General features: G+C 38.0%; 48 protein-coding genes and 1 tRNA gene (2 of these 49 only partly in view). 26 read left to right on the top strand and 23 right to left on the bottom strand.

The features are described from left to right. Positions 1-200, top strand: the end of a protein-coding gene (locus tag KO525_RS06470) for an ABC transporter substrate-binding protein (RefSeq protein ID WP_215962970.1). Its footprint begins 598 nt before the window's first position; only the last 200 of its 798 coding nucleotides appear in the window; its start codon lies off the left edge, out of view; its stop codon occupies positions 198-200. A 763-nt stretch (positions 201-963) separates the two neighbouring features. Here the strand turns inward: KO525_RS06470 and KO525_RS06465 are convergent. From KO525_RS06465 to KO525_RS06440, 6 genes are read right to left on the bottom strand one after another with little or no spacing between them, the layout of a single operon-like run. Continuing rightward, a complete protein-coding gene (locus KO525_RS06465) occupies positions 964-1,404 on the bottom strand; it encodes a hypothetical protein (protein WP_215962969.1) in 441 nt (146 codons plus the stop codon). A 24-nt stretch (positions 1,405-1,428) separates the two neighbouring features. Beyond that, entirely contained in the window at positions 1,429-2,742 is a 1,314-nt protein-coding gene (locus KO525_RS06460; RefSeq protein WP_215962968.1) for a TniQ family protein, read from the bottom strand. Between the two features lies 1 nt (position 2,743). Continuing rightward, on the bottom strand, positions 2,744-3,649 hold the full coding sequence (locus KO525_RS06455) for an ATP-binding protein (protein ID WP_215962967.1): 906 nt from the start codon (positions 3,647-3,649) through the stop codon (positions 2,744-2,746). Further along, positions 3,649-4,314, bottom strand: a complete 666-nt coding sequence (locus tag KO525_RS06450) for a hypothetical protein (protein WP_215962966.1) — start codon at positions 4,312-4,314, stop codon at positions 3,649-3,651. Before KO525_RS06450 ends, KO525_RS06455 begins: the two co-directional genes overlap by 1 nt. After that, the gene (locus KO525_RS06445; RefSeq protein ID WP_215962965.1) at positions 4,314-5,609 is read right to left on the bottom strand and encodes a DDE-type integrase/transposase/recombinase; all 1,296 of its coding nucleotides are present in this window, start codon (positions 5,607-5,609) and stop codon (positions 4,314-4,316) included. Before KO525_RS06445 ends, KO525_RS06450 begins: the two co-directional genes overlap by 1 nt. Beyond that, entirely contained in the window at positions 5,609-6,238 is a 630-nt protein-coding gene (locus KO525_RS06440; protein WP_215962964.1) for a hypothetical protein, read from the bottom strand. Before KO525_RS06440 ends, KO525_RS06445 begins: the two co-directional genes overlap by 1 nt. A 642-nt stretch (positions 6,239-6,880) precedes the next feature. On the opposite strand from KO525_RS06440, the gene KO525_RS06435 reads away from it, so the two are divergent. The 4 genes from KO525_RS06435 to KO525_RS06420 all read left to right on the top strand — a co-directional run bounded on the left by KO525_RS06435 (position 6,881) and on the right by KO525_RS06420 (position 10,795). After that, on the top strand, positions 6,881-7,531 hold the full coding sequence (locus tag KO525_RS06435; protein WP_215962963.1) for a hypothetical protein: 651 nt from the start codon (positions 6,881-6,883) through the stop codon (positions 7,529-7,531). Between the two features lie 335 nt (positions 7,532-7,866). Beyond that, positions 7,867-9,093: a hypothetical protein gene (locus KO525_RS06430; RefSeq protein ID WP_215962962.1), complete on the top strand. Its 1,227-nt coding sequence runs from the start codon at positions 7,867-7,869 to the stop codon at positions 9,091-9,093. A 458-nt stretch (positions 9,094-9,551) separates the two neighbouring features. Beyond that, positions 9,552-9,833: a hypothetical protein gene (locus KO525_RS06425; RefSeq protein WP_215962961.1), complete on the top strand. Its 282-nt coding sequence runs from the start codon at positions 9,552-9,554 to the stop codon at positions 9,831-9,833. Between the two features lie 92 nt (positions 9,834-9,925). Beyond that, positions 9,926-10,795 (top strand): hypothetical protein, encoded by an 870-nt coding sequence (locus KO525_RS06420; protein ID WP_215962960.1) that lies wholly within the window; start codon positions 9,926-9,928, stop codon positions 10,793-10,795. Between the two features lie 251 nt (positions 10,796-11,046). Here the strand turns inward: KO525_RS06420 and KO525_RS06415 are convergent, their stop codons facing one another. After that, positions 11,047-11,418, bottom strand: coding sequence for an antitoxin Xre/MbcA/ParS toxin-binding domain-containing protein (locus KO525_RS06415; protein WP_215962959.1), 372 nt, complete (start codon positions 11,416-11,418; stop codon positions 11,047-11,049). A 199-nt stretch (positions 11,419-11,617) separates the two neighbouring features. On the opposite strand from KO525_RS06415, the gene KO525_RS06410 reads away from it, so the two are divergent. Genes KO525_RS06410 through KO525_RS06385 form a run of 6 tightly spaced genes read left to right on the top strand, consistent with a single transcriptional unit; the run spans position 11,618 to position 21,418 of the window. Beyond that, a complete protein-coding gene (locus KO525_RS06410; protein WP_215962958.1) occupies positions 11,618-12,544 on the top strand; it encodes a DUF5655 domain-containing protein in 927 nt (308 codons plus the stop codon). Between the two features lie 17 nt (positions 12,545-12,561). Further along, positions 12,562-14,199: a class I SAM-dependent DNA methyltransferase gene (locus tag KO525_RS06405; RefSeq protein WP_215962957.1), complete on the top strand. Its 1,638-nt coding sequence runs from the start codon at positions 12,562-12,564 to the stop codon at positions 14,197-14,199. Continuing rightward, positions 14,199-15,461 (top strand): restriction endonuclease subunit S, encoded by a 1,263-nt coding sequence (locus KO525_RS06400; RefSeq protein WP_215962956.1) that lies wholly within the window; start codon positions 14,199-14,201, stop codon positions 15,459-15,461. The genes KO525_RS06405 and KO525_RS06400 overlap by 1 nt, the downstream gene beginning before the upstream one ends. Positions 15,462-15,469: 8 nt before the next feature. Continuing rightward, positions 15,470-16,483 (top strand): SIR2 family protein, encoded by a 1,014-nt coding sequence (locus KO525_RS06395; protein ID WP_215962955.1) that lies wholly within the window; start codon positions 15,470-15,472, stop codon positions 16,481-16,483. Between the two features lie 10 nt (positions 16,484-16,493). Beyond that, the gene (locus KO525_RS06390; protein WP_215962954.1) at positions 16,494-18,218 is read left to right on the top strand and encodes an ATP-binding protein; all 1,725 of its coding nucleotides are present in this window, start codon (positions 16,494-16,496) and stop codon (positions 18,216-18,218) included. Between the two features lie 14 nt (positions 18,219-18,232). After that, complete coding sequence (locus tag KO525_RS06385) at positions 18,233-21,418, top strand: type I restriction endonuclease subunit R (protein WP_215962953.1); 3,186 nt, start codon at positions 18,233-18,235, stop codon at positions 21,416-21,418. A gap of 531 nt (positions 21,419-21,949) precedes the next feature. On the opposite strand, the gene KO525_RS06380 is transcribed toward KO525_RS06385, so the two are convergent. Continuing rightward, on the bottom strand, positions 21,950-22,834 hold the full coding sequence (locus KO525_RS06380) for a WYL domain-containing protein (RefSeq protein ID WP_303521076.1): 885 nt from the start codon (positions 22,832-22,834) through the stop codon (positions 21,950-21,952). Between the two features lie 643 nt (positions 22,835-23,477). Between KO525_RS06380 and KO525_RS06375 the strand changes: the two genes are divergently transcribed. Next, a complete protein-coding gene (locus KO525_RS06375) occupies positions 23,478-24,371 on the top strand; it encodes a WYL domain-containing protein (protein ID WP_215962952.1) in 894 nt (297 codons plus the stop codon). 259 nt (positions 24,372-24,630) lie between these two features. On the opposite strand, the gene KO525_RS06370 is transcribed toward KO525_RS06375, so the two are convergent. After that, positions 24,631-24,909 carry a hypothetical protein gene (locus KO525_RS06370; protein WP_215962951.1) on the bottom strand — a complete coding sequence of 93 codons (279 nt, stop codon included), beginning with the start codon at positions 24,907-24,909 and terminating at the stop codon, positions 24,631-24,633. Positions 24,910-25,269: 360 nt separating this feature from the next. On the opposite strand from KO525_RS06370, the gene ccoN reads away from it, so the two are divergent. The 11 genes from ccoN (at position 25,270) to ttcA (ending at position 35,165) form a co-directional block, all read left to right on the top strand. Then, a complete protein-coding gene (gene ccoN / locus KO525_RS06365) occupies positions 25,270-26,697 on the top strand; it encodes a cytochrome-c oxidase, cbb3-type subunit I (RefSeq protein ID WP_215962950.1) in 1,428 nt (475 codons plus the stop codon). A gap of 12 nt (positions 26,698-26,709) precedes the next feature. Next, on the top strand, positions 26,710-27,354 hold the full coding sequence (gene ccoO, locus KO525_RS06360) for a cytochrome-c oxidase, cbb3-type subunit II (RefSeq protein ID WP_215962949.1): 645 nt from the start codon (positions 26,710-26,712) through the stop codon (positions 27,352-27,354). A gap of 5 nt (positions 27,355-27,359) precedes the next feature. Further along, the gene (locus KO525_RS06355) at positions 27,360-27,527 is read left to right on the top strand and encodes a CcoQ/FixQ family Cbb3-type cytochrome c oxidase assembly chaperone (RefSeq protein WP_215962948.1); all 168 of its coding nucleotides are present in this window, start codon (positions 27,360-27,362) and stop codon (positions 27,525-27,527) included. A gap of 8 nt (positions 27,528-27,535) precedes the next feature. Then, on the top strand, positions 27,536-28,504 hold the full coding sequence (ccoP, locus tag KO525_RS06350; RefSeq protein ID WP_215962947.1) for a cytochrome-c oxidase, cbb3-type subunit III: 969 nt from the start codon (positions 27,536-27,538) through the stop codon (positions 28,502-28,504). A 169-nt stretch (positions 28,505-28,673) separates the two neighbouring features. Continuing rightward, positions 28,674-29,147: a FixH family protein gene (locus KO525_RS06345; RefSeq protein WP_215962946.1), complete on the top strand. Its 474-nt coding sequence runs from the start codon at positions 28,674-28,676 to the stop codon at positions 29,145-29,147. Positions 29,148-29,163: 16 nt separating this feature from the next. Next, a complete protein-coding gene (locus KO525_RS06340; protein WP_215962945.1) occupies positions 29,164-31,593 on the top strand; it encodes a heavy metal translocating P-type ATPase in 2,430 nt (809 codons plus the stop codon). Between the two features lie 4 nt (positions 31,594-31,597). Further along, entirely contained in the window at positions 31,598-31,768 is a 171-nt protein-coding gene (ccoS, locus tag KO525_RS06335; RefSeq protein WP_215962944.1) for a cbb3-type cytochrome oxidase assembly protein CcoS, read from the top strand. Next, positions 31,761-32,435, top strand: a complete 675-nt coding sequence (locus tag KO525_RS06330; protein WP_215962943.1) for a sulfite exporter TauE/SafE family protein — start codon at positions 31,761-31,763, stop codon at positions 32,433-32,435. Before ccoS ends, KO525_RS06330 begins: the two co-directional genes overlap by 8 nt. Next, entirely contained in the window at positions 32,428-33,156 is a 729-nt protein-coding gene (fnr, locus tag KO525_RS06325) for a fumarate/nitrate reduction transcriptional regulator Fnr (RefSeq protein WP_215962942.1), read from the top strand. The genes KO525_RS06330 and fnr overlap by 8 nt, the downstream gene beginning before the upstream one ends. A gap of 78 nt (positions 33,157-33,234) precedes the next feature. Then, a complete protein-coding gene (gene uspE / locus KO525_RS06320) occupies positions 33,235-34,170 on the top strand; it encodes a universal stress protein UspE (protein ID WP_215962941.1) in 936 nt (311 codons plus the stop codon). An 86-nt stretch (positions 34,171-34,256) separates the two neighbouring features. Beyond that, positions 34,257-35,165: a tRNA 2-thiocytidine(32) synthetase TtcA gene (gene ttcA / locus KO525_RS06315; protein ID WP_215962940.1), complete on the top strand. Its 909-nt coding sequence runs from the start codon at positions 34,257-34,259 to the stop codon at positions 35,163-35,165. Positions 35,166-35,262: 97 nt separating this feature from the next. Here the strand turns inward: ttcA and glnS are convergent, their stop codons facing one another. Further along, entirely contained in the window at positions 35,263-36,933 is a 1,671-nt protein-coding gene (gene glnS, locus KO525_RS06310) for a glutamine--tRNA ligase (RefSeq protein WP_215962939.1), read from the bottom strand. Positions 36,934-37,247: 314 nt separating this feature from the next. On the opposite strand from glnS, the gene KO525_RS06305 reads away from it, so the two are divergent. Then, positions 37,248-38,033 (top strand): DUF2884 family protein, encoded by a 786-nt coding sequence (locus KO525_RS06305; RefSeq protein WP_215962938.1) that lies wholly within the window; start codon positions 37,248-37,250, stop codon positions 38,031-38,033. Between the two features lie 61 nt (positions 38,034-38,094). Here the strand turns inward: KO525_RS06305 and KO525_RS06300 are convergent, their stop codons facing one another. The 5 genes from KO525_RS06300 to KO525_RS06280 form a co-directional block, all read right to left on the bottom strand. Further along, positions 38,095-38,718, bottom strand: coding sequence for a hypothetical protein (locus KO525_RS06300; RefSeq protein ID WP_215962937.1), 624 nt, complete (start codon positions 38,716-38,718; stop codon positions 38,095-38,097). A gap of 151 nt (positions 38,719-38,869) precedes the next feature. Beyond that, positions 38,870-39,529 (bottom strand): LysE family translocator, encoded by a 660-nt coding sequence (locus KO525_RS06295; RefSeq protein ID WP_215962936.1) that lies wholly within the window; start codon positions 39,527-39,529, stop codon positions 38,870-38,872. Then, positions 39,529-42,630 carry an FAD-binding and (Fe-S)-binding domain-containing protein gene (locus KO525_RS06290; RefSeq protein WP_215962935.1) on the bottom strand — a complete coding sequence of 1,034 codons (3,102 nt, stop codon included), beginning with the start codon at positions 42,628-42,630 and terminating at the stop codon, positions 39,529-39,531. Before KO525_RS06290 ends, KO525_RS06295 begins: the two co-directional genes overlap by 1 nt. A gap of 226 nt (positions 42,631-42,856) precedes the next feature. Then, positions 42,857-43,138, bottom strand: coding sequence for a hypothetical protein (locus KO525_RS06285; RefSeq protein WP_215962934.1), 282 nt, complete (start codon positions 43,136-43,138; stop codon positions 42,857-42,859). Positions 43,139-43,348: 210 nt separating this feature from the next. Then, positions 43,349-43,936, bottom strand: coding sequence for a VC2046/SO_2500 family protein (locus KO525_RS06280; RefSeq protein ID WP_215962933.1), 588 nt, complete (start codon positions 43,934-43,936; stop codon positions 43,349-43,351). 110 nt (positions 43,937-44,046) lie between these two features. On the opposite strand from KO525_RS06280, the gene KO525_RS06275 reads away from it, so the two are divergent. Beyond that, a tRNA-Tyr gene (locus KO525_RS06275) sits at positions 44,047-44,131 on the top strand. A 144-nt stretch (positions 44,132-44,275) separates the two neighbouring features. Beyond that, the gene (locus tag KO525_RS06270; RefSeq protein ID WP_215962932.1) at positions 44,276-45,925 is read left to right on the top strand and encodes a tetratricopeptide repeat-containing response regulator; all 1,650 of its coding nucleotides are present in this window, start codon (positions 44,276-44,278) and stop codon (positions 45,923-45,925) included. A 38-nt stretch (positions 45,926-45,963) separates the two neighbouring features. Here the strand turns inward: KO525_RS06270 and KO525_RS06265 are convergent, their stop codons facing one another. From KO525_RS06265 to KO525_RS06230, 8 genes are all read right to left on the bottom strand, one after another. Continuing rightward, positions 45,964-47,808: a protein kinase gene (locus tag KO525_RS06265; RefSeq protein ID WP_215962931.1), complete on the bottom strand. Its 1,845-nt coding sequence runs from the start codon at positions 47,806-47,808 to the stop codon at positions 45,964-45,966. A 117-nt stretch (positions 47,809-47,925) separates the two neighbouring features. Beyond that, on the bottom strand, positions 47,926-49,584 hold the full coding sequence (locus KO525_RS06260; protein WP_215962930.1) for a dihydrolipoyllysine-residue acetyltransferase: 1,659 nt from the start codon (positions 49,582-49,584) through the stop codon (positions 47,926-47,928). 16 nt (positions 49,585-49,600) lie between these two features. After that, positions 49,601-50,578 (bottom strand): alpha-ketoacid dehydrogenase subunit beta, encoded by a 978-nt coding sequence (locus KO525_RS06255; protein ID WP_215962929.1) that lies wholly within the window; start codon positions 50,576-50,578, stop codon positions 49,601-49,603. Next, the gene (locus KO525_RS06250) at positions 50,578-51,771 is read right to left on the bottom strand and encodes a thiamine pyrophosphate-dependent dehydrogenase E1 component subunit alpha (RefSeq protein WP_215963054.1); all 1,194 of its coding nucleotides are present in this window, start codon (positions 51,769-51,771) and stop codon (positions 50,578-50,580) included. The genes KO525_RS06255 and KO525_RS06250 overlap by 1 nt, the downstream gene beginning before the upstream one ends. Before the next feature lie 241 nt (positions 51,772-52,012). After that, on the bottom strand, positions 52,013-53,053 hold the full coding sequence (astE, locus tag KO525_RS06245; protein ID WP_215962928.1) for a succinylglutamate desuccinylase: 1,041 nt from the start codon (positions 53,051-53,053) through the stop codon (positions 52,013-52,015). A gap of 116 nt (positions 53,054-53,169) precedes the next feature. Next, positions 53,170-55,641, bottom strand: coding sequence for a glycogen/starch/alpha-glucan phosphorylase (locus tag KO525_RS06240; protein ID WP_215962927.1), 2,472 nt, complete (start codon positions 55,639-55,641; stop codon positions 53,170-53,172). Between the two features lie 228 nt (positions 55,642-55,869). Beyond that, complete coding sequence (pgm, locus tag KO525_RS06235; RefSeq protein WP_215962926.1) at positions 55,870-57,522, bottom strand: phosphoglucomutase (alpha-D-glucose-1,6-bisphosphate-dependent); 1,653 nt, start codon at positions 57,520-57,522, stop codon at positions 55,870-55,872. 20 nt (positions 57,523-57,542) lie between these two features. Next, a protein-coding gene (locus KO525_RS06230) for a replication initiation regulator SeqA (RefSeq protein ID WP_215962925.1) crosses the window boundary here: on the bottom strand, positions 57,543-57,671 show its 3' portion. Its footprint extends 513 nt past the window's final position; only the last 129 of its 642 coding nucleotides appear in the window; the start codon falls outside the window, past its right edge; its stop codon occupies positions 57,543-57,545.

Genomic DNA, 57,671 nt, shown 5'->3' with positions numbered 1-57,671 from the left:
TTGGCGGTAATTATGGCGGGAAGTTTATTCATACATTAAGCCTTAAGACTAAAAAGTCTAAGGCGATAATGAAAAAACTAAATAACGGTTTAGTCGCTATAAAAGATTCCCAAGAAGTCATTTCATATTTCAAAGAGTTCAATTACACAGACCAAGATATCGAAAATTGGAAAAAGTCATTGTCTGAAGATGTTAATTAAGTTCGACACGAATTAAACCAGATTCATTATTTTAAAGCCGACATAGATAATACAAAGATACGACATAGATAAGACACAGCTAAGACTAAGAAATAGATACGACAAATATCTAACTAGCCAAATAAGTAAGATGCCGTATTTAAATTTTACCGGATACAAGCCAGTCTAAATTATTTCAGCCACGTAGCGCGTGCGATATTTGAATTTTACGGATAACAAGCCAGTCTAAATTATTTCAGCCACGTAGCGCGTGCGGTATTTAAATTTTACGGATAACAAGCCAAGCTAAATTATTTCAACCACGTAGCGCGGTAATAGATTAAGAAGACAATATGTTTAAAGAGAAAATCTAACTAAATTAAAACGATATAAATAGAAATGGTGGGAAATGTTAGGCCAATTTGATTTGTTGTCGAATGGCAATGAACTCAGGATTCGAGGGAAATTTAAGATATTGTTTTTAAGGGTATTCCCAAAATATCTGAGTTGTCTTTTCTCAAAGAGTTTGGGATTTTTCAGTAATTAATTCAACAAGATAAGGGATATTTTTCTCAATTAATCAGAGTTAGTCGTTCAGTGTTGCTAACACTAAATTATCTCGGAGTTTTTATCAAATTTATTATTCGTTAAGGCTATTATAGATACAGATATTTAGGAATGAGGGCAGCGAAAAATTACGCTGTATTTTCCACAGGGTAATAAGTGGTGAATTTCCTGAAACTGGTAGAGTAAAGCTTAGTTGGCAGGAAAACTCTTTTTTAAGTTATAAATTCAGCTCCTTTAGCACACTTTCCCAAGATGGAAATCGTTGGCTTCCATAATGAATTAAGCTGCCACCAAATTGGTCTTGTCCATTGCCTGTAGTGTGATCGTCAATCAGCACATCACCAATCAACAGTCCCTTGTTCGGACTGATGATTAATCTCTCGACATATTTGTAACCCAGCCATTGTTCAACCCAAAGTCGTTTCTCTGTATAACATAAAGGGTTTAGCGGAGATGGTGCTGTCAGGATATATGGATCGTAGATTCTAGATTCATACAATTTCTCCATAGCTGATAATGCCCCTGCCATAGGCTCTAAGTTGGCAAAGAAACCACGTTGTGATTGCGGGTAAGGGACGTCAGGTGATTGTTTTAAAGCCTTTATGTGAGCAACTTTGTAATTGCACAGAACATCATCCATATCAATATATACAATCATGTAATCTCTCCACCTATTGTTGCTTTAATTAAAAAAAGAAAGTTGAGGACTTCGCGATAGCTGATGCTTTATAGCAGCTACATCATCAAACCGATGGATAAAGCCCGACTCGGATTTTACCGCACGCAACGTACCGTTTTCGATCAGAGATAGATATTTTCGCTTACTCGTTCTCAACACATTTAAAGCTTCTTTACTGTTTAATTTTTGTTTAGTTACTTTTGTTGAATACTTTAAAAGCCAATTTCGGATGCACTCTGATTCAACAATGATTGAATTAAATAACGTCTTACTTCTTACAAAACTGATATCAATATCACCATGAAGCCACGCAGCTAAAAGCTCATCCAAGCCTATGCGAAAACCTGGGTTTGCTTTCAAAAACGTTTCAAAAGATTCACCATTTGGTAATTGCGGTAAAGACGTCAAATGAGTAATAAAGGGCATTATGTTAATGATGGATTTATTATTTAGGCGACATCCGTTATCGACGTTAACTAAGTCCGCATCAAACATTAAATCAAGTGCTACAGGGGAGATACCTAGTGCAAGGCAAAATAGTTTAGAACCAACAAAGAGCGACCCATCTAATGATCTTAAGTCGTCATCAATTACATTATTATTAAAGACTTGACCACACCAAGGCCATTGTAAAGTCAGGCTTCCCAACATGGTTTTTTGCAGGTATTCAATAAAACCTGGAATTATACTCGCCGCCGAATAATGATCTCGGACAGATTGTAAAAGCTCTATATTATCAGCTTTAAGTGTTAATAACTCATAGCCTCTCAATGTTAGTTGTGACACCTCTATAAAGTATGATTTTTTAACAGGTAATTGTCCAAGACCGAAATGCTTTTCGAACAATCCTGCATGGAGGCAGTCATTGATTTGCTGTTGTGACAATTCATAAAAACAATTTGGCGGATAAACCGCTTCTAGTTTTTTATGACAGCGATAATTTGTGCAGATTCCGCGGAATAAATTTAAATCAAAAACTAATGACTCAGAGCAGTGTGGGCACAAATCAACCAGTAAACATAGATGGACAGGACACACCATTACTTCTTTAGACTGAAATTCTTGGTAGTGAACGTTGTTTTCTTCAATGCAAAGTGGACATACTCGTGCATGAGATATTTCTGACTTTTCTTTGCTAAATCGTTTGATGCGAAGATTATTTAAAAGCTCGTCATGCAGTCCATTTAATTTATTAGTCGAGATCATGGTTAGCTGCTTGGGAGTAACTATATCTTCAAAATAGGATGAACCAATGCCACGAGCATATTTCGCTAGTTGAGTTATTAAACTTTCATTAAGTAATTGAGATGTTAGCATTTTATGCCACCCAGCCTATGCCTTGTGCATTAACTTCAATAAATGGATTACTCGTAATTTCCTTAGAATTTTCATGGTTGTAGGCTAAAGCAAGCGTTTTTACCGAAAGTGACTCAACTTTGCGTAAGTCATACAAGGTGTGGCAAGCACCAATTAAGTTATTTAAATCTCGAAAGTTTCCTTTAGTTGCGTCATAAACTAGATCAGCGATTTTGGGATCTGACAGAGATATTTCTGTCGGTAAACAAGTATGTTTTTCCATGTATTTAAGAACTTTTATCCATACGTCGTCATTTTTAAACGTTTTAAGTCGAACAGTGGCGTTAGATCGGGATACAAGTTGGCCTATCGTAAACTTATTATATTTAGCAGCATCATAAAGGCGAGACGCATCTTCTACACCGAACATAAATACGCTAAGTTTTAATTCTTCCATTAAATGTTTAATCGCATCCGCCATGTCTCTCGCTAGCGCACTTTCTTTCGCAGCGGGAAGTAAAGTTTGAATTTCGTCTAAGACGAGCACTTCAATACCCTGGTTAATGAATGCTTTACGTAATAGTTCTTTTAGCTCAGTCTTGCTCACTTTGCGTCGAAGAGTGATTAGTCCGTTGCTCATCTGCTCTGTAAATTCTCTTATTGTTTTTGGGCTATCCAACTTTACATAAACAGAACGAGGGTGTTTAGGGTCATATCCTTTGTTTAGATGATAATTTACTGTTTTAGCAATGGTTGATTTTCCGACACCAGGTTCACCTGTAATTAAGCAAGCACGTTCATTCATTGCGCTCATTCCATACGTGATTTCTAGCGTTTTTATCGCTTCATTAAAATCTGGGTATCGTAAAAGCGGTTTTTCGGCGAACTTATTTAGTGCTTCGCCTTCATTACGTTTTTGTTCAAACATTAATCAGGTCGCTCCATTTCATCAAAATCATTAGTTGTATCTAGCCAATCAGCAAGCAGTGCTTCAGTTTCTGAGTGACTTTCTATTGATGAGTTAACTCCAGGCTTTCTAGATATGTTTTTACCTGATTGTTCCATCACGGCTTCAATATCAACAGGTGCCCCCTCTAAATCTACTGCGATAGATCGCGTCTTTGATTGCTTCTTTTGTTTCTCTTCAACAGCGACAATACCTTCTGTTTCTAAACGGTGGGGCGTTAATGTTCTGTAACTTTTTTTGTAAGGCTCTGCTTCAGAATATGGCAATGGCTCAGGGTAGTGATTGTACTTTCTGTTATGAGTAACCATATTAAACTCTTCACCAGTCACCGTATTTATTGCAGTAACGGTGACAGTCCTGCAATCTAAAGGATCAAAAAAAACTGAAACAGGAACGGATCCTTCAATTGATTTATTAAGGGAGTTAAATATTTCGGGCACAGCTGCAAAGATTTGCCCTTCAATCATGAAACCATTTTTAATACTCATCGAGCATTGCTCTTCAATGCAATGAAGTAGTTCTGGCGATATAAACTCATCTGTACAAAACGCTGCCGTTCCATCATTGATAGCAGCAAACCACGCTTCCTTTGGTGATTTAGGGCGGGATGTATTTGTCATATTCATTATGCAAACTCTTTAAGATCACGATTGTTATAGTTAGTCATAAAGCGACCAAGTTCATATTCAAACTCGGACTCTGTTTTCAATGGGGTCTTTTTAAGGGCGTCCATGTCAATATTTTTAGTTTTGGGGTCCTTCGGGATGTACCCTGGATAGTTGCTCAAAAAGAAGTTGGTTAATACTCTAAAGAAGCTTTCAACATGCGGTTTGTCTTGACCGTGTTGGCATTTTGCAAAATCCCAATCGATATGAACTTGGGTTAAAAAGTGATGTAAGTTATCGGAAATAAAGCCAGGGCCGTTATCGAATCTAAGCTCAGATGGGACACCTCCTAGCTTACCATTGCGTACACTCATTACATGACGTACAAGGTTTATTACTCCATTGCCACATTCATACCCTTTATGTACATGCCAACCGACGACGGCACTGGTCTGTGAATCAACTGCTGAGTAGACACATAGCCGTATTTTAGATAGCTTGTATTGACCAGTATTTTCATCTGGTTCGTTCGAGCGAACAAACAAAAACACCGTTTTTGTATCACATTGGACTAACTCTAGTGGACTGTCAGTTTGCCATACGCCAATGTTAGAATATGAATTATCCTGACGGTATTTTTGTCCATACCTTGCGAGTTTTCTGTCTCTGTCAACATGGTTCTTAAAATAATCTCTCATTGTGTTTTCACAACGAGGAGCTACGTCAGGTCCCATTTTGCTTTGTACAAGCTCAACGTATTCTCGATATGCGTGGGAAAATGTTGTACTTTGGTTATTAAAGTATTCTTTGTCTAGTGCCAACTCTAATAGCTGAAAGTGCGCTATTTGGTCTTGCGTCCAGTTGTACTCTTGGCGTTTTCCTACAACATACGCTCTATAGTCGTAACCTAATCGCTTCAAAGGCGTAATATGGTTCTGTATCCATTTGCCACTTCGTACAGGTAGTTTTTTATGATTTATACGAACATGCTCTAGTGCTTTTTTTATGGCTTCTTTACCACTAGGTTTGCCACTTTCATGATGTCTTGCAGGCTCGATGTAAGCACGAAGTAGCTCAATCTCTTCTTTCTCGGCAGGTGTCAACGCTATTTGAAACGTTTGAGCATCGACTAATCGTAACGTTCTTTGGCGCTTCAACTCAGTAAATTCAATAGGGGTTAAATCGAGTATATCGCCGTTAGAAGCTCGCAACAGTACGTAATTAACGTTATAAGATTCAATCTTATACACTTTTTCTTCGGTTTCTTTTTGGTACAGGTATTCTTGTCCTGCGTGGATGATCTCTTTTATAGCCATTACACAACACTCCAGTTGATAGGCGTACGAGCGGTAATAGGGGAGTTGAAGTCAACCATTCCAAATTGATAGGCAACACCAGCCCAAAGGTAAAACTTCTCTTGCTGGCTAATAGCCGCATGTTGGATTGCGCCAATGTTGGTTACTACGCCTAGTAGCTCAGTATTCTTTAAGAGAAACCGGAGAACTTCTTCTTTAGCCCAGCGAAAATGGATTTTGAGCTTCATGAAGTTTTTAATTTGGGTGTTGTGAAGCACATGCTCAGTAACGACTTCAAAAGACCAGTTCGTATTATCATCGACGTACTGACCAATAGCCTTGTACTTTTCATCAAGCTCTGGAGTTAACTTTGCTTTGGGCTTAAATTCTTTCAACAGAACACGCCTGCCTGAATAGATGCATACTGCATCTGGTGTATAACGCTCTGTTACGCCTGGCACCGGAAATGAAATGGCTTGAGTCGCGTAGGACAAACACTCAGGATCAAAATCCATCACCAAAAGATGCTTTTTCTCAAAATGGGAATCCCAAGATTGAGGCTTATTAGAGCTAGGAGACAAGTGAAAACCCTTAAGGTTCTTGTAACTGCTTTGCTCAAACGCTTTAAATGGACTTAATTTAGACGGCATTACACCCCCCTCCATTACTGGTCGAATTATTTGTAATGCAAAAACGCATCAAGCGACTTTTATTTATTATTCTATCGCCACTACGTTGATATTTTTTTGCACTTTTCTTAGCGCCTTCACTTGAAATATAGTCGATGTTTACTATATTTAAAGGTTGGCTTGTTAAATATCGAACTCGTATTTGCAATTCGAATTCCTGCTTACATATCAAAGACCGTTTTTTAGCGTTTTTAGATTGATAATTAGACAAGTTAACCTCTCTGCTAATATTTTATGTCGGTTTGTTTCGTGTTTTTTCGTATTAAACATGGAGAAATTAGCCTTAGCAACCAGGTAGGACAAAACCCGAAAAACGTACAAAAATCACGCAGACTGATATACTTATCGTATTGATTTTATAGGGTAAGAGATTAAGAGTTAGGTTTTGTTATGTTTTAAAAATAGCATTTTTAAAATGCGTTTTTTGTGTAAAAAATACAGTTCAATTGTTATTGTGGGTGTTATTGGTAAAAGTTTGCTTTTAGCTGTTGTAAATTCAATTTAAAGCGTCAAAAACAGTTTAAAGAACACTCATAAATTTAAAAAAACCATAAAAAAAATATAAATTAATTTTATTGGGAAAATTTTCACAAAAATATGGAAATGTTAAAAGTTTCACTGACAGTGAGTAAAAAAACACTAGATGAATTTGATGATTTACTCATTGAACTAGGGTTAACTAAACAGTGGTGGGCGAGCACGCTTCTACTCAACGAGGCGTTCTACTTGCTGTGGCCGTTTAAAGGTTTGAACACTTTTGAGAAGATTGAGCCAAACTCAAATTTAGGGCTGCTATTTCTAGAGAAACGTCAATATGGCAAAGAACCATTAGATTTTGGCGTGGATAGAGTGTTCAAAGATACCCGCAGAACACAATTTCTAATGGCAAAGTCAAACCGTGAGCTATTGACCCAAATATGTGAATCATTCAACGTCTCTGAATCTGCACTGTTTGAGTTTGCAATGAATGAAACCCTATTAAAAGCAGGCGGTGGTATTCTGAAGTACCGTAATCAAGAGAAATATAGGCCGTTGTTTACAGGTTCAATAAGTGGCTCTGGCTTAACAGAGTTCGAGGAGCTTAGACAAAATCTATCCGAAAAATTAAAGAAAATCCAAAGCATTACACTTGAACCATTGGCACAAGAAGACAAGTTAAACCGCTTAAAAGAAGCGCTGTTTATTCCTGATGGATTAGTACCCAAATCCTTTAAGAAAAAACACGTTAAAAGGTTCAAGAAACCTAATATGTAGTGGCTAATATCTGTTCTGACAGTTTACCCGCAAACCACCAGCCAATTATAGCCTGTGAGAAGCGTACGGTTATTGCCTTAAATTTTATTGCTGAGAATTATAAGTTAATAGCAACTTTTATGACCATCCTAAATTCTGATAATTCTGAATAGTAAACACCTCTTAATAGCTTGTATCGAGTAGAACAATTGACACCCATTTAAGAGAAACTAAACGAGCGAAGTGCTTATTAACACTGTGCTTTATTTGTTTTTTTTGGTAGTTTGAATAGTAAATAGTAGACCATTGTTAATTATGGCCTCTATAAATTGAGATGTTAGACATGGATAGCAAATATGGCACTAAACATTAGTAAGTTACTCAAACAAGAAGCTTATGCTTGTATTCAAACGAGCTTAGGAGACCTTTGCGTTTTTGGCATAAGTTATAAAAACCAAACTGATCTAGAAAAAGATCTAGAGACGCCTATAAAAGATTGTTTACCTACTGAGTTCATCAGAAATTTTTGTGTTTATATATGTTTTCCAAAAAGTAGTTTAAAGGAAGAGAAATACAAGCCCCACAAGCCAGTTCTCACAATCGAAAGTGTGAAGAATCTAACTGAAGACGATCTTGAAAGAATTGCTGGGGTTTATATAGATAACAATGAGTATTTATTTAAGAAGCTAGAGTTTAAGAAGAAAAAAAATGAAAAGGGCGAAATCGTTAGCTCTGGAGAGTACAAAGATATAGAACACCCAAGAAACAAAAAAGAAACAAATATTTCCTACCTTTACAGGCTTTCAGTGCTTCAAATGGAAAAGCGCAAAAAGGAGATGGAAGAATTGTTCAAGTCAGTATCGGGTTTAGGCAGTTTTTCGTCAACTCTAACGGACAGTATAAAAGACACTCTTGCGATGGGCGATTCCCTTAGTAAATCAATCGAGTCCATAAGACCAGTCCAAATGGCCGAATTGCGCCCAGTAGAGCGTGAATCATTTTATATGGATTTCGCTAAAATAGAGCAATCCAAAGAAGAAAGCAGGTTACAACCATCTAGAGAGCTAGCCGATCGGCTAGACCAGCTTATTGAATCCTCTGTTCAGGCTTCTGAATTTATGATTGAAGCCAACAAAATACAAACCAGTATAGCTACTGAGATCAAAGTATCTGGTGATCTAACTGATAAACACTCTAGAAAAAATATCAGACTCAGTTGGGTGGTCATAACATTGACGGTGCTTGGTATGATATTTACGGCTTACTCTTTTATTTCTGGAAACAGATTTAATGAATATCAACAGATAAAGCTAGAACAAAGTGCAAAAGAAATAGTAAATTCCTTAACGAGTATCAATACAAAGATTGTAAACCAGACCTCTATAAGTCAAAACACATTAGATTCAATATCAAAGCAATTAGTTGAAACTAATAACCAAAAGAAGTTATACGAGCAATTACTTGCTCAGCATAAATCTTTAATCGAGTCTTTACAAAGAGCTACCTCAGAGCAGAAAGCGCATATAATTGACCTTCAGGAAAGAATAATCGCGTTAGAGGAGAACAGAAAGACACATGAATAAGGAAATGCTTAACAAGGCGCTGCTGTAGGCAAATTTCCCGCAGAGACCGATGTTAGGTGTAAAGGAAGTAGGAGTGTAATTTCAGGTATTGATGCAATTGAAAGTTATTTCAAAAAACCTAGGAAAAGTCAACACCGACGAAACTGGTTAGAAAAGTCTTTATTTCAATAAAGCCAGAAAACAATACTTGGTAAATTGTTACCCAGTTTATAAAAATCATGGAGGACGTCAAACTCAGCTTAAAGAAGCTTCAGAAGCAAAAGCGCAAACTAAGTTCGTTGTTTAATTTTCACCTAACGACCGATTAGAACTAGTAACGTTCTTTTCATGCATTCCACTCGACGATTGCCCAACAATATCTTTAACTAGCAATAGGTTATGAAGTCTGTTATTTGTAGGCTAATGAGAAAAGTGAGTGATTTTCTTACTATTAATTTATTAGCTTTAAAGAGGAATATATGGCAATTTATAAATATCAACCATATTACAAATATGATGGACCAACTCATGCAGACCCTTTTCGTGAAGAGTTGGATATAGAGCAACAAAAAGAAAACATAGAAGGTTTTTTTTCTGAAATAGAGCATTATTTTGAAAGTGACGCGAAGTTTGAAAGAAGGGATGATTACTTTATCTGGATAACATCTGATATAAGTCAGAATGAGTGTGACGAAAGGGTTAAGCGTTGTTTAAACAGTTTAGATTTATTTGCTAATAGAACTCTTTACAAAGAACATTAAACGGAAAATGCAGTTGGCTGTTTTCACTTCGTTCAACATTATAGCCATCTATTTTACGTGTATGTAAGTGTTATACTTAAAAGGGGCAAGTGTTGAACAAAAGAGTAATGTTTCAGGTTTTAAACCCTAAAGGTTTGGTAGATATCTCAGTAGGCCAAAAGGGTGTTGATGATTTAGAGTTAAAAAATCTGTATAAGAGCTTTGAAATAATTTATTTTTTACAGCCTATCTCATACGCATATGAGTCCATCGAAAGAAATGTGACAGAATTTGAGACATTCGTTTTACGAGTTTCTGATCCGTCTAATGGATTATTCCGAGGGATATTGAACCATATGGAAGTGATTAGTTCACTTGCCGAGGCCCAGCAACGATTGACGAACTTACTTTCTTCGGCTAATGCATTTTTAAATCTCGTGGAATCAAAATTAAAATCTAATTATGGGAATAATTCCCAACAATTAGTTTTATGGAATGACTTCAGGAGAAGCCTTCACAAGGAAAATATAAGCTATCGTCTTATGTATGAGCTGAGAAATTATGCGCTTCATTGTGGGCTACCAGTATCTTCACTTAAAGTTGATATGAATGAGCTTGCAAGCGACATCCCTAAGAAGAATGTGAAGATCAATTTATCTAAAATAAAAATACTAAACTCTAATTACGACTGGAAAAGTGTTAAAAAAGATATTGATGGTTTAGAGGAGAGCGCCAATTTAACTGAGTTGGCGTTAGAGTATGCCAATATAATAAAGCGCCTGTATCTGTATTTGCTAGAAATTTTCGCTCAAGAACTAAGTGCAAGCAAACACTGTATCGATGTTTTTTATGAAAAGCATAATATACCTGCGGAGTGCACGGCACAGATTGCTTTAGGGTGGAAAGAAGGCGATGATCTTTCAAATATAGACTGTGAAATTTTGCCTATAAATGAGCTAAATTGGGTTCTGCGCGATACATAACAAGTTGGGGCACGACGACTTTTTTCTGCGCGAGAACAAAGCGTTAATGTTTGTTCATGGCATATTTAATACTGTTAAATTTGATTGGGTTCTGTGAATCGAGTCTGACAGATCGAGTTAAGACTTATCCACCTAATAGTCAACTTTGGTGAATTAAACTCTATTTAGTACAAAAACTGTCTAAGAAATTGATTTAGTAGCGCTTCCATCCAACGGAAACCATAACAGCCATTACTATATGTCTCTTAAAATCACCGCAGGGGACACTTTGTTTGCTCTGTTAAATACTCCGTGATTTTTTCTAGATTGCTGATTTGCCCTTTGAGCATTTCTTCAAGGGCGGATTCACCATTTAGGTAGTCATTAGGCTTATGGACCCAACCATTGGCTTGGTTTGCATTCGGGAACAATATCCTCAGTAATTTATATATGCGGATGATATGTGACACCCTGATTAAGGATGAATGAGGCAGTACCGAAGAAGAATCTGTTTTTATTTTATTGAATTGCTTTGCCAATGAAACACCCAAGAGAACCTTTTGGGATTCAACATCTATAGTCCACTCTTCCATTATATTAAAAAAGACCTTCGTTCCCACCTTTGAAAATTCCTGAGATGACATGAGTATTCCGAGCAACTTCGTTATTAAGTAGTTTAGTGATTTTTCTGAATATTTAAAGGCACATCAGTTGAAACTAAAGTGCCGTAAATGTTTTAATCATTTCCAAATAGAGGTACTCTTAAGTTATTTTCAGAATAGTGACAACAGTCATATTAACGTATTGTTATTTATTAAAATATGACAAGTTTGCAGGAAGCAGATGAGCGATATCAAACTCTATCAAATTAGCAATGAAAACAAGCAGGTGACTGAGCTAGTTGGTCAGCACGCAAAGCTTGAAAAAGAACTCCAAAAGTTAATTGAAGACAACATGGATGCGTTTTTAAGTGTCCGCTTGTTGGCAACTGAATTTACCACATCAAATGGTGGCCGAATTGACTCGTTGGGACTAGATGAAAATGGTTGTCCGGTCATTATTGAATACAAGCGTCACAGCAATGAAAATGTAATTAACCAAGGTTTGTTTTATTACGATTGGTTGCTCGATCACAAAGCTGAATTTCAATTATTAGTAATGAACGAATTGGGTGCCGATGTTGCAGATACAATTGAGTGGGAAGGTTCTCGACTTCTTTGTATTGCCTCTGATTTCACCAAGTATGATGAATACGCCATAAAACAAATAGACAGAAATATTGAACTCATCCGCTACAAGTATTTCGGTGACGACCTCATGATGTTGGAGTTGGTAAACACTCAGGCAACAAAATCAATAGCTGTTGGTGGCAAAACATCGACAAAAACTGTTAAAAACACTGCTAATAAAGATAAAAGTCATCAAGACAGCAAAGATTCTGCCAGTGAAAAGCTAATCTCTCTTTATGAAGAGATTTGTAGTTATTGCGAGGCACTTGGTGATGACTCCCAACGAAAAGAATTAAAGTTATATACCGCGTTTAAGCGGATAAAGAACTTTGCCAGTATTTGTGTGCTCCCCCAAAAAGACGAAAGGGTTGTTATGTGGCTAAAAGTAAACCCAGCCACTGTCGAACTACAAAGTGGCTTCACACGAGATGTTACCAACACAGGACATTGGGGCACAGGCGACTTGGAAGTCCAAATCAGAAACGAACAAGATTTAGAAGAAGCAAAGCCGCTTATTCAAATGAGCTTTGCTAATAGCTAAGAATTAAAGAGATAGAAATGGCAGATTTTAAGAAAATAGAAGAATTAGAAAAGCGATTATGGTCAGCTGCTGATTCATTAAGAGCTAATACAGGGTTAACTGCTCAAGAATACTCACGCCCGATACTTGGTTTGATATTTCTTAAGTATGCCGAGTACCGCTTTACGTTAGCCAAAAGCAAAATTGAAGGTCATACTAATTCCCGTCGTCGTAGCGGTGGTAACATTAAGTCAAAAATACAAGCGGAAGGTGCGATGTATGTGCCCGATGAAGCGCTTTACTCAAATTTATTGGCACTACCTGAAGATTCAAATATTGGTCTTAGCGTCAATAATGCAATGAAAGCATTAGAAGCTGAAAATGAAGCGATAAAAGATGCGCTACCAAAAACCTTTACACGCTTTGAAAACGACATGCTTAAAAGTTTGCTTAAAAACTTTAACGACATCGACTTCAGCCTTGGTTCAGATATTTTCGGTAGAATTTATGAATACTTCCTCAATGAGTTTGCTAAAACCGAAGGCCAAGGCGGCGGTGAATTTTTCACTCCATCGGCACTTGTAAGTTTAATCACTGAAGTCATTGAACCATACCACGGTAAGGTGTTTGACCCTGCCTGCGGTAGTGGCGGAATGTTTGTTAGCTCGGCTGACTTTGTTGCTAGTCACAATAAAAATGCTTCAGATGTACTTTCCGTATTCGGTCAAGAAAAAACAGGTGATACCGTTCGTTTATCTAAAATGAACCTTGCTGTTCATGGTTTACAAGGTGATATTAGAGAAGGCAACTCTTATTACGAAGACCCGTTCGAACTAGCCAAAGGTGAAGTTGTTAATGGTAAACAACACGGCCAGTTTGACTATGTGATGGCTAACCCTCCATTTAACGTTAATGAAATTCAAAAAGATCGCTTAGAGGGGGACAAACATCGTTTCCCTTATGGTATGCCGCGTAACGACAACGGTAACTATCTTTGGATTCAAATGTTCTATACCGCACTAAGTGCAAAAGGCCGAGCAGGTTTTGTTATGGCGAACTCAGCCAGTGATGCCCGTGGCTCAGAGCAAGAAATTCGTCAAAAGCTAATAGAGGACGATGCCGTTGATGTCATGGTAGCGGTATCAAGTAACTTCTTTTACACAGTAACGTTGCCTTGTGCGTTATGGTTCTTAGACAAGAACAAACCCGCGCACAACAAAGAAAAAGTGTTGTTTATCGACGCACGCCACATCTTCCGACAAGTGACTCGCGCTGTTCGTGATTACACAAGTGAGCAACTTAACTTTATCGCCAATATTGTTCGCTTATACCGTGGGCAAGATATTGATAATACTTACCTAGAAACACACCCAGATGCTGGCAACGATGGTAAATTTAAACTCAAAGATTTGTTTATCAGTGATGATGGTCAACTGGCTTACCAGGATATTGCTGGCTTATGTAAGGTGGCATCAAAAGCCGAAATCATTGAACAAGGCTATAGCCTAAACCCTGGTCGCTATGTCGGTGTTGCCGAAAGAGAACAAGAACACGATGAAGACTTTGCGGTTAAGTTGGAGGCGCTTCAAGAAGAATTGGAAGTGTTAAATGCTGAAGCGCATGAGTTAGAAACTAAAATCGACTCGAATGTTTCGAAAATTTTAGGATTAATATAATGGAGTGGGTTTCATCTACTTTAGGAGTTCTTTGTGATCAAGGGGGCGGAGAAATTAAAACTGGCCCTTTTGGTTCTCAACTCCACCAATCAGACTATTCCAAGTATGGAACACCAGTAGTAATGCCGAAGGATATTGTTGACGGTAATATAAATGAAGAGTCTATAGCGCGAGTCAGCGATGAGCATGTCGAAAGGCTTACAAGGCATAAGCTTTCAAAAGGCGATATTGTTTATGGAAGGCGAGGAGATATTGGTCGTCAAGCATTGATTCGACAACATAATGTGGGATGGCTCTGCGGAACAGGATGCCTTCGAGTTTCACTTGGACAAGACACGCTTGTTTCCAGTAAATTTTTGCATTTGTATTTACGCCAACCAGACGTAATTAAATGGATTTGTAATCAAGCAGTTGGTGCGACTATGCCCAACTTGAATACAGAGATACTTAGAAGCGTTCCCGTTACCTACCCTGCGAATAAAAGTTATCAAAATGAAATCACGTCGAAAATTACTAAATACGACGACTTAATCGAAAACAACAGCCGCCGTATCGTTATCTTAGAAGACATGGCGCAATCACTTTATCGTGAGTGGTTTGTTAACTTCCGCTACCCAGGCCACAAAGATAACCTTGATGCCGACGGCAACCTAAAACTCGTTGACTCGCCACTAGGTCAAATTCCTAAAGGCTGGGAAGTTAAGCGTTTAGATGATATTGCAAGTGTGAATCCTCAGAGCATTACTAAAAAGAATGCGCCTGATGAAATTGGGTATATAGATATAAAAAGTGTTGGTACAGGGACGATCAACGAAGTAAAGCTAATGTCGTTTGACGACGCACCTAGTCGTGCCAGAAGAGTGGTAGTTGATTGCGACATTATATGGGCAACAGTTCGCCCAAATAGAAAACAGTATTCTTTTATCTGCAAGCCAGCTTCAAACACCATCGCTTCGACTGGGTTTGCGGTACTTCGAAGTAAAAGCTTACCAGCTAGTTATCTATATAGCTTTACTACAACAGACTCATTTACAGGTTATTTGGTAAATCACGCCACAGGCTCCGCTTACCCAGCGGTAAATGCGGATACTTTTAAAAAGGCCGATATTTTGGTTCCACCTTTAGCATTAGTACGAAAGTTTGATGATATTTGTTCCGATGCGTTGTCTCAATCTGAAGTATTAAAGAAAAAGAACAAGAATTTAAAACAACAACGCGATATGTTGTTACCAAAGCTAATTTCTGGACAGATTAATTTATAAGGACATATATGGTCGCTTTTGACTATCACAAACAGGCCCAAAATTACTACTCTCAATCACCAACCATCATTTTAGGCAGTGGGGCTTCTGCTGCATTTGGCTTGTCGGGTATGGGGGCATTAGCACAACACTTGAAAGAAAGTGTAAATGTGCATTTGTTTGAAGGTGACGATAATAAAAAATGGGATGAATTTGTCACATTGCTAGATGCTGACACAGACTTGGAAATAGCACTTCACACAGTAGATATGTCAGTAGCGTTAACCAATCAAATAGTTAATAAAACATGGGAACTAATAAATAATGAAGATCTAGGTGTTTTTGAAGCTTCGTTAGCTGAGCGTAATTATTTTCCTTTAGGTCGATTGTTAAACCATTACTTTCAAAGCACAGCAACAGCAATAGATATTGTCACTACAAATTATGATCGTTTAGCAGAGTATGCATGTGAACAAGAAGGGCTTCATCATTATTCAGGATTTTCACATGGATTTAGGCGTTTATTAAAAGAACAGGCATATATACGGTGCGCTCGTACTGTAAATATATGGAAGGTACATGGGTCTTTAGATTGGTTTAAATCAGATGCTGGTGAAGTAATAGGATTTGGCAATTTACCCAACAAACCGAATTCCTTAACTCCTCAAATAGTAACCCCTGGAACAGAAAAATACAGAATCACACACTTAGAACCATTTCGAACAATCATTGCCAACGCTGACAATGCTATAGAAAAGGCTAACAGTTATTTGGCGGTAGGATTTGGGTTTAACGATCAGCATATTCAAGAAAAGTTAATTCAAAAGTGTGTTAGAGAAAAAGCTGCAATTATAGTTATTACATACAAATTAAGTGATGAAACAAAAAAGTTTTTATTTGAAAAAGGAGTTGAAAACTTTTTAGCAATAGAAAGAGGTAGTAGTGATGAAGAATCAGTAATTTATTCATCACTATGTGACGAACCTATTACTGTAAGCTCTAATCATTGGTCATTAGAGGGATTTTTAGAACTAATTATTTAAGGAAATAGAGATGAGTATATTTAATTACAGTATCGATGACGCTTTAGGAAAAGTTATATCTGTAGATACAACAACTGTGATAGTAGAAGTTGCAAACTCTGATTTATTAAAAAGACTTCAAGTAAATCGCCTTGCAGTTTTGCAAAGTAGCAAACCAGGTCAACACTTAATAGGTTTAATAAGCCAAGTTACTAGAAAGAAAACTACCGAACTTCTAGAAGGTGAAGGCGAAGGAGTTAATGAGCTTAATCTTTGCAAAGTTGCTTTAATTGGTACTTTCTTAGATAGAGATGGTGCCGACGAAAATATATTTAGAAGAACTTTAGAAAGTGTTCCCGAAATCGATGCCAACTGTTTTGCATTAGAAGGTGAAAAGTTGACTTCTTTTATGAGAATTCTGTCGCGTGCAGGTGATGAAGAATCGTCGTTAACACTTGGTCAATACACGCTTGATGAACAAGCTACCGCCTATCTAAATGGCAACAAGTTTTTCCAGCGTCACGCTTTTATCGGCGGTAGTACAGGTTCAGGAAAGTCATGGACTACAGCAAAAATTATCGAACAAATGGCTAACTTATCCACTTCCAATGCAATTGTTTTTGATTTACACGGTGAATACGAACCTTTAAATCAAGATGGCATTAAACATTTTAAAGTGGCTGGGCCAGCAGATATAGAAGCAGGAAAGACTCTAAACGATGGAGCTATTTATTTACCGTATTGGCTTTTATCATACGAAGCTCTTGTTTCTATGTTTGTAGAACGTAGTGACCAGAATGCTCCTAATCAATCAATGATAATGTCCAGAGAAGTCAACTCTGCTAAAAGAAAATACCTTACTGATGGTGGTCACAATGACGTTTTGGATAACTTCACAGTCGATAGTCCAGTTCCTTTTGATATCCAAGAGTTAATCAATGAATTAAACGAAATCAACACTGAGCAAGTACCTGGAGCTAGAGCAGGAACGACTAAAGCTGGAGAATTTAATGGTAAGCTAAGTAGAATGATAGCTCGCTTAGAAAACAAGTTATCTGATAGGCGATTAGGTTTCTTGTTTCAGGGAGGTACAGACACTCTTCGTTTCGACTGGCTTCAAGATTTAACTACTGCATTATTAGGAAGTACGGATGAAAACGGAGTTGGCGGGATTAAGATTATTAATTTTTCAGAAGTACCTTCTGACATACTTCCTTTAATAGTTTCGCTTGTTGCAAGAATAGCATTTTCTTTACAGCAATGGACTCCTTCTGACCTAAGGCATCCTGTAGCCCTGATGTGTGATGAAGCGCATTTATATATGCCGCAGCGCAATTCTTCAGGAGCGGCTGATGATATTTCACTTGATATTTTTGAACGAATTGCAAAAGAAGGCCGAAAATATGGAGTTAGCTTAGTTGTTATTAGTCAACGTCCCTCAGAAGTTAACAAAACATTACTTAGTCAGTGCAGTAACTTCGTTTCGATGAGGCTAACTAATTCAGATGATCAATCAGTAGTTAAAAAACTTTTACCCGATAGTTTAGGTGGATTTAGTGAAATTTTACCTACGTTAGATACAGGTGAAGCGCTGGTTGTGGGTGATGCTTGTTTATTACCTAGTAGGATTAGAGTAGATGAACCTGTGAATAAGCCAAATAGTGGAACTATAGATTTTTGGGATGAGTGGCAAGAAGCTGCTCCAGCTGATCGATTAGCAACTGCCATTAATAATTGGCGCAAGCAAAATATATAGTTTTTGGAATAGAGATGACTTACACGGAAGATGCATTAGTAGAGCAACCAGCAATAAACCTATTCTCAAATTTAGAGTGGGAAACTGCTACTTGTTGGGATGAGGTCTTTGGCTCATTAAACGATGAATCATTGAAGGGTAATCCTTTGTTTTTTGGTAGGGAAACTAGAAACGATGTGGTTCTTTATGCAAGATTGAAGTCATCACTTCTAAAACTAAATCCAAATATAAGTCCTCTAATAATTCAAGAAGCAATAGACGAAATTGCTCGCGATAGAAGTGCAATGACTTCTATATCGGCTAATGAAGAGGTCTATGAGCTGTTAAATAATGGCTACGTGTACACAACAAATGCTGAAGATGAAGAAGACTGTGTTGTTCAATACATAGATTGGTCAAAACCAAGTAACAACGATTTCTTACTATGCAGCCAGATGAGCATAACGGGCGAAATAGAAACTCGTCGCCCTGATTTAATCGGCTTTGTAAACGGTTTTCCTTTAGTATTTATTGAGTTAAAAGCAAGTCATAAAAATTTACTTTCAGCTTATAAAAACAACCTATCTGACTACAAAAACACTATCCCTCAATTGTTTATCTTTAATCAGATTATTATCTTGTCTAACGGCGTGCAATCAAAGGTTGGTTCTATTTCAAGCCAATGGGAACATTTCGCAGAATGGAAAAAGATTAAAAGTGAAAAAGAAGAACGAAAAGTCAGTTTAGAAGTTGTTATTAGAGGTGTTTGTGAACAAAACCGTTTATTGGATATCATCGAAAACTACACACTATTTGTAAAAACAAAGCACACTGTAAAGATCATTGCTAAATATCATCAATACTTGGGCGTTAATCAAGCATTATCTGGTCTTACTAATGTAAAAGAACGAGCAGGGCAGTTAGGTGTTTTCTGGCATACACAAGGTAGCGGCAAAAGTTTTTCTATGGTCTTTTTCTGCAAAAAAGCGTTTCGTAAATTCACAGGCAACTGGACGTTTGTTTTAGTAACCGACAGAACAGACTTAGATGATCAGATATACAAAACATTTAATTCTGCTGGAATCGTAACCGAAAACTGCCAAGCTGACTCTGGTATTCAACTTAAAGCCTTACTCGGTGAAGATCACCGTTTTGTATTTACCTTAATACAAAAGTTTAAAGGCGATGAAAAAGGAAACTTCCCTGTGCTATCAGAACGTGATGACATAATAGTTATTACGGATGAAGCTCACCGTAGCCAGTATGACTCGCTTGCGATGAACATGCGTAACGCAATGCCTAATGCTTCTTTTATGGCTTTCACTGGTACGCCGTTACTGGCAGGAGAAGCAAAAACTCAAGAAGTATTTGGTGACTATATCAGTATCTATAACTTTTCTGATGCTGTAGATGACGGTGCGACACTCCCTTTGTATTACGAAAACCGCGTACCGGAGGTGTCAATATCAAACGATACGATAGGTGAAGACATTGCTGAAATACTGGATAATGCTGAACTCACAGAGGAGCAAGAAACTCGTTTAGAAACTGAGTTTTCAAAAGCGTATCACATTATTACCAGAGATGACCGTCTAGAAACAATAGCTGCTGATTTAGTCGAGCACTACATAAATAGAGACCCGTTTAGTGACGGTATGCTAGGTAAAGCAATGGTGGTATCTATTGATAAAGCAACAACCATAAAAATGTACGATAAGGTCCAAGTAGCGTGGAAAACTAAACTTACTAGTTTAAAGTCTCAAGCAAAACATGCTTCAGGAAGTCGTTTAAATAAACTTCAGTTTCAAATAGATCATATGGACACTGTTGATATGGCAGTTGTGGTTTCCGGTGGACAAAATGACGATGAACGACTTGCAAAAAAAGGACTGGACTACAAACCACACAGAGAGCGGTTCTTAAAAGAAAAAATTGACGAAAAATTTAAAGACCCAGAGGACAACCTACAAATCGTATTTGTTTGTGCAATGTGGTTAACGGGTTTTGACGCACCATCTGTCTCCACGCTATATATAGATAAACCGTTGAAAAGCCACACATTAATGCAAACAATAGCTCGCGCAAACCGAGTTTATGAAGGTAAAACAGCAGGTCAAATTGTTGATTACATTAATATTTTTAGTGCATTACAGCAAGCGCTTGGTCTATATGGTGGCGGTGTTGCAGAAGGCGGTACAACTTATAAAGTGGATAGCCCAGCTAGGGACAAATCTGAATTAGTAGGGGCCTTGGGTGCAGCAATAAATGAATTATTAGTTTTCCTAGGCTCTAAAAACATTGACTTAAATGAGATTGTTGCGGCACCTGCTGATGGTTTTGCAAAACTGACTTTACTAGATAACGCCAGTGAAATACTACTAGAGCCAAAGAATAAAGATGAATTTACGTCATTTTTAAGGCAAATAAACCGTATATTTAAGGCAATCATGCCTGATGATAGTGCTAACCAATACGTACCATATCGAATAGCCATTAATATCATTTATTCTCAAATGCGACTTAAGTCTGGTTTAACCATCGATGATGAAGATGTATTAGATGTAGTTCGTAATCAAGTAAACGATTTGTTAGATGAATCTATATCTACGATTAAAATCCAGAGCAACTTACCTGAACCTGTAAATATTGCTGACATCGATTTTGATACTTTGGCGACAATGGTAGCAACCATAGATAAACCTAAACAATCTGATGCGGAAAAACTGAAGAACCTAATTGAGCGAAAGCTACAGCCAATGGTATTGAAGAATAAGTCTCGCCAAGATTTGCAACAGAAGTTCCTAGATTTAATAGAAGAATATAATTTGGGTGCGTATACCGCAGAAGAGTTTTTCAATCGTTTAAAAGATTTCATTAACGAATTAGAACATGAAGACAAACGCACAATGCGTGAAGGATTAACTGAACAAGAACTAGCGGTGTTTGACTTAATGGTTCAAGAAGCTCCATTAAATGACAAGGAACGCAATAAAGTTAAGTCTATAGCCAAAGAGCTTGTAGAAAAAATGCAGGAGCTTTTGGTTATAGACTGGCGCAAGAAGCAACGAACCAAAGCTAGAGTAAAAAATATGATTGAAGAAATTTTAGATAATTTGCCTGAGTCATATGACGACGACTTATGGCCGAAAACCTGTAGTGAAGTATTTATGCATATATATGAGAAATACCCAGGCCAAGGCAAAAGTGTTTACGTCCAATAATGGTAAAACTCATAATTTATAAAGCGACGCTGCGTGAATGAAACAGATGTACAACCCATATGAATTTATTTCAAGCACGTAGCGCACGATTAATAAAACACACTTTATTCGTAAGCAACGTACTTATGTATACAAACAACTTTGTTTAGATAAAAGTCCCAGATCACTGAGATAATCCCGAAAACGACTGATTTCGACATTGTAAGTGCTCTACTTCAAATAATATCTATTATGCGCACAATGTATATTATGTTAAATAGAGTATTGACCAACATTGCCTGCCAGCACTGTGGCTTTAATATCGTTCCGTTGACTGTCTCTATTTAACAATTCCTATTACCCCCAAATCTATTTCACTTTGCTCTGTTCACTATGTTTATGTAGTTCAATCGTTAACATAACCTTTGGATTGCTACACGACACACTTCTGTATAAAGATACTTACCTTGTTTAATTAGCCGTGATAAACCTCAATCTATAAAACTGAAAGCTGACAAAAACGGCGAACCATTTAATATAACTAAAATAGAGTTAATAACCTGGTGCAATTGATAAGTTATGCGCACCTCGAATCTCAGTACGATTGTTCAAATACAACTGATATTCGACACTAGATAAGGTACCGCCAACTGTGCAGTCGACATTCCATCTTCTTAATAAATACCCTGCCATGGCAGCGCGTACGCTAACAATTTTTTTCCCATCAAGCATGCCGTAATCCATTTCTATCGCAGTGGGATGTTTGATGTTTTTAGGATGCGGTACAATTTCGAGCTGCAAAATATTTTGCCATGCGTCATCTGCGGTTTGTAATTCATGAACCCCGAGTTGGTTTGATCGAATCGATACTTTACTTATTCGTGTCAAAACAAAATCTCTAAAGCTGTTTGATTTTCGGTCGTAACCACGAACATGCCATCGTAACCCATTATCAATAATCGAGTGTGGTACAAAGTCTCTTGCCGCAGAACCACTGGACAACGAGGTATAGATCATATTTACAACATTACCGTTTAACATTGCTTGAACTAAACGTGCTATCACAAATATGTCGGGTACATTTAAGTGTGATGGTTGCTCTACTGGAAACTCTGTATTAGCTATCGAGTCGTAACCATCTGAAATTTGATTCGCAAGCTTTACTAAAGTTTTACGCGCATCATGCGGGAATAAAGGTTTGAATGTTTCTGCTTGAAAATAACGTTTAACTTTTGCGTCATAATATAAATTGTTTGGTGCATATTCTTTGTAAAGGTTGAAATCTCTTGTTCCAGCCGACAAACCAACTTCAAATTGGCTAATAAGGTCATTACGACATAGGTGTCCCTTAAAAAATAAAGAAAAGTCGATAAACGCTAAGCGTTGCTTTTGAGCGAAGGGAATATTTTCGAATTCTATATTTTTGTTTGTGGCCACACTATTTCCTTAAATGTTTCAATCGCTGAGATTACTGGAGTTTTGTTAATGTTAAGTATGTGATTTAAAATAAACCACATCAAAAGTAAAGTAAAGTCCTCGTTGTTAATTAGTAATTTGGTTTATTTTCTGAATTTAAACGAAACAAGTTGTTAAGGGTGGTTGAACATATTAAATACCCGATCACCAATAATTATAAAATGGCATTACTAAAGATCATGCCTCTTCATCACCTATGCCTTTAAAGTAGTTTCACGACACCAAATCCCGCTGAATTAGTATCGTTTACTGTATCAAACTGTAACCCTCACAAACTTAAATTACGTTACTAACGGTTCGTAACCACTTGGTAAACGAAGTTAGTTTAAAAGTTATTCACAGGTTAACTTTAGGCACTTATAAATGCTTATAAATAAGAGTGTATCATAATGAGTCTCGTGGGTGGTTTTGCCCTACACCTGTGGGTAGATTCACGAAAGTCTTTATAATCGGCATTCTTCCTGTTGGTAAATACATACTTAGTCGGTTATTAATTGCCATATGTGGGTTGTTTGTATACATATGTTTGGTTGTTTTTGTTGGTCTTTGGTTTGGTTTGTGTTATGGTGTACCAAAATGTTACATATATTTTGGGCCTGTTCTCATGCAAGAAAAACATCAAGGAAATAACCAAGCACTTCGTTATGACCAGTTACAACGGTTTAAATTTATAGAAACCCTCGCCTTGTGGGAGGGAGAATTAAGTACCAAACATTTATGTGATTATTTTGGAATTCAGAGACAGCAGGCTTCTAGAGATATAAAAATATACTTGCGGGAAATTGGACCTGGAAACTTGGTTTATGATGCTTCGCTAAAACGATATGTTGTCACTCTAGGTTTTGCAGCAAAACTGATCGACGACAAATTAAATGACTATCTATATACGTTGGAACACTGCCGAACTGTTAACAACTCAAATTCAAGCAGTGCCAAAAAGCCACTTTATTTAGGTGTTAATATTGTTCATAACATTGAGTTTGGTCATCGTGCAATTTCTGCGGATGCGTTTAGAGAAGTATTAAATGCGTGCGTGCATTCTCATTGTCTTAATATCGATCATCGAACAATTAAATCACCAACAAGCGAAATGCAGCTCATCGCCCCCCATTCTATTATTTTCATCAATCAACAATGGCATGTCAGAGCATATTGTTTTCGGGAATTATCGTTTCGTAATTTTGAATTACGTCATATACATGGAACACCCACTTATAATAGTGAGCAAAATATTAATACAGTAGAAATGGATGATGACTGGAATACATTGGTTAACATCAACGTAATTCCAGATCCGAGATTATCAGCGGTACAAAAGTTAGTAGTTGAAAACGAATTCGATATGGAATTTGGTAGTTTGCTAATAAATACTCGAGTTTGCTTTATTCCCTACTTATTTAAGCAACTTAATATTGATGTCAATATCACTCACCCTGATCCAACGGAACAGAAAATAGTGATAGAGAATTTAAATGCAATTAAACGATGGGTTTTTTAAACAGTTTTACCCAAACCACAATTATTGTAGGAAAGACTAAAAATGCGAAAAATTTGGACCTAATCTAACTTCTGAACTTGTCAATAATGGCAAATTATCATTTTGTAAGTTGTATTTACTTGGACCAAATGTAAACGAAAATATTTGTTATTGCCTTCTATAAATCAATCCAGTTAAGTGAATGAAAGTAGTGTTATAATGGTATCGCGTAACCATGTTGGTGTTGACTAACATCGACACTAAGTTATTGTAATATAAATTATTGTATGGCTCTTTGATTCCAGTAACTTTTTAGGTCCGTTATCTCTTGTGTGCCATCTTGATACGTCAAAATTACATTCCACGACATCATTGGTTCTGCGCACATGCCAAAAAAAACCTCTGCTTGAGTTTCAGTTTTAGTTAATTTATTTAGCCTAACAGGAAGTCGCCCCATGTTCATATTTGTCGCAACAAGATAAACGGATTCTAAGGGTTTATTTGAACGTATCGTAAAGGGAATGAGTTGCTCTACAAATAAATGTTCCGTTTTAAACATCAGTGTGCTGTTTTTTGTGTTTCGTACAAGGCAACTATTGTGTTCCTCACAACTGATATTTTGAGACTCGTTAGGTGTTTTGGGATCGGGTGTGCACGCACCTAAGATATAACTGAAACTTATAAAAGTTAGTGTTTGAAATATAACAGATTGTTTTTTGAGCATTTGCACCAATTCTTTATTGATCTACAACAATAATATGTGTTTAGTCGCTGTTATTTTACCTCCAAAGCCATTATCATTCACCCTCCCAAAAGAACTTAAGTTTATCTTTTTAGGATTAATCTCCAATATTTGGATTTTGGGTCTAGAATAATAACCTTAAACAACTATTTTCACCCCCAAGTGGAATTTTAAAATATGACAACAACAAACATTGCTCACCCAGAGTACAATTACAAGGTTGTTAAGCAATTTGCTTTAACAACTGTTTTGTGGGGTATTGTAGGAATGACGGTTGGTGTATTGATTGCAGCGCAATTGATATGGCCCGCATTAAACTTCGATACACCATGGTTAACTTTCTCTCGACTTCGTCCTCTGCATACCAATGCGGTAATTTTCGCGTTTGGTACGAGCGCTCTATTTGCTACATCTTATTATGTTGTGCAGCGTACTTGTAAAGTTCGCATTATTAGCGACAAAGTCGCGGCATTTACATTCTGGGGTTGGCAGGCCGTTATTATTTCAGCTGTGATCACATTGCCGCTTGGAATTACAACGTCTAAAGAATATGCAGAGTTAGAATGGCCAATCGACATACTGATTACGTGTGTATGGTTAGCTTATGCTTATGTATTTTTAGGCACGTTGGCGATTCGTAAAACAAGCCATATATATGTAGCGAACTGGTTTTATGCCGGTTTCATTATCACCGTTGCGGTTTTACATTTAGTAAATAGCGCTGCAATACCTGTACATTTGTTTAAATCATATTCAATGTACTCAGGTGCGGTTGATGCAATGGTACAGTGGTGGTATGGACACAATGCGGTTGGTTTCTTACTAACAGCTGGTTTCCTTGGCATGATGTATTATTTTGTACCAAAACAAGCAGAGCGTCCGGTTTATTCGTATCGTTTGTCAGTTGTTCACTTTTGGGCGTTAATTTCGCTTTATATTTGGGCTGGTCCGCACCACTTACATTACACAGCACTTCCAGATTGGACTCAATCTTTAGGTATGGTGATGTCAGTTATACTCTTTATCCCATCATGGGGCGGTATGATCAACGGCATCATGACCTTGTCAGGTGCTTGGCATAAATTGAAAACCGACCCGGTTTTACGTTTCTTAATCGTTTCTCTTTCGTTCTACGGTATGTCGACGTTTGAAGGTCCAATGATGGCGATTAAGTCGGTAAATGCCCTTTCACACTACACTGACTGGACTATCGGTCACGTTCATTCTGGTGCGTTAGGTTGGGTTGCGATGATCTCTATCGGAGCGCTTTATCATTTAATTCCTCGTCTTTACGGTTTAACCCAAATGATTGACCTTAAATTGGTTAATGTTCATTTCTGGTTACACACAGTCGGTGTAGTACTTTATATCGTTGCTATGTGGATATCGGGTGTTATGCAAGGTCTAATGTGGCGTGCGGTAAACTCAGACGGTACATTAACATACAGTTTTGTACAGAGTCTTGAGGCTTCTTACCCATTCTATTTTGTTAGATTCTTAGGCGGCCTGTTTGTTGTAGCCGGTATGCTTGTAATGGCTTATAACGTCATTAAAACAGTTCGCAGTTCATCTAAGCAACCTGTTGCTGAAGCACAAGCTGTATAAGGAGCAATTATAATGGCAAATCATCACGAGAAGATTGAAAAAAGCGTCACGTTAATGGCTATATTAACTGTTGTCGCGATTAGCTTTGGTGCGCTAGTTGAAATTACTCCACTAATGTTTCAAAAAGATACGACCGAACCCGTTGCTGGTTTACGAGCTTTAACGCCATTGGAAATGGAAGGCCGTGACATATACATCCGTGAAGGGTGTAATAACTGTCACAGCCAAATGATCCGTCCATTCCGCGCTGAAGTAGAACGTTACGGTCACTATTCTGTTGCAGGTGAATCAGTTTGGGATCACCCTTTCCTTTGGGGTTCAAAACGAACTGGTCCTGACCTGGCTCGAGTAGGTCAACGTTATTCAGACGATTGGCACTATGCCCATTTAATGGATCCTCGTTCTGTTGTTCCACAGTCTAATATGCCTTCATTTAAATGGTTAGATGAAAACCTGTTGACTGGTGAACACATTGCAAAGAAATTTGAAGTCTTTAACAGATTAACTTCAGGCAAAACTCATAAAGATGCAGAGGGTAACTACATTCCTTTGTACTCTGCAGAAGACATTGCTGGTGCGAAAGCCGCCGTTGAAGGTAAAACTGAAATGCAGGCTCTAATCGCTTATTTGCAACAACTAGGTACTCATCTTAAGTAATGACTATGGATTACGGTACTTATAGAGGCATTTACACATTAATTTTATTAGTTTTATTTTTGCTTATCGTTTACTGGGCTTACGGTAAAAAACGTAAGAATAAATTTGACGACATCGCCAGTTCTATTCTTGAAGACGACGTTGAAGATAAGAAAAATAGTAAGGAGTCATAAAAATGGTCATGACTGAGTTTTGGCATTGGTGGGTAATAATACTCACTGTTACTTCATTAGTTCTTTGCTTTTGGATAATTACCATTAACTTAAAGAACTACACCCACGTAGGCGAAGGCGAGTCTATGGGGCACGAGTTTGACGGCATCGAAGAAATGAACAACCCTCTACCAAAGTGGTGGACGTATATGTTCTATTTCATTCTTGTTTGGTCAATTGGTTACCTCTTCTTATTTCCTGGTTTAGGAAACTATGAAGGTGCTTTAGGTTGGAAAAGCTCGAACCAAGGTATAGTGACTATGGCTGAGTCTAAAAAGCTGGCACAAATAGCAAAAGACGAAGGCTTACTTGTTCAATTAAACCAAGAAGAAGTTGTTGCAGAAGAACTTTACGGTCCTATCTTCAAAGCAATGGCAGATACGCCAATTTTGGAATTAGCATACAACGACGACGCGTTTAAAGTTGGTCAACGTTTGTACTTACAAAACTGTGCGCTTTGTCATGGTTCTGATGCCCGTGGTTCACGTGGTTTCCCTAACTTAACTGACAGTGATTGGTTATATGGTGGAGCTCCTGAAACAATTAAAGCGACTTTGATGCATGGTCGAGTTGGTGCGATGCCAGCTTGGGAAGCGTCACTAGGTGAGCAAGGTGTTCAGGAAATGACTGAATACGTTCTAAAGCTTGCTGGTCGTAAAGTTAACGATAAGTTAGCAGAAGCAGGTAAAGCTAAGTTTGTCATGTGTGCGGCATGTCACGGTCAAGATGGTCGTGGTTCAGTTGCTCACGGTCTGTCGTTTGGTGCACCTAACCTTACGGATAACGTTTGGTTGTATGGCGGTTCACGTCGTGCAGTTGAAGAGTCTATTCGAAGTGGTCGTAATGGTGTTATGCCAGCATGGAAAGACATTTTAGGCGCGGATAAAGTACACGTTATCTCTGCTTATATATATAGGAAGTCCCACCCTAATCAGTAGGACTTCAGAAAAAGCCTCTTCGGAGGCTTTTTTTTACTATTAATTCAGAAGTACATTCCCCACATTAATGTCTTTCTAAATTAAACGTATTATTGCAATTCTAACTATGTTCAAACTAGATTTTAGTAAAAGATCTGTTAGGTTCGTACTCCCCAATTAGGAAATTTTAATGAATTTAAAACAAGATATTTGGTATAAAAACCCGTACGTATGGTTGGTTATAACTTTACCGATGACGGCGGTAATCGGTGGTATTGCTACAGTTATCATTACAAGCATGAACCAACCAGATATGGTTGTAGATGACTACTACAAAAAAGGTAAGGCCATTAATTTAGAACTTAAGTTATACAAACAAGCGGAAGCGTTGGGCATTGAAATGTCGACGGTCATTACCGACCAAAAGATTACACTGGAAAACCCTTATAACTTTCCCGCGGTTAAAATAAAGCTAGTCCACTCTACGTTAAAATATCGTGACCTAGATTTCATTGCGACACCAAACGCTAAGGGACAACTTACTGCACCGGTTGAACATGATATTTCAGGTAAATGGCAAGTGTTCATCGAACCTATGGATGGCAGCTGGAAACTTCGAAAAGAAATCGCTCTTCCAAACAGCAATACAATACTAATTAAATAAAACTAATTGACTGGTAATGACAAAAAAAACTGCGTGTTTTCATTGTGGTGAATCGATTCCGACAGGTGAAAGCCCCCTATTCGCCCAGCTTAATACTGAACAACAGCAAGTATGTTGTAATGGTTGTAAAGCGGTTAGTGAGCACATTTATCAAAGTGGTCTAAGTGTTTATTACCAGTACCGAACTGAACTTGGCAATAAGCCCGATACTTCTGATAGTAGTGATTTTGAAGTTTATAATCAGGCAGAATATATTGATTTAATTTGTGAGAACCTCCAAGAGTCCACAAAACGGATCACGTTAAGTGTCGACAATATTCACTGTGCCGCATGTGCTTGGTTAATTGAACATTCATTATCGCCACTTGATGGCATAATCAAAGTTAATGTAAACACGATTAGCGAACGAGCGACAATTGAATGGGACCAAAATATAATCCACCTTTCGCAACTCCTTTCAAAACTTAAATCTATTGGCTATGCTAGCACGCCATTTTCGGTAACCGATGCTGAAAAAAACATCAAACGTCAGGAAAAGCAATACATTAAACGATTAGGCGTTGCTGGGTTGTTCACCATGCAAGTCATGATGCTCGCTTTTGCTATGTATTTTGGCGCCTTTTCGACAATGGAGTCGCACCAAACAAGTTACTTTAAATGGATCAGTTTTGCGCTATGCATCCCAGTTGTATTCTATTCAGCGTTGCCGTTCTTAAGGGGGGCAATAACCGCGGTTAAATCTCGCCACTTATCTATGGATGTTTCCGTCGCGGTCGCTATTTACGGTGCTTTTTTTATTAGTTTTTATCAGCTATTAAAATATGGTTTTGATGGTAATCGTGGGGAGGTATATTTCGAAAGTATTTCGATGTTTACCTTGTTGTTACTCATTGGAAAATACCTAGAGTTTAAAGCAAAAAGTCGAGCAATATTGTCCAATGCAAATCTAAATAAAACGCTCCCTATTTTTGCCAATCGATTTGAAAACGGTCAGATAACAACGGTATTAATTCAAAAATTAAATATTGGAGACACCATAGTAGTAAAACCGGGTGAACAGTTTGCCGTGGACGGTAAAATAGTTAATGGCGAAACAACAGTCAATGAATCTGTTTTAACTGGTGAATTTTCTCCAATATTTAAACATTTTGGTGATCCTGTGTTGGCCGGCAGTATTAACAACGATGGCAATATTAAAGTAGAAATTACGGCGTTAGGGTCTAATACAACATTAGCTAAGATTGGTCAGTTACAGGAAGAATTTACCAAACACCGTCCTAAATTAAGTCAATTTGCCGACAAAATTGCTCACTATTTTGTTATTGGACAACTAATAATTGCATTTATTACTTATTTGATTTGGTTGAATGTAAGTCCAGACGACGCTATATGGATAAGTTTATCGGTTTTAGTTGCTACCTGCCCCTGTGCGTTAAGTTTAGCAACACCAACGGCCTATACCTGTATTTTAAGTAAGTTAAATCGTAAGGGTATCTTAGTTAAAGATGCATTAGCATTTGAACAATTGACAGAAATAACCCATGTTGCTTTTGATAAAACAGGTACATTAACAACAGGCCGATTTGAAATAAACGCAAATGGTACAGAATTATTCTCAGAATTTACGACAGAATTAGCGGCTGCGGTTTACTTATTACAATGTCATTCTGAACACCCAATTGCTAAAGCGTTTACCACCGAAAACTTAGGTATTCTCAATCGTGATATTGGCACCATAAACTTAACGGACATTGTAAGTCATATTGGCCAAGGTATTTCGGCAACTTATAATGAAAAGACCTTAAAAATAGGGACTCCGGAGTTTATCGGGTCGACTTTACATTTTCCAAAAACCCGTACAGTGCAAAATGTATTGGTTAGTTATGACAATAGGTTATGCGCACAGTTTAGTGTTACGGATAACCTAAAACAAGATAGTGAAATAACAATAAGTAACCTAAAACAAAAAGGGTTAACTACCTTGTTAGTTACCGGTGACCCATCTGAATCTGGTAATGTGATCGGCAAAAAGCTTAACTTTGATCATATCTATACAGGGTGTGATCCTAAATCAAAAGCGGATAAGATTGTGTCATTGCAGTCAGAGGGCAATAATATTTTGATGATCGGGGATGGAATTAACGACGCACCCGTTTTTGGGGCGTCTAATGTATCCATTGCAATGTCTAGTGGTGCAGACATGACTAAACACTCTGCTGATATCATAGTACTTAACAATAAATTAACGGCTGTTGAAACGCTTTTAACAGCGGCATTAGAAACAAAACAGACAATCCGTAATAACCTGTATTGGTCTTTAATTTACAATATGATTATTTTACCAGTGGCCATGTTAGGATTGGTGCCACCTTATATTGCGGTGCTCGGTATGTCAGCAAGTTCAATATTGGTCGTATCGAATTCACTAAAACTATTACGGGATTAAAACGTTGCAAGTAATTTACTACCTAATACCGGTTGCTCTGATATTTTTAATCATCGGCGTAATTGCATTTTTTTGGGCAACAAAAAACGAGCAATTCGACGACATTGAAAAACATGGTTTGTCCATTCTAATGGATGAAGACGACAACACGACAAAACCTAAAGACAATGAATGAAGTCATAACTGCGTTAATAATGGGTCTAACCGGCTCAGTTCATTGTTTAACTATGTGTGGTTCATTATCTGTTGCTCTTGGATTTTCAATTCCAAAACAGAAAACTTTTTGGCTATATGCGTTATTTGTTAGCCTCGGTCGTGTGTTTGGGTACGGTCTTATTGGGTTACTTGCTAACCTATTAACACAGTCGATCGTTGTCGCAAGTTCAGGTACGGTATTTTATCTATCAATGTTATCCGGTGTATTAATAGTCGGTATCGGATTGCATATAGCTAATATTAGTAATATCGTCACAAAGTTAGAAAAACTTGGTACGTTTATCGACATTTGGTTAGCGCCGCTAAAGAAAAAACTGATGCCAATTGACACGATTCCCAAATGTTTAGCCTATGGTTTATTGTGGGGCTTCTTACCCTGTGGTCTTGTTTATACAGCACTGAGCTTAGCAATTGTCAGTCCGAGCCCAATAACGGCTTTTTCAGTAATGACAATTTTTGGATTGGCTACTTTACCTACCGTCGTCGGTATGACGGTTTTTTCTAATCACCTCTCTCGTATTTTTAGCCATAGCTACACTAAAATCATATTGGGTTTAATAATTACTTTCGCTGGGCTATATCAAATTAGTAACGCTTTTTATAAACTAAACGCATTGAATGTTTAAAAGTCGTGATAACGCAATGCAAACTCCTTGTAATACTTTTTCGATAAGTTGTGCTAACTGCAATCTAAGCCAGTTATGCATACCGTTTTCATTAAACGATGATGAACTCAATACATTAGACAATGCTATTGATCGCAAAAAACCGTTCCATAAAGGTGATGTGTTATTTGAAGCAGGCGCAAAATTTACAAGTCTTTTTGCCGTCAGATCAGGAAGTTTCAAGTCGTACTTAATTGACAAGCAAGGTGTATCACAAGTTACTGCTTTTCATTTACCTGGGGATGTCATTGGCTTTGACGCCCTTGCAGAGCGGACGCATCAAACCTTTAGCACGGCATTAGAGACTTCTATGGTTTGTGAGATCCCATTTACATTAATGGATGATTTGTCGAACCAGATGCCCAAATTACGTCAACAAGTGAACCGCTTGATGAGTAACGAAATTAGCCATGATCAATCGATGTTTATGCAACTAAATAAACGTACAGCAGAAGAACGTGTCGCTCGATTTATTGTGGATATGGCTAATCGATTTAGCCAACGAAATCTATCCAAACGGTCATTCCGTTTGTCTATGACTCGCGCTGACATTGGCAATTATCTAGGTTTAACCGTCGAGACTGTATCTCGTATCTTTAGTAAGTTTCAAAAACAGATGCTGATAAAAGTGGATGGCAAATTAATTGAAATAATTGATTTTGACAATTTGAATCAACTTTAAAAAACCTCTTAAAATAATTAGAAGCTTTTGCATTATTGACTACAATTAAAGTAAGAAAATCATTAAGGTGAATTTCATATGAGTCAATTTAGCAAATTATTAGTTGTTATCGATCCAGCAGAAGATAACCAAAAAGCACTTTCCCGAGCTCTGCAGTTAGCGTCATGCGTTTCAAATTGTAATGTGACGCTCTTCCTCACAATTTATGATTTTTCCTATGAAATGACAACTATGTTGTCGCCAACAGAACGCGAATCAATGAGAAATGCGGTTATTCAAGATCGGAAAGATTGGTTAAACCAATTGGTTATCGAAGCACAGGGCACGAGCAGTCTAATTGATATCATCGTTGTCTGGCACAACCGCCCTTATGAAAGCATTATTAGAACCGTAATAGAGGGTGATTTTGACCTAGTAGTTAAAGCCACTCACGAACATGATATTTTAAAATCAGTGATCTTTACGCCAACTGATTGGCATCTACTACGTAAGTGCCCCTGTAGTGTATTGTTAGTCAAAGAACATCAATGGCCTGACCACGGTCAAATATTAGGTGCTATCAACGCAGGTACTGACGACATCGATCATATGAAGCTCAACGAATCTATTGTTGAACATGCCCATTATATGAGTGACTTGCTAAACGCTGAAGTCAATTTAGTTAATGCTTTCCCACCTACCCCCATGAATATTGCAGTAGAAATACCAGAATTTGATGTTATTGAATACCAAAATTCAATGCAGGAGCATCATAACGCGGCAGTCAAAAAATTTGCTAAGCAACATGGTGTACCAATGGAAAACGTCTATTGCGAAGAAGGTATGCCTGAAGATGTTATACCTAAGATAAGTGAACAAATAGACGCTGAGCTTGTTGTCATCGGTACAGTAGGTCGAAGTGGCTTAAGCGCCGCATTGATTGGCAATACAGCGGAACACGTTATCGATAATATCGATTGCGATTTATTAGCATTAAAACCACCCGGCTTTGTAAGTAGTGTTAAACCACTATAAGTAAGTTTGCGCTGTGTTGACCAATAATCAATTTATCTTTGCTGATACAAAATATATAATGCGCGCCTTAGTTTTTGAGGGTAATTATGGCGACTTCAGTTCAAGCAAAAGAAAAATACAACTTTAACAAACTGCAAAAACGTTTGCGTAGAGATGTCGGTAAGGCAATTGCAGATTTTAATATGATCGAACACGGCGATCGCGTTATGGTTTGTTTATCAGGTGGCAAGGATAGCTATGCTATGTTGGATATCTTGATGAGCCTGCAACGTTCTGCACCCATTCAATTTGAACTAATCGCAGTTAACTTAGATCAGAAGCAGCCTGGTTTTCCTGCCCAAGTTTTACCTAACTACTTAGAAGAACTTGGCATTGAATACAAAATTGTCACTGAAGACACTTATTCAATCGTGATGGATAAAATACCAGAAGGTAAAACAACCTGTTCTTTATGTTCTCGTCTAAGACGTGGGATTTTATATAGGACTGCAAAGGAGCTTGGTGCAACTAAAATTGCTTTGGGTCATCACCGAGACGATATTTTAGAAACTATGTTTTTGAACATGTTTCACGGTGGTAAATTAAAATCTATGCCGCCAAAGTTAAAAAGTGATAATAAAGAACATGTTGTCATTCGTCCGCTTGCGTACGCAAAAGAGAAAGACATTCAACGTTTTGCCGACGCTAAACAATTCCCTATCATTCCATGTAATCTTTGTGGCTCACAAGAAAACCTGCAGAGACAAAACATCAAAGAGATGTTAAACAGTTGGGACAAACAATTCCCGGGCCGCATTGAAAGTATGTTTAAAGCATTGCAAAATGTTGTTCCAAGTCACCTTGCTGACAACGAATTATATGATTTTAAAACCTTAAGTCAGGAAGTAGATGAAGGTGATATTGCGTTTGATGCACCTGAAATTCCTTCGTTTGTAATTGACGACGATGTGATCGATGATGACAGCACAGTCACTCAATTTGTTGAATTAAGTTAAAGACAATAAAAAAGCCACTGTAAAGTGGCTTTTTTGATCTATTTGCAACCGTTATCGCATCGCTGAAGCTAAACCTTATCAGGCAATAAAGTAGTATTTATTTGGGCTCAATTTTAGCCCAAGAATCACGTAAACCAACAGTCTTGTTAAATACTAAATTTCCGGCTTCATTCTTAGTTCCATCGTTACAGAAATAACCTAATCGTTCAAACTGGAATGCTTGCTGAGCTTGGCTTTCAAGTAAACTTGGTTCAATAAATCCGTTGCGGATAATTAATGAGTCTGGATTTAAGATCTCATCAATTGATTCTGCAGCCGCTGGATTTGGAACGGTAAATAGACGGTCATAATCTCGAATTTCGGCTGGAACACCTTCGCTCGCTGACACCCAATGGATAACGCCTTTAGCCTTGCGGCCATCCGCAGGCAACTTACCTAACGTAGTATCGTCATAAGTACAATAAATTGTCGTGATTTCGCCGTTTTCATCTTTATCACAGCGTTCTGCTTTGACGAAATAAGCATTACGTAAACGAACTTCCTTACCAATGACTAGACGTTTGTATTTTTTGTTGGCTTCCTCACGAAAATCTTCGCGTTCAATAAATACTTCACGAGTAAATGGCAATTTACGACTGCCCATGTCTTCGTTGTTGGGATGATTTGGTGCGTCTAACCATTCAACACTGTCAGTTGGGTAGTTTTCGATAACCACTTTTATCGGATCTAAAACAGCCATTGCGCGAGGTGCATTTTCATTTAGGTCATCTCGGATACAGGCTTCTAACATGCCCATTTCGACCGTGTTTTCCATCTTAGTCACACCAATACGTTGGCAAAACTCTTGGATAGCTGCTGCCGTATACCCTCTACGACGTAAACCCGCAATAGTTGGCATTCTAGGATCATCCCAGCCACTCACGTAATTTTCTGTTACTAACGTATTTAGCTTACGTTTACTCATCATCGTGTATTCAAGGTTTAGTCTTGAAAACTCATATTGATGTGGGCGCGACTCTATAGTGATATTATCCAAAACCCAGTCGTAAAGACGACGATTATCTTGGAATTCTAGCGTACATAAAGAATGCGTAATGTTTTCAATCGCATCAGAAATACAGTGAGTAAAATCGTACATTGGGTAAATGCACCATTTGTCGCCAGTTTGGTGATGATTAGCATATCGAATACGATAAATAACAGGATCACGCATACACATGAAGCTGCTCGACATATCTATTTTAGCTCGTAAGCAGCACTCACCTTCTTTGTATTTCCCATCGCGCATATCATGAAAATGTTTGAGGTTTTCCTCAATGGATACGTCGCGATATGGGCTGTTTTTACCTGGTGATGTAAGCGTACCTCGCATTGAGCGAATTTCTTCTTGATTAGAAAACTCTACATACGCGAGGCCTTTGGAGATGAGTTCTTCTGCAAAACCAAAAAGCTGGTCAAAATAATTAGAAGAATAGCGGACTTCATCGTGCCACTGATAGCCTAACCAGTTAACGTCTTTTTTTATTGCGTTTACGTAGTCAATGTCTTCTTTTTCAGGATTTGTATCATCAAATCGCAAGTTACAAAAACCGTTATAATCTTTTGCAATACCGAAATTAAGCACAATAGATTTTGCATGCCCGATGTGCAAATAACCGTTTGGTTCTGGCGGAAAACGGGTATGAGTTGTTTGATGTTTTCCTGCTTCTAAATCTGCATCAATTATATTTCTGATAAAGTTCGTCGGACGAGCTTGCATCTCTGCCATTGATAGTGCCTTTTTAACTAAATAATTGCCAAGAGTATACCACTGCTGGTATTAAGTATGCCAAGTGTAAATAGTTCATTAGCTGATATTTTAAGCACTTAACAAAATTAACCAGTTTTTGACAAAAATCACCAACTCATCTACATTTTTTGTTTATTGTAAATCACTGAATATTTTTATCTTATTGTATTTAATGTGTTTTTTAGTTGGCATTAAGATTGCCTTTAAAGTCATTATTAAACTAAATATGTCGCGTTAATGTTATCGTTTGCGACAATCACTAAATTGCACCATTTTTTATTAAAGGAAACATTATGAAACTATTGGCCCTAACGACACTTGTCGCAGCAACTCTTTTTGTCTCACCCTATTCTCAAGCTGCCAATGTATCTATGGATAATCATTGTGATCTTGAATTAAACAACGCGCTAACAATTACGCCAAAGCATATTCTTATCAAAAATGAAGATGAAACTCTTATCGACATCTATGACGATAAAATGGTGTTTGTCAGAGGCGATTTAATCGAATTAGACAGCAAACAGCAAAAACTTGTAACAGAATATGCAGCGTCGTTGCGTGCGGCCATTCCAGAGATTGGTGAAATTGCAATCGAAGCCGTTGATATAGCGTTTCAAGGTATACAAGCGGCGTTTGGCCAAATGCCTGAAAATTCTAAATTAAGCAGTAAATTTGATGAAATAAAGACAAAGATAAAAGATAAGTATGAAAGTGAAGACAGCCATTATTCGTTTTCTAATGGCGAATTTAATCATCAGATTGACGGCAGTGGTATAGACGAATCTGTGGAAGAGTTAATGGAAGATATGATCCCTAGCTTAATTGGTGGCCTTATCTCTAATATTGGTAACTCTATTGCAAATGGAGAATCGTCTTTTAGCGATTTAGATAATCTAGATGACCGTATTGAACAAGAAATAGAATCACGAGCGGATGAAATTGAAATAAAGGCCAACAAGTTTTGTGAAAAATTAAAACTGGTCGATAAAATGGAAGATGAATTAACGGCGTCAAATAGTAAATTTGCTAACTTTGATTTAATCAAAATTAATGAAAATGACGATTACGAAGACCGCTAAATAGCTTGTCCTACGATATAAATAAACGAGGAGCGTTACTCATCGTTTATGATCATTTAATTTACCCCGCATCAGCTAGAAGACTTGTTATTAACAAGTCTTCTATTTTTCGTAAGTTAACAACTTCAAAATCAATATAATGCAGCTTGTTTACGACAACTGACAATTGGTTATGCTCTAAGTAGCAATCTAACGACACACGTTTGTTAAAGTCAATTTCAGGGAAGCTGTTAGATTTGCATATAAAGGTGAGGTTAGGTGTTTTTCGTTTCGTGCAGGTCTTGTCAGTAGGTATGGTATCTACTGTTTGATTAAACATCGCAGTTACATTTACTAAGTTGGCTTTGTTATGAAGTTTTTTAAATACAAAATCGGTGAGTTCCGTTGTAACGAATATGACTGGTTTAATATGATGTTGGTAGCGGTTAACTAAATACAAACCATCTAATTCTGTCAATTGATCCAGTCGTGTTTTTACGTCCACATAGGCGTTAAGATCGTTAAATAATGCAATAGACAATAATTTTGTTAACGTTTCAAGTTGACTTAAAGATGTGCTTTGCGCTAACAGGACATCTGTAAAAGAAGTTATGTTAGTTAACGGGACTGATAGATGCCCTGCGCTATGAGACTTTGCTTTTACCATATCGTAATGGTAATTGAGTAACACTGCTTGATTTGCCATGGGGTTGCCTAAAACCTTAGCCAAGACATAAACAACGTAATAAATAAGTTTGTTGTCTCACTTCGTTGCAGTTTGGCGGGTAAGTTCACTATTGCATAAAAATCATACAATAGTGGTGCCAACATCTCAGCCAAATATCTATCTTATTAATTTAGAATAGATATTTTGTGATTATTTCACTGTAGGTAATTTTAACGGCTAATAAGATCAATACCCACCCCATTACTCTGTCAAAAATATAGGCATGTCCGTTAAAAAATTCACGAACTTTTGGTCGAGTTAATATTAGTGATAAAAAACAAAACCACGCGGTTGTTGCTAATGCGAGATAAACGCCATATAACCCTTTAATAATTAATGGTGTTTCAGCGCTGACGACAACGGTAAACAACGAGAGAAAAAATATGGTTGCTTTCGGATTAAGGCCGTTTGTTAGAAAACCTAAGTAAAACGCCCTTTTTCCACTAATTTCTACAACGTTATTGTCAATTACCTGCTCGTTTGTTTTAACATTTTTAGATGAACGAATAGCACCAAAACCCAAGTACAACAAAAAACCTGACGCAAAAAGAATTAGAAGATCATACAACCAAGGTGTTGAACTGATAATAAGCCCAATGCCCATTAGTGCATACGCTACATGAATGAATATCGCAGTACCAACACCAAGACTGGTGATAATCGCTATCCGTTTACCATAGTTAATAGAATGTTTTAACACGATTGCAAAGTCTGGTCCTGGACTGGCAACTGCAAAAAAGTGGGCTGTTGCAATCGTTAAAAACTCTATTAAAAGACTAGAACTGTCCATTAACTTAACACTTTATCTAACATTTGAATTGGATGACTTAGTTCGACACCATCGAGACGTTTAACTTGGCTTCGACAAGAGAATCCTGTCGCCAAAATAAGTTCTGGCTTCTCCTGCGCAACTGCATGTTTCCAACTTAAGTTATAAATTGTTTTTGACGTTTCTTGATGTTGTTTTTCATGCCCAAATGTTCCTGCCATACCACAACACCCCGTGTTTCTAATATTAAGGTTGAGGCCAACTTTGTTAAAAATACTCACCCAATGTTTTTCAACGCCATTGATTATCGACTTTTCTGTACAATGCGCTAATAACGTGTAGGTGGCTTGACTCTGCAGGCTTGGTGTTACCTCAACTTCCACATCGACGTCCTTTAACCATTCGCTTAGTACCATGACATCAAATTTTACCGCGTCTTTACCGAGTGCTTTTATGTATTCATCACGATAGGCAAATACTAAAGAAGCATCTAGACCAATCATCGGTATGTTGTGCTGTGCAACTTTATTAAAAAACGTTGTGGCTTTAGCCGCGATACGTGCAAATTTAGAAACAAAACCTTTAACGTGGGCTGGTTTACCATTGGCATAAAAAGGTAAAACAATTGGCAAATATCCAAGTTTTGTTAGGACTGAAACAGTATCAACAACTAAGCTACTTTCATAAGCACTGGTAAATGGGTCTTGAACGATAAAAACAGCACGTTGTTTTTGTTGTTCGCTAAGCGCATTTACCCGTTCAGGTGAATACCAATTTTCATTGGCAATCGCTTTTCTTAAATTGTCGCCAAACTTAGGCGCATCAACATACCCAACAAGGTTACGCGTTACCCAGGCGCTAATAGGATTGTGCATAATTAGGTTGCCAACAGATGGCGTTCTACTAAGTAAAGGTAATAACCCTTCTACGTTAGCCACAAGGTGATCGCTAATTGGTCTTAGGTATCGTGAATAATACGCTTCGATAAATTTAGTTCGGAACGTGGGCACATCAACTTTAATTGGACAGGCTGTTGTGCAGGCTTTACATGCTAAACATTCGTCCATGCTAGCTTTAACTTCATGGTTAAAGTCGTAGTTGCCGAGTTTTGCACCAGCGGTTCTAAATACCTTATATGGGAATGTTAAAAGCTGCGTAAAACCAGTGCGATACATTTCCCGATTATCAGCACTAAACGTATTGCCTTGTAATCTGAGCCATTCACGCATTAATGAAGCTCGTCCTTTTGGTGAGTAACGACGGTCGTTGCTCGCTTTATAAGAAGGACACATTGGCGATGATGTATCGTAGTTAAAACATTGCCCATTACCATTGCAATTAACTGTGGTTTCAAACTCTGTTTTTATTTCAATTGGAATTTGTTTATCAAATGAAGCGCGTTTTACCGCATCAACCGAAACCATCTTGTCTGTCGATTTGTATGGTGTACAAATTTTACCCGGGTTCAGTCTGTTTTGTGGGTCAAACTGCGCTTTAATTTTTTGAACTTCAGCGAATAACTTTTCGCCAAAAAATGCAGGGCCATATTCACTACGATAGCCTTTACCATGTTCACCCCACATTAAACCACCGTATTTTGCAGTTAATGCGACGACCTTATCGGAAATCGTACGTAGTAAGGTTTCTTGTTCTGGATCGGTTAAGTCTAAAGCCGGTCGTACGTGTAATACACCGGCGTCGACATGGCCAAACATACCGTAGTCTAAATTGTAACTGTCTAATAACTGACGAAATTCTGCGATATAATCGGCTAAATTTTCTGGTGGCACTGCTGTATCTTCTGCAAATGCGATTGGCTTTTTATTACCTTTGGTATTACCTAACAAGCCTACGGCCTTTTTACGCATACCATAAATACGTTGTATTGCGCCTAAGTCGTTGATGACTTGATAACCAATAACCCCGGCTTGTTCAGAATTGATGAGTTGGTCTAATCGAGCACATAAACTCTCAACTTTGATTTGCTGCGAGTCAGCAACTTCATCATTAAACTCAACAATGTTTAAGCCGTCCATCACTTTACCAGGCACCGATTGAATAAGGTCAGAGACGGTATCCCATACGACATCTTGTTTGGCCAAGCCTAATACTTTTGAGTCTATAGTTTCTACCGAGGTTGCATGTGCTTCTACTAAAAATGGTGAGTTACGTAATGCAGAGTCAAAACTGTCGTACTTAACATTAATCAATGTTTTAAATTTGGCGATTGGGGTAATGTTCAGCTTTGCTTCTGTCACAAATGCCAGTGTACCCTCTGAGCCTGTAAGTACTCGAGATAAGTCAAAACTGGTCATGTCGTCGTTAAAAACATGTTCTAAATCGTAACCTGTTAAAAACCGGTTTAAACGTGGAAAAACGTTAAGGATTTCTTCTCTATGCTCGTAACCTGTTTTAAATACTTGAAGATAGAGCGGACTTAATGGCGACTTTTCTTCAATTATGGTTTTGACTTCGGTTACCGGTAAGGGTTTAGTCGAAAGCTTGTGTCCAGAAATTGTGACTGATTCTAATGCTAGTACGTGGTCGCTGGTTTTTCCGTACACCAAAGAGCCCTGCCCAGATGCATCTGTATTAACCATGCCACCAATTGTTGCGCGGTTAGATGTAGATAAATCCGGGGCGAAGAAATAGCCATATGGTCTTAGATAATCATTAAGTTGATCTTTAATAACTCCTGATTGAACACGGACCCATTTTTCATCAAGGTTAATTTCGATGATTTCACGCATATAACGAGACATATCTACGATGACATGCTCGGTTAAGGACTGCCCGTTTGTGCCGGTACCGCCACCTCGTGGAGAAAACTTAATGGCACTAAATTGCTTGTCGTTGGCTAATTGTGTAATGAGCAATAAATCATTTTCGTTTTTAGGAAACAAGGCAGCCTGTGGTAACTCTTGATAAATACTATTATCAGAGGCCAATGTAACGCGCGTAGCATACGTAGTATCGATATCACCGGAAAATGGTGTAGTGATGGATATTTTGTTGTCGGCGGCCTGCGTGGCGTCGGTAGACACGTTGAGTTGCGACAATTGACGACAATAGTTGAAAACAATCGGAGAAAGCGTTTCTTGTTCAGTAATACGGCGGATCATATGCAAGACAAATTGTTGGATTTGAATTGAATTATATCGTTTTAAATTGAAATTGAAATTACCAAATTAGAATAAGTACTATCAAATGCAACGATGATTGTTTACCGGTCTAAAAATACTAACGCTAATAAGCATTTTTAGTGTTAAAAACAAGGTTATTACCGACCGAACCAGCCCTTTAGAGGCGTCTGTCATTGATAAACATTATGTGCGGTTAACCTCTGTATTATAGAATCGTCACACCTTCAATCTCTAATACTGTTTTTACGTCAGTACGTTCGATAATTTTAACTATGGTTGATTGGATAAGTTCGCTTTCTCTTGCATCTTCTTCGCAGGTGAACCGTTCAACTTGAACATCGGCACCTTCCTCAAAGATAAATTGAACAGCGACTTCGTTTGCACACGCTGCAGTTTGTCCAAAATATTCTAACGTGATCTGTGGATAGCCCTTAAAACCAGACTTTAGGTGTTTGCTAATTCGTTTTTTAGCCTTATCGATATGCATGTAATACCCGCTTAGTCAGTAAGTTATCAACTGAGTTATTAATATTGAAACGCTAACTTACTTGGCTTTGATAAAAACTGCGAGCGTATTCTTACCTCTTTGGAAATAAAAGCACTAAATACGGTTAAGAAGTATTTCAACATGTGTGTTTATGGGCATTGTATTAAGTTGAAGGAGAACAATTCACTGAACAGTATGTCTGCGTAGAAGCTAAGCTGAAAGAGAAAGGCGGTTGCTATTATTAAATCGAATATTTTCCATTGCACGTGCTTGGTTTAACGTATTAAACCATGTTTCGACGTCAAGTTTTGGCGTAACCTTGGTTTCATCAATAATTGAATTTGTTTCAATATCTCGATTAAGTTTCTGTTGAGCTAAATATTTTAACTTAATGTTGTAGTCTAAATTTGCAATCACCTCATCAGGCAAGTTGTTATCTGACTTCGCAACTAAGGGTTGTCGAGCAAGAGACTGCGCTAAATTAATTGAAGATATGTTGCCACTATTTGCAAATCCATTGCACTTTAATTCAGTTTCAACATCAAATTGCCCTACCGATTCAAAGTGTGCCACATTAAATTTCTTATTTAAGTCGTTCAATGTTTCTACAGGTGTGGTTTTGTATTGATGAAATTGATCCAAGTCGGTCGCGTCAGTACTCACCATAGACATAAGCAAATTATAAAATGCTTTATCGTTATCGGTAACCGCTTGAGTAAGTTCAGCGCGAAAAGACGACTCGCGGATCACATCAGCAGTTTGTTCGAATTTAGTGTTTAAGGACGGTTGGGTGTGCATATTACAACTTTTTATTATGCTATTGAGCGTTTTATCGACGGTTAAACCAATAACTTTAATAAATTATTTACATCACTTAATAATTTGTTAATATCCACCTCGTACTAAGTGGAGGGGTTCCCGAGTGGCCAAAGGGATCAGACTGTAAATCTGCTGGCTCTGCCTTCGGTGGTTCGAATCCACCTCCCTCCACCACTTATTATGTAGACCGAAGTCCTATGACTTCGGTTTTTTTTCGCCTTCTTTTTACTATTTTTTCCATTCTTTTAAATAAACACTTGAATTTCAGCGTAAACTTACCAAAACTGAGGTGAGATTAAATATCAATAAGTTGTAACTTTGAAAACTGAATTTTCATTTGCTGACAAAAACATTCTTATCGTAGAAGACCAGAAGCCTTTTCAAGTCATGCTCAAGGGGATGTTAAAAAACATGGGGGCTAGAAACGTAGTTGTTTCTCCAAATGGAGAACAAGCTCTTGTGCGTTGTAATGAAGAAAAGTTTGATGTGATCTTTATCGATTACAATTTAGGTGATGGCCGTAACGGTCGACAGCTATTTGAAGAATTAAAGGAACGAAAATTATTACCAGTGCATAACGTGAGTATGTTGGTAACTGGTGAGAGTGAATTAAACATGGTTATCGGGGCTGTTGAAGTTAGGCCAGACGATTACGTTGTTAAGCCCTTTTCTCAAAATCTATTAAAGCAACGAGTGTCCCGTACTTGGCTCAAAAAGCAAACATTATTGCCATTGTTAATGTATCTAGATAGGGATCAATTAGATAAGGCGTTAATACAGGTTGATGAATTATCTAAAACGGCTCCGCGATTAAGAACACTTATCTTAAAATACAAAGCGGATATTTTGTTTAAATTAGGCAAGTTTCAAGAGTTAGAGGCCTTTTTAGACCAAGTACTTAAAGTTAAGAGTTTAAATTGGGCATTGGTTTATAAAAGTAAACTAATGCGGTCCAAAGGCAAACACGGTCTAGCGATAAAATATAGTAAAGAAGCGCTCTCATTGAGCAAACTGACCATTGAAGCATACGATATAATTGCTGATTGTTATTTGCAAAACTCGGAAACTAAACCCGCTTACGACTGGATCAGGTCTGGTATCGAAAAATCCCCTTTTTCTGTTCAACGCCAATATAAATTAAGCTCTATTGCAAAATTGAATAAAGACTACGACGTATCAATAAAAGCGTGTAATCAAGTTGTTGAACTGACATCAAAATCATTTCGTAGAGATCAAAAACATCTTTTGAACCACATTCGTAATATCATCGATATTTGTGAACTAGAACAAGATGTAAATAAAAAACGTAAGTATAATCAAGAAGCTATTTACGCTTTGCAAAAGTCAAAACATGAACAACATGTGAATGCAGCACTGAAAATTGAAGACTTTGAACAGATTTGCATGGCCCGACTCGATTCTGTAAATGGGCTAAACTATCAGGCCAAGCGATCATTTTTTGAATTATCAGCAAAATTTACTAATCGCAAAATCGATCTCCCTTCTAACTTATTGCCTGACAGTGTCTCATTGATGTTGAAAATTGGTGAATATGAAAAAGCCAAAGAATATGCCCAAAAAGTTGAAATGGTAAAAGATGATTTAGATGACTTTGCAATTGAAATGATTGCTCGGGCCCGGGAGAATGCAGGTGAAAATATTGATCTTGTTAAAACGCTCAATAAAAAAGGTATTGAAGATTATCATAAAGGTGAACTGCACAATTCGCTTAAATACTTTGAACAGGCACTTAATATTGCTCCAATGAACTCTGGTACGGCGCTAAACCTTATCCAGGTCCTAATTTCTTTAATTGAGTCTGAACCAAGGTCGCGCTGGCAATTAATTGATAGATGTCGGTTTATCTTTAAGATAATCGACGGTATGCCTTTGGCTCAAGCAAATAATCAAAGAGCTATGTCGTTGGCTGAAAAATTTAATACGCTAGTGACAGAACCTAAAAAATAATTCTCAATGAGTCGTTTTTAATCGTGCGTTTAACGCGCTTATGCCGTGAGTCGTTTAAGTGTATTGCAATACAACTCAGGTCGCTTGGTTTGATAAGAAAACGATTTAGTGTCTTTGTACGGTAACTTCATAAATCCAGATACACCTATGCCTTTTATATGCTTAATATTTGCCAAAACCCCGCTTAAATGATGTTTAAATTGCAAGTATTGTGACTCATCTAATAACGTATAGTAATTATGAATTTTTAGATGTTTTGGCAACGCCTCAAAAATAATACAACCAGTATGCCGTATGTTGTTCAGGGCGACTATGTGTTGCATTATTTCTTCTGGTAAGGCTAACTTTTCGTCCGGATCATCACCATCTTCAAAATATGAGTGTTGTTTGTTGTCATCGGTTTCCGGTACGGGGGTAATTTCAAATGAAATATGTGTGGTATCCGAACAATAAAATGGTTGGTGTTCGTTTTCACGCTCAAAATGTAGAGTATTTTTAGCATCAAATAAACACGCTTTAAATATACCTTCTCTAAGTTCTAAGCTTCGGGCTAAATCAATAATATTATCTATTGTTTGACCCACACTGACTTGGTATTTGACGTCAAATAGATTTAGATTCGATTCTACAGAAATTTTGTCCGCTAACCAGTGAATCGCAAATCCACCAACGATGGGAAATTCATTCAATCGGCTTACCGCCGCGACAAACGCTTTTTCATTTTCTCCCATGCCCTGTAGATAGTTTTTATAATATTTGTCGAGTTGCGCATCTTTAATGCCGTCAAGTGAAGCCGCGTCTGCCTGATGTTGCCGTAAAAAGGACTTACGCGATGAATAGACAACTGTTTCTACATTTTGTTTTCGTACTTTTGTCCAAATAGGCAAATGATTTGCGTCTTGATAATTTTCGGTGTCACTCAATACCCAATTCTTTAAATGTTTTATTTGCGTAATAAAGGTGTCACCGGCTTTGTGCTGTTTAGCGACATCGTCACTCAACATATCTGACAACACATCTGAGAACGCTTTTGGCAGGCACAACGAATTTGTCGGTATGGCCGCGACACCGTAACGGCAATTTTGATTAGACGCTAAGGCATATAAGGTGGCCGCGGCGCCTTGTTCGTCGAACCTAGGACTAGACAGACCACCGTTTAGTTGGTCATTACCGATAAAATATACGTCACCTAACCGAGAATTAGTATTTTGCATATCTGCAGACATTAATTCCATGACGTTGTTAACTATGGGTTGGCATTGAGTATCAAGCTGGGCAAATACACTAGAGCCCCAATCGACAAGCGAAAGTTTTTGAGTATGTTCATCCCATAACAAATTGGATGGTTTTATGTCGCCGTGCACTATCGGACGGGATTCTAATTGGCCATTTGCGCCTTGTATTTGTACGCTTCGCAAATAAACTAATATATCGGCGAGTTGTTCTGCAATTTTTATAATTAAGTACACGGGTAAACGACCATAACTACGAGAGAGCTCGTGTAAATCAACTCCTTGACCTCGTTGCATTACTAAAATGCCCTGTTTTTTTATGCTCTCAAATGCAATATATTTTGGAATACTCGGGTGATCTAACAAACCAAGCATATACCCTTCTTCTTCGAGTCTTTCACGGACAGCTTGAGGTAACGTAATTCGGGAGAATTTGAATACCCGTTCATTGCGCTTTTTATCCGTACCGACAAATACAAATCCATAGGCACCTTTACCAATTAAATGGACTTGTTGGTAGCCCATTTTTTGTAATTGTGTTTGACACAAGGCGACCCAATCTCTTAGTTTTTTAGCGTCGTTTGCCGCCAATAAATAAATTGACTGTTCGTCTGAAATATAAAAATTTTTTAAATTAATTTCCAAAGTCATATTCCATTTTATATCGCTATTTTTTTTAGTCGTATCTCATTTGAAGCTAAACTAAGTGGCCGCTTAGGTAAAGTCACATATAGCAAAATGCCCGCTTTAGCGGGCATTTTCAACAAGTTAAATCATTTCAGTTAACATTGATGATGGTTCTTCTAAATAACTCATCCATAAATTATTGAAACGAGCTATGGTTCCTCCATCGATTACCCTGTGGTCGCCTGACCAACTTACCGTCATTATTTGCCTCGCAACCACATTACCACTTTCATCAAAACGCGGTAACGTTTGCATTTTTCCAAGCGCGACAATAGCGACTTCGGGTTTATTGATGATTGGTGTTGCTGTCGTGCCACCAATTGCACCGATATTAGATATCGATATAGTGCCATTTTTTAGCTGTTCAGGCGCTAACCGACCGTCCCGAGCGCTCTTGGTGATGGCCATGACATCGACGGCGATATCGCGTATCGATTTACTCTGACAGCCTTTTATATTAGGAACAAGCAAGCCAACTTTACTATCGACAGCCATACCAATATTGTGATCTTCCAGATAGGTTAATTCAGTACAATCACTGTTTGGCTGACTGTTCATTATAGGGAATTGCTTAAGCGCTAATGACATTGCTTTAATGAAAAAAGGCATCATTGTCAGTTTAATGTCATCTTGCTCAAATTTAGGTTTTAGAGCTTTTCTAAGTTTAATCAACTCAGTTAAGTCAATTTCATCACTGTAGGTAAAGTGTGGAATGCTTGATACCGAATCTTGCATTGCTTTCGCCATCGCAGCTTTAACGCCGCGTATCGGCTCTACTCGACTAGACCCTGTATTGGTGTTTGAAGCTGCGGCTTTAGCAACTGACGCTGTCATATCACCACTTACTCCAGTATTGGCTTGTACAACCGTATTAACAGAATTACCGACAGACAATAAATCTTGTTTGAACACTCGTCCTTTCTCACCACTGCCAACAACCGCTGTAATGTCGAGGTTCATTTCTCTTGCCATCCTGCGGACCGCAGGCGACGCTACTGCTTTCTTTTTACCAGTTGAAGCCGTGATGCTCGTCACATTGCTTGTGTTATTGCTTGTATCGCTTATCGCTGGGTTTGTTGTTGTATTTGACCCGACAGCACTAGCTAAGCTTTTTGTTTGAGTATCTTCGTCACTTGCTATGTGTGGCGACGTAACCTGGGCAATGCCCTCTACTTTACTTGTAATTGCAAATAACGGTTCATGTACTTTGGCAATATCGCCTTTTGCATAATAAAGCTTACTAACAATACCGTCGTTTTTGGCTGGAATTTGCACGAGTGCTTTGTCTGTCATGACTTCACAAATGGCTTGATCTTCTAGTACTTCCTCGCCTTCTTCCACTAACCATTCAGCAACTTCACATTCGACGATCCCTTCACCGATATCAGGTAATAAAAAGTCTTCTGTTTTTGTCGCTTTGTTGTTAATAGAAACAACAGGAGTTTGATCCATAATCTGCTCAGATACGCCCTGCATCGGCGTTGATTCCGACAATGGCTCTCCAACTGAGGAGACTGCAAATAAAGGCTCGTGGACAATAGCCACTTCACCTTTTTCATAATATAACTTAGTGACAACGCCGTCAGAAATCGCTGGTATCTGTACTAACGCTTTATCCGTCATAACATCACATACAGGTTGATCTTCAACGACAGTATCGCCTTCTTGAACAAACCACTCGACAACTTCGCATTCAACGATGCCTTCGCCAATATCAGGTAATATAAAGTCTTTACTCATAATGTGTACCGCCTGGCTAATATTGAACTGAGCGTAAAATCGCTTCGTAAACTTTTAAATGATCTGCCATATATTCTTTTTCCTGCGCTAATGGATACGGGGTATCTAAACCACACACTCTATCGATTGGCGACTCTAAATGTAGAAAACATTCAGACTGAATTGTGGCCGATATTTCAGAGGCAAAACCACCGGTTAATGGGGCTTCTTGAGAAATAATTAGACGACCCGTTTTGATCACAGAGTTAGCGACGGTTTCAACATCCCAAGGCAATACCGTTCTTAGGTCGATCACTTCACAGGATATTCCCTGCTTTTCCGCCATTTCAGCAGCCTTCTCAATAATCTCAACCTGCGCGCCCCAGGCCAGTAACGTGACATCATTACCACCTTTGATGATTTCAGCTTTATCGAGCGGGATCAGGTACTTTTCCTCAGGCACTTCGCCAACAGATGCTCGATATAAACGTTTTGGTTCGAAAAAGATCACTGGATCATTCGCTTCAATTGAAGATGCTAACAACCCTTTTGCTTGATATGCGTTTCTAGGAAACACTAATTTTAAACCTGGTGTATGGGCAAAATAGGCTTCAGGTGACTGTGAGTGATACAGTCCACCGGCAATACCGCCACCATAAGGCGTTCTTATCACTAGATTTCCGACGTTAAATTCATTACCTGAACGGTATCTAAATTTTGCGGTTTCATTAACGATTTGGTCAAATGCTGGAAATATATAGTCAGCAAACTGAATTTCAGCGATCGCTTTTACGCCCTGCGCAGCTAACCCGTTCGCAAAGCCTAATATGCCTTGTTCTACTAGAGGTGTATTGAACACACGTGACTTACCAAATGTTTCTTGGAGTCCACTTGTTGCTCTAAATACCCCGCCAAAATATCCGACGTCTTCGCCAAATACACAGGCTTTAGGGTGCTCTTCCAATGCAATCATCAATGCGGAATTGATCGCCTGTAACATGTTCATTTTAGCCATTAGTGGTTCTCCCCTTTAGCGCCTGACGAGGCCGGATAATGCTCAGGGTACTTAGCAATGTGAGCTTTAAGTTCATCCATCTGTTTACGAAGATGCTGTGGTACTTCTTCATATACATCTGTTATTAAGTCTTCAAGTGACGGCTTTTCGACAACTTCGGCTTTTTTCAACGCCGCTAATACTTCCTTACGAATAGTTTCTTTGCTTGATTCGTCTTCTTGCTCATCTAACCAATTTTGCTTGATCAAATAATTACGAAAACGATTAACCGGGCAGTTTAGACGGAAATTTTCTTCCTCGTCCTTTGAACGATAGCCCGTCGGATCATCTGAACTACTGTGGGCAGCTAAACGATAAGCTATTGATTCAATTAGAATCGGCTCGTTATTTTTAACAGCATATTCACGCGCTAATTTAACTGCCTCATATACAGCTAAAGTGTCAACGCCATCGACACGAATAGACTTCATACCATAACCGACGCCACGACACGCAATGCCATCGCCTTTAAACTGTTCACTTGCTGGAGTTGAGATCGCATAACCGTTATTACGCGCAAAAAATATCACTGGAGCTTTATGAACAGCAGCCATATTTAGACCGGCGTGGAAGTCTCCTTCTGAAGCGGCACCTTCACCAAAATAGCAAATAGTACATCCACCATTACCATCTAGTTTTTGGCCATAAGCATAACCAGCAGCTTGTGGAATTTGGGTTCCTAGGGGAGATGAAATCGTCATGTAATTTAACGCGTTAGAACCATAGTGAATGGGCATTTGACGGCCTTTCCCTAGGTCTTTAGAATTTGAAAAGTTTTGATGCATAAATTGTTCAAGTTCAAACCCGCGATACGCTAACGCTGCTTGTTCGCGATATTGAGCAAATATCATATCTTGGGATTCTAATGCCGCCGCAGAAGCTGTTACAGCAGCTTCTTCACCTAAACACTGCATATAGAAGCTGATCCGCCCCTGTCGTTGAGCGGCCAGCATTCGTTCGTCTAATATACGGATGAAACGCATTGTTTCGTAAATTTTAATTGCAGTGTCTTTATCTAATGACGAATGACAAGCACCGTCGTAAAGTTCACCATCGGCATCCATCATTTTAAATACAGGTATAGATAACGCATTTTCAGAAATAAACTCTAATTTCAAAGTTTCTTCTTTTGTAATGTTATTTGGATTATCTATGTTGTTTAACTTGCCCATTAGGCTTCCCCTTAATCCCATCACTAATGTGATTTTAGACCAATAAAACGATTCTCGGTCTGGATAAACAGCTTGATTGTTATTATTTGGCGGGACTTTACCTTTACGTAAAGTTGGATTCAATTAGCTGGCATTTTAGAGCTTTTAGTTTAGACCTTGTAAGTGTTCAAATATGTTGCCACTACATATAATAAAGGCACTAATATCAGTGCCTTATGTGTTTTTAAATTATACTATTTGAAACGCTGGTGGGCACGACGGTTAATATGGCTCGTTGGCCAATTTCAACCGCTGCATTTGGAAACACGATGGCTTCCCCATCTATTTCAGCGACGATGTCATCCCCATTTTCCTTTGCGAGCAATTCACCTTCTTTAAATTCGCTAAAATTCGCGAGTTGGTCGTCAAATCCAAGTTCAAAGTCGCCATAATTTTTGGTAATAGAACGATGCACTTTTAGCATGACAAAATTAGCTTCATCAAATAGTGTTTTGTCTACGTCAATTCCACACATCAAATTTCGCAGTGTTACTTTGGCTTTTTCAAATTTTGATTTATCGTTTTCACCAAAACCCCTAACCTTACCTAACTCAATGGTAAACGAATCTGCGCCGTGGACACTCGATGAATGATAACTAAATGTGGTAGCCGGTTTTTGCATTAACATAACCGTCGTGACGTCCATTGCACGTAGTAGTTCAAACTGCTGAGTTTTCCAAGGTGAATTGCCAATGTAAGGGTAAACAGCAAATTTTTCATGGACCGAATCTTTGATTGCGGTATGCAAATCATAATGACATTTGTTTTCGGTATCATAGGTTTGATAAAAACGTGCGACATAACCTTCTAGTTTTTCAGCACGTTGACGTTCTAAGTTGGTTCTATCACCATTAATATCGACACCGTTTAAATAGGTAGAGCAAAATAGTCTATTGAGGTTTTCAATAACAAAACGCTTGTTGATATTCATTGATGGTGGATTACCAAATATAAATAATACTGGTCGTTTTAACGTTATCTCTTTAGTGAGTATTTCTTTGATCAATTCATTGATCATTTCAATCGGTGCGGTTTCATTGCCATGTATACCGGCGGACAATACAATTGCTAAGTCAAATTTATTGGCCCCAATAGGACTGACTTGCAACACTCCGGTATCCCAGATCTCAAAACTATGTTTATTATCTTCAAATCGACTTGCAGGTAAATGGTTCTCATGTTGGCGAGTTAACGCCAAAAAATCGTTATTTTTTATGTTTGTCATAGGATTTTATAATTATTATTTTTAACTTAGTTAGAGTCTAACGCTTATTCTAGAAAATAAAAAACCCGTTGCTAATAATTTAGCAACGGGTTTGCTGTATCGCTTTTGTTACGCGACTACCATTTAGTTTTGCAAGATTTTAGTTTCCAAATACGGTCAACATAGTCTTGAATTGAACGGTCTGAGTTAAATTTACCCATATATGCAGTATTTAAAATCGCACTTTTCGCCCAGCCTTTAGTGTCTCGATACTTAGCATCTATCTCTTTATGCGCCTCAGAATAAGACTCAAAGTCAGCTAAACATAGGTATGGGTCGCCACCGTCTAATAAACTATGTTTGATACTAGATAACGCACCAGGTTTACCCGGCGTGAAGTAATCTGTATCGAACCAATCTAACACTGCTTTAATTTCAGGGTTGCCATAGTAATAATCCCAAGGATTATAACCTTCAGCGTTAACTGCTTTAACTTCATCGACAGTTAAACCAAAGATAACAACGTTTTCTTCGCCCACTTCCTCAGCAATCTCAATGTTCGCGCCATCGAGTGTACCGATGGTAATTGCACCATTAAGCGCAAGTTTCATGTTACCTGTACCAGATGCTTCCTTACCGGCTGTTGAAATCTGCTCAGATACGTCTGCAGCAGGGATCATTTTTTCAGCAAGTGAAACGCGGTAGTTAGGTAAAAATACTACTTTAAGCTTGTCTTTTATTCTTGGGTCATTATTAACTTTGTCAGCAACTTTGTTGATAGCAAAAATTATGTCTTTTGCTAAACGATAACCAGGTGCTGCTTTCGCTCCAAAGATAAACACACGAGGGTGCATATCGTAATCTGGGTTTTGTAATAAACGACGGTACAAAGCCATAATGTGAATTAGATTCAAATGTTGGCGCTTATATTCGTGTAATCGTTTGATTTGAATATCAAATATAGCTGATGGGTCAACGTCAACATTAACCAAATCTTTAATAACTTTAGCTAATTTAACTTTGTTAGTATGTTTAATGTCCATGTATTGCTTTTGGAACTTAGCATTGCCTGCTTTTTTGTCCAAACGGCGTAATAACTCTAGGTTTGTTGGCCATTCATCACCAACCGTATCGTCAATTAGGCTAGCTAATTCTGGGTTGCAATACTTCAACCAACGACGTGGTGTTACGCCGTTTGTTACGTTTGTTAGTTTGTCAGGCCATAAAGCGTCAAATTCTGGGAATAAGTCAGATTTAACCAACTGTGAATGGACTTCTGCAACACCATTAACTTTATTAGAACCGATAACACTTAAGTTACCCATTCTTACCATGCGATCATGACCTTCTTCTATAATAGAAAGCTTAGATTTAATCGAGTCGTCACCAGGCCATTTTGCTTCAACTTCGTCTTCTAAGAAGCGACGGTTAATTTCATAAATAATTTCTAAATGACGTGGTAAAACTTTTTCAAATAAACGTACAGACCACTTCTCTAGCGCTTCTGGCAACAAGGTGTGGTTGGTATAAGAAAAAGTTTCACGACAAATTTGCCATGCGTAATCCCAAGATAGCTCTGCTCGGTCGATTAATATACGCATCAACTCTGGGATGGCAATTGCCGGGTGAGTGTCATTTAACTGTACGGCAACTTGAGCACTAAATTTGCTCCAATCATCACCGTGAACACGTTTATACCGACGGATAATGTCTTTTAATGAACAAGCGCTAAAGAAGTATTGCTGAATTAAGCGTAATTCTTTACCAGCGTCCGTTTCATCATTTGGATAAAGTACTTTTGAAATTGTCTCAGATTCTACATTTTCTTTATGAGCATCATGGTAGCCACCTGAGTTAAATACATCCCAGTTAAAGAAATTAGAAGCGCGAGATTCCCAAAGTCTAAGAACGTTAACGTTATTACCAGTATAGCCAACAACCGGCACGTCCCAAGGAACACCTTTAATGATACGACCTGGGTGCCATTCTTTTACAATTTTGCCCGACTCATCAAATTTTGTTTCAACATAACCATAAACCGGTATGTCTTGAACACTTTCAGGACGGCATATTTCAAATGGGTTACCGTATTCACGCCAGCTATCTGGGCGTTCAATTTGATGACCTTCTTGGAATTCTTGACGGAATAATCCATGTTCGTAATGAATACCATAACCAACCGCAGGTAATTCCATTGTTGCTAAACTATCAATGAAACAGGCAGCTAAACGACCTAAGCCACCGTTCCCTAGCGCCATATCTTCTTCTTCATCCACTAATTCGTCAATGTTAATGTCTAAATCGGTAAGTGCTTGTTTTGCTGTTTCGAACAAACCCAAATTGATTAAGTTGTTACCCGTTAAACGTCCCATTAAAAATTCTAAAGAAAAGTAATGAACGGCACGTGTATCATTTTCAAAATAAGTTTTTTGTGTATTACTCAATCCGCTGTAAACAAATTCATTTAATGCTGCTGATGTCGCATTCCACCAAGAGCGGTTGCTCGCTTTGTTTGCGTCAGTACCAAACGTACCGTGTAAATGTTTAATAATAGAGTCTTTGAATTGTTCGGCGGTAATCTCGCCCGCGATCATCTTGTTATTTTTCATATTGGGATCTACTCCTTTATTACTGCCTATTTAAACAGCGTCTCTTTTGCGCCGTTGCAGTTATTGAAATCATGGTTAAATTTATAGTCGATATATGACAAATAAATGATTTAGTCTTGAATGATGAGTGAAGAATATATCCTAGAGCCCCGCAGACCAAGGTGGTCTGCGAAGTTTTTTAGCAACATACGTTTGCACAGCAAGTTTCTGGCCAGTGTTTATTCATTCTTATAACTTTTTATTAAAAGATGAAGAAACAATTGCTTGAGCTTCCGCTTCAATTTTATCCAAATGCGCCTGACCTAAGAAACTTTCCATATAAATTTTATAAATGTTTTCAGTTCCAGATGGACGCGCAGCAAACCAACCATTTTCCGTAACAACTTTTAAACCGCCAATTGCAGCGCCATTTCCGGGGGCATTAGTTAAAATTGCAGTAATGGGTTCACCCGCTAGCTCTGTTGACGTGATGTCTTCAGGCTTAAGGTTAGTTAAAATGGCTTTTTGTTCTGGATTTGCTGGTGCATCTATACGTTTATAAATAGGTGAACCAAGCTTTTCAGTTAATTGTTCGTAGTACTGAGATGGATTTAAACCGGTTACGGCTGTTATTTCAGCGGCGAGTAGCGCAAGGATTATTCCATCCTTGTCAGTCGACCAAACTTTGCCTTCTTTGGTTAGAAACGATGCACCGGCACTTTCTTCACCACCAAACATAAGTTGATGATTTACCAGTCCTTCTACAAACCATTTAAACCCTACCGGTACTTCAACAACGTCTTTATCATTGTCTTTAGCAATTCGGTCTATTAAAGACGTACTCACTAATGTTTTACCGACCTTAAGTGTTGAATTCCATTGAGGTCTATTCTTGCTTAAATAATCGATACAAACTGACAAGTAATGGTTTGGATTCATTAATCCATGTGTTTTTGTCACAATTCCATGTCGGTCGTAGTCAGGGTCGTTTGCAACCGCAACTTCAAATTGATCTTTTAGTGCGATTAACCCAGCCATAGCCGATGCAGACGAACAATCCATTCTAATTTTGCCGTCTTTGTCGAGCGTCATAAACTCAAATGTTGGATCAACGACGTCAGACACCATAGTTATGTCTAAATTGTAATGTTCAGCAATTGCCGGCCAATAGTGAATTCCTGAGCCCCCTAACGGGTGAACACCAATCTTTACTTTAGCGTTGCGAATTGCTTCAAAGTCAATAACTTGCTCTAGCCCTTCGACATATTGCTCGATAAAGTTTTGTTCTTTAACGTAGCCTGTTTTCATTGCATTAGTATAAGGAAAGATTTGCACATCGTATAAGTCGTTCCTTAATAATTCATTTGCGCGGTCTTCAATCCATTTTGTCGCTTTACTATCTGCCGGTCCACCATGCGGAGGGTTATATTTAATACCACCATCTTGTGGCGGATTATGGGATGGCGTAATAATTATGCCGTCGGCTAAAAAGGATGGATGAGCTTCATTATAATTTATAATGAGATTCGAAATTACCGGCGTTGGTGTATAACCCAAATCTTGCTGAACATGAGTTTCAACTTCGTTAGCTACAAGCACTTCTATCGCAGAATAAAATGCCGATTCTGACAACGCGTGAGTGTCAAACCCTAAAAATAGTGGGCCTTCAAAATGATTGGCTTTGCGATAGTCACAGATGGCCTGTGTAATCGCTAAAATATGAGATTCATTAAACGTGGTATTTAGAGACGCGCCACGATGACCAGATGTTCCAAACGCTACGCGTTGTTCAGGAAACTTATCAACATCAGGTTCATTTAAATAATAGGCAGACATCACTCGAGGGACATTAATTAAGTCCGATTTTTGAGCGGGTTTACCAGCATTTGGATGTAACGCCATAGGTCAATTCCTTTAAAATTCTAAATGAGTTCACGTAATTCTTCTGCCTGCTCTTGTGTATAATTAAGTGCAGACGCTACTTCTGTAATTATTAATTTCTTTCTTGGCGTATTGTTATTTGTAACAACCCAATAATGACTTTCTGGAAT

The sequence above is a fragment of the Psychrosphaera sp. B3R10 genome (assembly GCF_018861025.1).
GTDB classification, from domain to species: domain Bacteria; phylum Pseudomonadota; class Gammaproteobacteria; order Enterobacterales; family Alteromonadaceae; genus Psychrosphaera; species Psychrosphaera algicola.
The sequence above is the reverse complement of the archived record's forward strand: the minus strand, read 5'-3'. Positions and strand labels throughout refer to the sequence as shown.

Coding starts and splice junctions, on each gene's coding strand:
- KO525_RS06450 (WP_215962966.1), bottom strand. CDS start 4,314: ATGAATATGACAAATACATCCCGCCCTAAATCACCAAAGGAAGCGTGG.
- KO525_RS06370 (WP_215962951.1), bottom strand. CDS start 24,909: ATGTTTAAAACGGAACATTTATTTGTAGAGCAACTCATTCCCTTTACG.
- KO525_RS06415 (WP_215962959.1), bottom strand. CDS start 11,418: ATGTCATCTCAGGAATTTTCAAAGGTGGGAACGAAGGTCTTTTTTAAT.
- KO525_RS06405 (WP_215962957.1), top strand. CDS start 12,562: ATGGCAGATTTTAAGAAAATAGAAGAATTAGAAAAGCGATTATGGTCA.
- ccoN (WP_215962950.1), top strand. CDS start 25,270: ATGACAACAACAAACATTGCTCACCCAGAGTACAATTACAAGGTTGTT.
- KO525_RS06330 (WP_215962943.1), top strand. CDS start 31,761: ATGAATGAAGTCATAACTGCGTTAATAATGGGTCTAACCGGCTCAGTT.
- KO525_RS06240 (WP_215962927.1), bottom strand. CDS start 55,641: ATGAAAAATAACAAGATGATCGCGGGCGAGATTACCGCCGAACAATTC.
- KO525_RS06295 (WP_215962936.1), bottom strand. CDS start 39,529: ATGGACAGTTCTAGTCTTTTAATAGAGTTTTTAACGATTGCAACAGCC.
- KO525_RS06425 (WP_215962961.1), top strand. CDS start 9,552: ATGGCAATTTATAAATATCAACCATATTACAAATATGATGGACCAACT.
- KO525_RS06260 (WP_215962930.1), bottom strand. CDS start 49,584: ATGAGTAAAGACTTTATATTACCTGATATTGGCGAAGGCATCGTTGAA.
- KO525_RS06465 (WP_215962969.1), bottom strand. CDS start 1,404: ATGATTGTATATATTGATATGGATGATGTTCTGTGCAATTACAAAGTT.
- KO525_RS06435 (WP_215962963.1), top strand. CDS start 6,881: ATGTTAAAAGTTTCACTGACAGTGAGTAAAAAAACACTAGATGAATTT.
- KO525_RS06285 (WP_215962934.1), bottom strand. CDS start 43,138: ATGCATATCGATAAGGCTAAAAAACGAATTAGCAAACACCTAAAGTCT.
- KO525_RS06290 (WP_215962935.1), bottom strand. CDS start 42,630: ATGATCCGCCGTATTACTGAACAAGAAACGCTTTCTCCGATTGTTTTC.
- KO525_RS06340 (WP_215962945.1), top strand. CDS start 29,164: ATGACAAAAAAAACTGCGTGTTTTCATTGTGGTGAATCGATTCCGACA.
- KO525_RS06395 (WP_215962955.1), top strand. CDS start 15,470: ATGGTCGCTTTTGACTATCACAAACAGGCCCAAAATTACTACTCTCAA.
- KO525_RS06455 (WP_215962967.1), bottom strand. CDS start 3,649: ATGTTTGAACAAAAACGTAATGAAGGCGAAGCACTAAATAAGTTCGCC.
- KO525_RS06445 (WP_215962965.1), bottom strand. CDS start 5,609: ATGGCTATAAAAGAGATCATCCACGCAGGACAAGAATACCTGTACCAA.
- KO525_RS06430 (WP_215962962.1), top strand. CDS start 7,867: ATGGCACTAAACATTAGTAAGTTACTCAAACAAGAAGCTTATGCTTGT.
- uspE (WP_215962941.1), top strand. CDS start 33,235: ATGAGTCAATTTAGCAAATTATTAGTTGTTATCGATCCAGCAGAAGAT.
- KO525_RS06265 (WP_215962931.1), bottom strand. CDS start 47,808: ATGACTTTGGAAATTAATTTAAAAAATTTTTATATTTCAGACGAACAG.
- KO525_RS06300 (WP_215962937.1), bottom strand. CDS start 38,718: ATGGCAAATCAAGCAGTGTTACTCAATTACCATTACGATATGGTAAAA.
- KO525_RS06305 (WP_215962938.1), top strand. CDS start 37,248: ATGAAACTATTGGCCCTAACGACACTTGTCGCAGCAACTCTTTTTGTC.
- KO525_RS06410 (WP_215962958.1), top strand. CDS start 11,618: ATGAGCGATATCAAACTCTATCAAATTAGCAATGAAAACAAGCAGGTG.
- KO525_RS06255 (WP_215962929.1), bottom strand. CDS start 50,578: ATGGCTAAAATGAACATGTTACAGGCGATCAATTCCGCATTGATGATT.
- KO525_RS06385 (WP_215962953.1), top strand. CDS start 18,233: ATGACTTACACGGAAGATGCATTAGTAGAGCAACCAGCAATAAACCTA.
- astE (WP_215962928.1), bottom strand. CDS start 53,053: ATGACAAACATAAAAAATAACGATTTTTTGGCGTTAACTCGCCAACAT.
- pgm (WP_215962926.1), bottom strand. CDS start 57,522: ATGGCGTTACATCCAAATGCTGGTAAACCCGCTCAAAAATCGGACTTA.
- KO525_RS06460 (WP_215962968.1), bottom strand. CDS start 2,742: ATGCTAACATCTCAATTACTTAATGAAAGTTTAATAACTCAACTAGCG.
- ccoO (WP_215962949.1), top strand. CDS start 26,710: ATGGCAAATCATCACGAGAAGATTGAAAAAAGCGTCACGTTAATGGCT.
- ttcA (WP_215962940.1), top strand. CDS start 34,257: ATGGCGACTTCAGTTCAAGCAAAAGAAAAATACAACTTTAACAAACTG.
- ccoP (WP_215962947.1), top strand. CDS start 27,536: ATGACTGAGTTTTGGCATTGGTGGGTAATAATACTCACTGTTACTTCA.
- KO525_RS06355 (WP_215962948.1), top strand. CDS start 27,360: ATGGATTACGGTACTTATAGAGGCATTTACACATTAATTTTATTAGTT.
- KO525_RS06400 (WP_215962956.1), top strand. CDS start 14,199: ATGGAGTGGGTTTCATCTACTTTAGGAGTTCTTTGTGATCAAGGGGGC.
- fnr (WP_215962942.1), top strand. CDS start 32,428: ATGTTTAAAAGTCGTGATAACGCAATGCAAACTCCTTGTAATACTTTT.
- KO525_RS06375 (WP_215962952.1), top strand. CDS start 23,478: ATGCAAGAAAAACATCAAGGAAATAACCAAGCACTTCGTTATGACCAG.
- KO525_RS06280 (WP_215962933.1), bottom strand. CDS start 43,936: ATGCACACCCAACCGTCCTTAAACACTAAATTCGAACAAACTGCTGAT.
- glnS (WP_215962939.1), bottom strand. CDS start 36,933: ATGGCAGAGATGCAAGCTCGTCCGACGAACTTTATCAGAAATATAATT.
- KO525_RS06345 (WP_215962946.1), top strand. CDS start 28,674: ATGAATTTAAAACAAGATATTTGGTATAAAAACCCGTACGTATGGTTG.
- KO525_RS06440 (WP_215962964.1), bottom strand. CDS start 6,238: ATGCCGTCTAAATTAAGTCCATTTAAAGCGTTTGAGCAAAGCAGTTAC.
- KO525_RS06390 (WP_215962954.1), top strand. CDS start 16,494: ATGAGTATATTTAATTACAGTATCGATGACGCTTTAGGAAAAGTTATA.